47 protein-coding genes and 1 tRNA gene are annotated in these 47401 nt (G+C 63.9%); 17 read left to right on the plus strand and 31 right to left on the minus strand.

Annotated features, from left to right (window positions below):
• Window positions 1-55 precede the first annotated feature (55 nt).
• The 8 genes from K288_RS0131605 to rpoZ all read right to left on the minus strand — a co-directional run bounded on the left by K288_RS0131605 (window position 56) and on the right by rpoZ (window position 7421).
• A complete protein-coding gene (locus tag K288_RS0131605; protein WP_027583146.1) occupies window positions 56-436 on the minus strand; it encodes a hypothetical protein in 381 nt (126 codons plus the stop codon).
• Between the two features lie 13 nt (window positions 437-449).
• Complete coding sequence (era, locus tag K288_RS0131610; protein ID WP_027583147.1) at window positions 450-1379, minus strand: GTPase Era; 930 nt, start codon at window positions 1377-1379, stop codon at window positions 450-452.
• Entirely contained in the window at window positions 1369-2193 is an 825-nt protein-coding gene (gene rnc, locus K288_RS0131615) for a ribonuclease III (protein WP_027583148.1), read from the minus strand. Before rnc ends, era begins: the two co-directional genes overlap by 11 nt.
• Complete coding sequence (gene lepB, locus K288_RS0131620) at window positions 2190-2948, minus strand: signal peptidase I (protein WP_027583149.1); 759 nt, start codon at window positions 2946-2948, stop codon at window positions 2190-2192. Before lepB ends, rnc begins: the two co-directional genes overlap by 4 nt.
• Window positions 2949-3230: 282 nt before the next feature.
• Window positions 3231-3650 carry a holo-ACP synthase gene (gene acpS, locus K288_RS0131625; RefSeq protein WP_027583150.1) on the minus strand — a complete coding sequence of 140 codons (420 nt, stop codon included), beginning with the start codon at window positions 3648-3650 and terminating at the stop codon, window positions 3231-3233.
• Window positions 3647-4417 carry a pyridoxine 5'-phosphate synthase gene (locus tag K288_RS0131630; RefSeq protein WP_027583151.1) on the minus strand — a complete coding sequence of 257 codons (771 nt, stop codon included), beginning with the start codon at window positions 4415-4417 and terminating at the stop codon, window positions 3647-3649. The genes acpS and K288_RS0131630 overlap by 4 nt, the downstream gene beginning before the upstream one ends.
• Before the next feature lie 108 nt (window positions 4418-4525).
• Window positions 4526-6811: a bifunctional (p)ppGpp synthetase/guanosine-3',5'-bis(diphosphate) 3'-pyrophosphohydrolase gene (locus tag K288_RS0131635; protein ID WP_027583152.1), complete on the minus strand. Its 2286-nt coding sequence runs from the start codon at window positions 6809-6811 to the stop codon at window positions 4526-4528.
• A 217-nt stretch (window positions 6812-7028) separates the two neighbouring features.
• The gene (rpoZ, locus tag K288_RS0131640) at window positions 7029-7421 is read right to left on the minus strand and encodes a DNA-directed RNA polymerase subunit omega (RefSeq protein WP_027583153.1); all 393 of its coding nucleotides are present in this window, start codon (window positions 7419-7421) and stop codon (window positions 7029-7031) included.
• A 351-nt stretch (window positions 7422-7772) separates the two neighbouring features.
• Between rpoZ and K288_RS0131645 the strand changes: the two genes are divergently transcribed.
• Both K288_RS0131645 and K288_RS0131650 read left to right on the plus strand, forming a co-directional pair.
• Window positions 7773-8414, plus strand: coding sequence for an NYN domain-containing protein (locus K288_RS0131645; RefSeq protein WP_027583154.1), 642 nt, complete (start codon window positions 7773-7775; stop codon window positions 8412-8414).
• On the plus strand, window positions 8392-9054 hold the full coding sequence (locus K288_RS0131650) for a uracil-DNA glycosylase (protein ID WP_027583155.1): 663 nt from the start codon (window positions 8392-8394) through the stop codon (window positions 9052-9054). The genes K288_RS0131645 and K288_RS0131650 overlap by 23 nt, the downstream gene beginning before the upstream one ends.
• A 95-nt stretch (window positions 9055-9149) precedes the next feature.
• Here the strand turns inward: K288_RS0131650 and K288_RS0131655 are convergent, their stop codons facing one another.
• The 5 genes from K288_RS0131655 to K288_RS54985 form a co-directional block, all read right to left on the minus strand.
• A complete protein-coding gene (locus K288_RS0131655; RefSeq protein ID WP_027583156.1) occupies window positions 9150-9731 on the minus strand; it encodes a peroxiredoxin in 582 nt (193 codons plus the stop codon).
• Window positions 9732-9835: 104 nt separating this feature from the next.
• On the minus strand, window positions 9836-10309 hold the full coding sequence (gene smpB, locus K288_RS0131660; protein WP_027583157.1) for an SsrA-binding protein SmpB: 474 nt from the start codon (window positions 10307-10309) through the stop codon (window positions 9836-9838).
• Window position 10310: 1 nt separating this feature from the next.
• On the minus strand, window positions 10311-10724 hold the full coding sequence (gene mscL / locus K288_RS0131665; RefSeq protein WP_027583158.1) for a large conductance mechanosensitive channel protein MscL: 414 nt from the start codon (window positions 10722-10724) through the stop codon (window positions 10311-10313).
• Between the two features lie 66 nt (window positions 10725-10790).
• Window positions 10791-11681, minus strand: a complete 891-nt coding sequence (dapA, locus tag K288_RS0131670; RefSeq protein ID WP_027583159.1) for a 4-hydroxy-tetrahydrodipicolinate synthase — start codon at window positions 11679-11681, stop codon at window positions 10791-10793.
• Window positions 11682-11877: 196 nt separating this feature from the next.
• Entirely contained in the window at window positions 11878-12111 is a 234-nt protein-coding gene (locus K288_RS54985) for a hypothetical protein (RefSeq protein WP_244443328.1), read from the minus strand.
• A 133-nt stretch (window positions 12112-12244) separates the two neighbouring features.
• Between K288_RS54985 and K288_RS0131675 the strand changes: the two genes are divergently transcribed.
• Entirely contained in the window at window positions 12245-14182 is a 1938-nt protein-coding gene (locus K288_RS0131675) for a lytic transglycosylase domain-containing protein (RefSeq protein ID WP_244443329.1), read from the plus strand.
• A gap of 154 nt (window positions 14183-14336) precedes the next feature.
• Here the strand turns inward: K288_RS0131675 and K288_RS0131680 are convergent, their stop codons facing one another.
• Window positions 14337-15938, minus strand: a complete 1602-nt coding sequence (locus tag K288_RS0131680) for a porin (RefSeq protein ID WP_027583161.1) — start codon at window positions 15936-15938, stop codon at window positions 14337-14339.
• A 1126-nt stretch (window positions 15939-17064) separates the two neighbouring features.
• Between K288_RS0131680 and K288_RS0131690 the strand changes: the two genes are divergently transcribed.
• Together K288_RS0131690 and K288_RS0131700 are read left to right on the plus strand one after the other, a co-directional pair.
• Entirely contained in the window at window positions 17065-17922 is an 858-nt protein-coding gene (locus K288_RS0131690; RefSeq protein ID WP_027583162.1) for a hypothetical protein, read from the plus strand.
• An 812-nt stretch (window positions 17923-18734) separates the two neighbouring features.
• Window positions 18735-18828, plus strand: a tRNA-Ser gene (locus K288_RS0131700).
• Window positions 18829-18845: 17 nt separating this feature from the next.
• Here K288_RS0131700 and K288_RS0131705 read toward each other — a convergent pair.
• Window positions 18846-19928 (minus strand): site-specific integrase, encoded by a 1083-nt coding sequence (locus K288_RS0131705; RefSeq protein WP_160169029.1) that lies wholly within the window; start codon window positions 19926-19928, stop codon window positions 18846-18848.
• A 126-nt stretch (window positions 19929-20054) separates the two neighbouring features.
• Between K288_RS0131705 and K288_RS52785 the strand changes: the two genes are divergently transcribed.
• Window positions 20055-20495, plus strand: coding sequence for a hypothetical protein (locus K288_RS52785; RefSeq protein ID WP_152535764.1), 441 nt, complete (start codon window positions 20055-20057; stop codon window positions 20493-20495).
• A gap of 135 nt (window positions 20496-20630) precedes the next feature.
• On the opposite strand, the gene K288_RS47155 is transcribed toward K288_RS52785, so the two are convergent.
• The 9 genes from K288_RS47155 to K288_RS0131770 all read right to left on the minus strand — a co-directional run bounded on the left by K288_RS47155 (window position 20631) and on the right by K288_RS0131770 (window position 29885).
• Window positions 20631-20813 (minus strand): hypothetical protein, encoded by a 183-nt coding sequence (locus K288_RS47155; protein ID WP_043161249.1) that lies wholly within the window; start codon window positions 20811-20813, stop codon window positions 20631-20633.
• A 1342-nt stretch (window positions 20814-22155) separates the two neighbouring features.
• Window positions 22156-23640 (minus strand): Asp-tRNA(Asn)/Glu-tRNA(Gln) amidotransferase subunit GatB, encoded by a 1485-nt coding sequence (gene gatB, locus K288_RS0131735; RefSeq protein ID WP_027583168.1) that lies wholly within the window; start codon window positions 23638-23640, stop codon window positions 22156-22158.
• A 125-nt stretch (window positions 23641-23765) separates the two neighbouring features.
• A complete protein-coding gene (locus K288_RS0131740; protein WP_027583169.1) occupies window positions 23766-25127 on the minus strand; it encodes a patatin-like phospholipase family protein in 1362 nt (453 codons plus the stop codon).
• A gap of 234 nt (window positions 25128-25361) precedes the next feature.
• Window positions 25362-25640 (minus strand): hypothetical protein, encoded by a 279-nt coding sequence (locus tag K288_RS0131745; RefSeq protein ID WP_027583170.1) that lies wholly within the window; start codon window positions 25638-25640, stop codon window positions 25362-25364.
• A gap of 1 nt (window position 25641) precedes the next feature.
• Window positions 25642-27117, minus strand: a complete 1476-nt coding sequence (gene gatA, locus K288_RS0131750; RefSeq protein ID WP_027583171.1) for an Asp-tRNA(Asn)/Glu-tRNA(Gln) amidotransferase subunit GatA — start codon at window positions 27115-27117, stop codon at window positions 25642-25644.
• On the minus strand, window positions 27114-27326 hold the full coding sequence (locus K288_RS0131755; protein ID WP_027583172.1) for a hypothetical protein: 213 nt from the start codon (window positions 27324-27326) through the stop codon (window positions 27114-27116). Before K288_RS0131755 ends, gatA begins: the two co-directional genes overlap by 4 nt.
• 30 nt (window positions 27327-27356) lie before the next feature.
• Window positions 27357-27644, minus strand: a complete 288-nt coding sequence (gene gatC / locus K288_RS0131760; RefSeq protein WP_027583173.1) for an Asp-tRNA(Asn)/Glu-tRNA(Gln) amidotransferase subunit GatC — start codon at window positions 27642-27644, stop codon at window positions 27357-27359.
• An 81-nt stretch (window positions 27645-27725) separates the two neighbouring features.
• On the minus strand, window positions 27726-28802 hold the full coding sequence (locus K288_RS0131765) for a nitronate monooxygenase (RefSeq protein ID WP_027583174.1): 1077 nt from the start codon (window positions 28800-28802) through the stop codon (window positions 27726-27728).
• A gap of 102 nt (window positions 28803-28904) precedes the next feature.
• On the minus strand, window positions 28905-29885 hold the full coding sequence (locus K288_RS0131770) for a nitronate monooxygenase (RefSeq protein ID WP_027583175.1): 981 nt from the start codon (window positions 29883-29885) through the stop codon (window positions 28905-28907).
• Window positions 29886-29992: 107 nt separating this feature from the next.
• Between K288_RS0131770 and K288_RS0131775 the strand changes: the two genes are divergently transcribed.
• The 4 genes from K288_RS0131775 to K288_RS0131790 all read left to right on the plus strand — a co-directional run bounded on the left by K288_RS0131775 (window position 29993) and on the right by K288_RS0131790 (window position 33693).
• A complete protein-coding gene (locus tag K288_RS0131775) occupies window positions 29993-30883 on the plus strand; it encodes a LysR family transcriptional regulator (protein ID WP_027583176.1) in 891 nt (296 codons plus the stop codon).
• 173 nt (window positions 30884-31056) lie between these two features.
• Window positions 31057-31992, plus strand: coding sequence for a cyclase family protein (locus K288_RS0131780; RefSeq protein ID WP_027583177.1), 936 nt, complete (start codon window positions 31057-31059; stop codon window positions 31990-31992).
• A gap of 291 nt (window positions 31993-32283) precedes the next feature.
• Window positions 32284-32766 carry a Holliday junction resolvase RuvX gene (ruvX, locus tag K288_RS0131785; RefSeq protein WP_027583178.1) on the plus strand — a complete coding sequence of 161 codons (483 nt, stop codon included), beginning with the start codon at window positions 32284-32286 and terminating at the stop codon, window positions 32764-32766.
• A gap of 3 nt (window positions 32767-32769) precedes the next feature.
• Window positions 32770-33693: an AEC family transporter gene (locus K288_RS0131790; RefSeq protein ID WP_027583179.1), complete on the plus strand. Its 924-nt coding sequence runs from the start codon at window positions 32770-32772 to the stop codon at window positions 33691-33693.
• Window positions 33694-33792: 99 nt separating this feature from the next.
• Here the strand turns inward: K288_RS0131790 and K288_RS0131795 are convergent, their stop codons facing one another.
• From K288_RS0131795 to K288_RS0131805, 3 genes are all read right to left on the minus strand, one after another.
• On the minus strand, window positions 33793-34560 hold the full coding sequence (locus K288_RS0131795) for a type II CAAX endopeptidase family protein (RefSeq protein WP_027583180.1): 768 nt from the start codon (window positions 34558-34560) through the stop codon (window positions 33793-33795).
• A 69-nt stretch (window positions 34561-34629) separates the two neighbouring features.
• Window positions 34630-36276, minus strand: coding sequence for an acyl-CoA dehydrogenase family protein (locus tag K288_RS0131800; RefSeq protein ID WP_027583181.1), 1647 nt, complete (start codon window positions 36274-36276; stop codon window positions 34630-34632).
• A gap of 146 nt (window positions 36277-36422) precedes the next feature.
• Complete coding sequence (locus K288_RS0131805; RefSeq protein WP_027583182.1) at window positions 36423-37169, minus strand: M15 family metallopeptidase; 747 nt, start codon at window positions 37167-37169, stop codon at window positions 36423-36425.
• 115 nt (window positions 37170-37284) lie between these two features.
• On the opposite strand from K288_RS0131805, the gene K288_RS0131810 reads away from it, so the two are divergent.
• The 4 genes from K288_RS0131810 to K288_RS0131825 all read left to right on the plus strand — a co-directional run bounded on the left by K288_RS0131810 (window position 37285) and on the right by K288_RS0131825 (window position 41614).
• Entirely contained in the window at window positions 37285-38238 is a 954-nt protein-coding gene (locus K288_RS0131810; protein WP_027583183.1) for an aspartate carbamoyltransferase catalytic subunit, read from the plus strand.
• A gap of 5 nt (window positions 38239-38243) precedes the next feature.
• A complete protein-coding gene (locus tag K288_RS0131815; protein WP_027583184.1) occupies window positions 38244-39545 on the plus strand; it encodes a dihydroorotase in 1302 nt (433 codons plus the stop codon).
• Between the two features lie 95 nt (window positions 39546-39640).
• A complete protein-coding gene (gene plsY, locus K288_RS0131820; protein ID WP_027583185.1) occupies window positions 39641-40237 on the plus strand; it encodes a glycerol-3-phosphate 1-O-acyltransferase PlsY in 597 nt (198 codons plus the stop codon).
• Between the two features lie 153 nt (window positions 40238-40390).
• Window positions 40391-41614, plus strand: a complete 1224-nt coding sequence (locus K288_RS0131825; protein ID WP_043161254.1) for a patatin-like phospholipase family protein — start codon at window positions 40391-40393, stop codon at window positions 41612-41614.
• On the opposite strand, the gene K288_RS0131830 is transcribed toward K288_RS0131825, so the two are convergent.
• On the minus strand, window positions 41609-42850 hold the full coding sequence (locus K288_RS0131830) for an amidase (RefSeq protein ID WP_027583187.1): 1242 nt from the start codon (window positions 42848-42850) through the stop codon (window positions 41609-41611). The two genes, K288_RS0131825 and K288_RS0131830, sit on opposite strands and share 6 nt — an antisense overlap.
• A 127-nt stretch (window positions 42851-42977) precedes the next feature.
• On the opposite strand from K288_RS0131830, the gene dprA reads away from it, so the two are divergent.
• Window positions 42978-44090, plus strand: a complete 1113-nt coding sequence (gene dprA, locus K288_RS0131835) for a DNA-processing protein DprA (RefSeq protein ID WP_027583188.1) — start codon at window positions 42978-42980, stop codon at window positions 44088-44090.
• Window positions 44091-44197: 107 nt separating this feature from the next.
• Here the strand turns inward: dprA and K288_RS0131840 are convergent, their stop codons facing one another.
• On the minus strand, window positions 44198-44599 hold the full coding sequence (locus tag K288_RS0131840; protein ID WP_027583189.1) for a helix-turn-helix domain-containing protein: 402 nt from the start codon (window positions 44597-44599) through the stop codon (window positions 44198-44200).
• Window positions 44600-44699: 100 nt separating this feature from the next.
• Here K288_RS0131840 and K288_RS0131845 point away from each other — a divergent pair, with 100 nt between their 5' ends.
• The gene (locus K288_RS0131845; RefSeq protein WP_027583190.1) at window positions 44700-45308 is read left to right on the plus strand and encodes an FMN-dependent NADH-azoreductase; all 609 of its coding nucleotides are present in this window, start codon (window positions 44700-44702) and stop codon (window positions 45306-45308) included.
• Window positions 45309-45359: 51 nt separating this feature from the next.
• Here the strand turns inward: K288_RS0131845 and K288_RS54265 are convergent, their stop codons facing one another.
• On the minus strand, window positions 45360-45509 hold the full coding sequence (locus tag K288_RS54265; protein WP_201449750.1) for a hypothetical protein: 150 nt from the start codon (window positions 45507-45509) through the stop codon (window positions 45360-45362).
• A 160-nt stretch (window positions 45510-45669) separates the two neighbouring features.
• Entirely contained in the window at window positions 45670-46458 is a 789-nt protein-coding gene (locus K288_RS0131855) for a glucose 1-dehydrogenase (protein WP_027583191.1), read from the minus strand.
• Between the two features lie 114 nt (window positions 46459-46572).
• Between K288_RS0131855 and K288_RS0131860 the strand changes: the two genes are divergently transcribed.
• Window positions 46573-47058 carry a helix-turn-helix domain-containing protein gene (locus K288_RS0131860; RefSeq protein ID WP_027583192.1) on the plus strand — a complete coding sequence of 162 codons (486 nt, stop codon included), beginning with the start codon at window positions 46573-46575 and terminating at the stop codon, window positions 47056-47058.
• Window positions 47059-47401: the final 343 nt, after the last annotated feature.

The raw sequence follows: 47401 nt of genomic DNA on the forward strand, positions 1-47401 counted from the left end.
TCACAACCTCGCGCGTTGCGGCGGATTACGCTTCGCTAATCCGCCCTACGCATCCTTACGCGTTGAACCAGCCGTGGGCGTCGCCGGTGAAGGAGAAATACAGTCCGGCCGCCGTCAGTGCGCAGGAGATCACCTCGACGCCGCTGTCGAGCTGGATGCCCGTGCTGGCGATCACCTGCAACAGCGAGATCACCGACAGCAGCAGCACCGCCGCCAGCACCCAGCGTGGCCAGTTCTTGCGGTGCTGCGCCGCCAGGTAGACGAAATAGACCAGGAGCATGATCAGGCCGGCCTGCATCAAGGTGACGACCGTGATCATCTGCTCCGTCATCTCGCCGCTCGGGGTGCGGTCCTGGAACGCCACCGACAGCGCGTCCAGCGTCAGCGACATGTACAGAAGCACCTCGAATAGAAGAACGTTTCTGGGTACTTTCATCGGAAGAGCCCGATCATTCCTTGGGAAACTCCAGTCCCATTTCCCGGTAGCGGTCAGGATCGTCGCCCCAGTTCTCACGCACCTTGACGAACAGGAACAGGTGCACCGGAACGCCCATGATCTCGGCGATCTCCTTGCGCGCCTCCGCGCCGATCGACTTGATCGTGGCGCCGCCCTTGCCGAGCACGATCTTGCGCTGGCTCTCGCGCTCGACAAAGATCGTCTGCTCGATGCGGATCGAGTTGTCGTTGCGCTCGGTCCAGCTATCGGTCTCCACCGTCGATTGGTACGGCAGCTCCTGGTGGAGCTTTTGATAGATCTTCTCCCGCGTGATCTCGGCCGCCAAATGCCGCATCGGCGCGTCCGACATCTGGTCCTCGGGATAGAGGAACGGCCCGGGGGGCACCATGGCTGCGAGCGCCCTGCGCAGGTCGTCGACACCATCGCCTGACAACGCCGAGATCATGAAAGTGTTCTCGAACCGCAGGCGGTCATTGGCGGCCTTCGCCAGCGCCAGCAGCTTTTCGCGCGGCACCAGGTCGATCTTGTTCAGCACCAGGATCTTCGGATGGGCCACGCTATCGAGCCTGGCGAAGATCGCCTCCGCTTCCGCATCGATGCCGTCCTTGGCGTCGAGCAGCACGCAGACGAGGTCGGCGTCGTGTGCCCCGCTCCAGGCGGTCGACACCATGGCGCGGTCCAGCCGCCGCTTCGGCGCGAAGATGCCGGGCGTGTCGACCAGGATGATTTGCGCGTTGTCCTCGATCACGATGCCGCGGATCAGCGCGCGCGTCGTCTGCACCTTGCGCGAGACGATGGTGACCTTTGATCCGACCAGCGCGTTGACGAGCGTCGACTTGCCGACGTTCGGCGCCCCGATCAGGGCGACGAAGCCGCAACGCGTCCCGGCCGGATCGGCTTCCGCCCTCGCCTCAGCCGTCATGGCTGCCGGCGCCTTCTCGGGCGATCATTGCGGACGCGGCCGCCTTCTCCGCCGCGCGCTTGTTGGGGCCGACACCTTCGGCGGGCGCCAGGCCCGGCAGGTCGACGGCGACCCGGAATTGCGGATCGTGATGCGGCCCGGTGCGTTCGACCTCGCGGTAGACCGGCGTCGGCAGGCCCCTGCTCTGCGCCCATTCCTGCAGCATGGTCTTGGGGTCGCGCAGCGGCCGGCGGAGCTTGCGCATCCGGTCGATCCAGTTCCGCTCCACGAATTTCGCGGCGGCCTCATAGCCGCCGTCGAGGAAGATCGCCCCGATCACGGCCTCGCAGACGTCGCCCAGCACGGATTTGCGCAACCGCGCCCCCTCGACCGCCTTGACCATGCCGAGCTTGATGTCGTCGAGCAGGCCGAGCTGCTCGGCAACGTCGGCGCAGCTTTCCTTGCGCACGAGGTCGGCGAGACGCTTCGACAATTCGCCCTCGTCCGCGCGCGGATGGGCGCGATAGAGCATGTCGGAGATGATCAATCCGAGCACGTGGTCGCCCAGGAACTCAAGCCGCTGGTAGCTGTCGGCGCGGTGGCGCGTTGCTGGCTTCAGGGCGGAGACGTGCGTGAATGCCGTCATCAACAGCGCCGGATCGGAGAACTTGTGGCCGACGCGCGCCTCGGTTGCAGCGATCGCCTCCTTCTCGGCGGCCGCCTTGCTGGCCTTGCTGCGCTTCTTCTTCGGCGCAGCGGCAGCTGCCGCGTCGGGCTGCTCGCTCGGCTCGCCGGCAGTCGGAAGACCCTGGATGACAGGCGTATCGTCGTTCATCGCACGATGGTGAATAGGCGATTCCAGCGCACCGCGGTCGGCCAGCGCCAGAACATCCAGGCGTGCTCGCCCTCGGCGATCGAGAAGAAGATCATCTGCGCCCTCCCGACGATGTTCTCGAACGGCACGTAGCCCACCGCCGACAGCACCCGGCTGTCGGTCGAATTGTCGCGATTGTCTCCCATCATGAAGAAATGGCCGGCCGGCACGGTGTAGACACTGGTGTTGTCGTAGAAGCCGTTGTCGACGCAATCCAGCGTCTCATAGCTGACGCCGTTGGGCAGCGTCTCCTTCCAGCGCTTGACGCGCGCGGTCGCCTCGGATCCGCAGGGGTCCTCGCCGATGAAATCGCTGAGCCGCTCGCGCTTGACCGGGACGTCGTTGATGTGGAGTAGCCCCTCCTTCATCTGGATGCGGTCGCCGGGCAGCCCGATCACGCGCTTGATGTAGTCGGTCGAGTCGTCCTTCGGCAGGCGGAAGACGACGATGTCGCCCCGGTTCGGCTCCGAGCCGAAGATGCGGCCTGAGAACAAGGGCGGCGACAGCGGGATCGAGTAATGGCTGTAGCCGTAGGAATATTTCGACACGAACAGGTAGTCGCCGACCAGCAGCGTGGCCTTCATCGAACCGGACGGGATGTTGAAGGGCTGGAACAGGAAGGTGCGGATCACGAGTGCGATGATCAGCGCGTGGATGACGACCCGGACTGTCTCGCCTAGGCCGCTTTCGGATTTCGTCCCTGTGGTCACGCTCATCGCTTTCCCAATTCCCGCAACTGCCTTAACTGCGCGGTGGCAGAACGCGCTCCTCACGCGAATCGCGCTTTCCGCGCTCGCGTCACGAAGATGTTCCTACGTCTGATGTAGAGAGCAAGTCCCGGCGCGAACCCGAATTTGCCCTGGCTCGGTTACCCTGCCGCGTTTTAGACGGTTGTTACGGAGCGCGCAATCAAGGGCCACGTTAAAACTTGATAATCGATTGAAAAATCAACGATTTTTAGTTTTACCCGAATCCGGACCGCCGCACCGTCAACCGACTCAAGATTTGGGCGGCGCGACCGCCGAAATTATGACGAAGGCTTGCGCGAGCGGCCAGTCGTCGGTGATCGAAAGGTCGATCTGCGCCTGGAGGCCCTCCGGGGTGATTTGCCTGAGGCGCTCCAGCGCTCCGCCGGTGAGCCTCATGGTCGGCCGTCCCCCGGGGAGGTTCACCACCCCCATGTCACGCCACCAGACGCCGCGCATGATGCCGGTGCCGAGCGCCTTGGCGCAGGCCTCCTTGGCGGCGAAGCGCTTGGCGTAGGTTGCGACCACCATCTTCTCGCTATTGGCCCGGCGCAGCGCCTTGGCGCGCTCGACGTCGGTGAAGATGCGGTCGAGGAAGCGGTCGCCGTGGCGCTCGATCACCTTGGCGATCCGGGTGATGTCGATCAGGTCGGAGCCGATGCCGATGATCATGCCGCGCCCGCACCTTCGGTCGCCTTGCGGCCGCGGTCCATCGCCGCGCGCATGGCGCGGACCGTCTCCTTGAGGCCGACCAGGATCGCCTCCCCGATCATGAAGTAGCCGATGTTGAGTTCCCTGATCTCGGGCAGCGCCGAAATCGTCTCGGCGGTGTCGTAGTCGAGCCCGTGGCCGGCATGGACCTCGAGCCCGGCGGCCTGTGCCAGCCTGGCGCCTTCGACGATGCGCTGCCACTCGGCTTCGGCTTTTTCCCTATGGCCGTCGACCACGGCATCGCACCAGCCGCCGGTGTGGATCTCGATCACCGGCGCCTTCAATTTCGCCGCCATCTCGATCTGCCGGGGGTCGGCGGCGATGAACAGCGACACCCGGATGCCGGCGTCGTTCAGCCGCGCGATGAACGGGGCCAGGGCATTGTGCTGGCCGACCACGTCCAATCCACCCTCGGTAGTAAGCTCCTGCCGCCGTTCCGGCACCAGGCACACGGCATGTGGCCTGGTGGCCAGCGAAATCCGCAGCATCTCGTCGGTCGCTGCCATCTCGAAATTCAGGGGCTTCGAGATTTCCGCCTTCAGGCGCGCCATGTCCTCATCGCGGATGTGGCGGCGGTCCTCGCGCAGATGCGCCGTGATCCCGTCGGCGCCGGCCTCGATGGCCAGCAGCGCCGCGCGCACCGGATCGGGCCGCGCCCCGCCCCGCGCATTACGAAGCGTCGCGACGTGATCGACATTGACTCCAAGGCGGAGCGGAGGAACGGGCATGATGTAGCTCGCTGCGAGAAAACCTAGATTGTCATGCGCGGGCTCGACCCGCGCATCCATCTTCTTGAAAAGATGGATTGCCGGGTCAAGCCCGGCAATGACGATGAACTACCCGTTGACGCGCTCGACCCGTGCGACCACGGCCTTCGCGCGCAACTGGGCCAGAATAGCGCTCAAATGCTTGAGGTCATAGACCTCGAGGTCGATGGTCAGCTCGGTGAAATCAGGCGAGCGGCGCGACATGTGGATGTTGTCGATATTGCCGTCATGCTCTGCGATCACGGTCGCGATCTGGGCGAGGCTGCCGGGCTCGTTGACGTTGTGAACCAGGATGCGCGCGGGGAAGCGCTGCGGCATGGTCTCGTCGATGTCCCAGCGCACGTCGAGCCAGCGCTCGGGCTCGTCCTCGTAATCCTTCAGTGCCGGCGACTGGATCGGATAGATCGTGATCCCCTCGCCCGGCGTCACGATGCCGACGATGCGGTCGCCCGGCACCGCACCGCCGTTCGGCGCGAACTTGACCGGCAATTCGGAATTGATGCCGCGCACCGGGATCACCGAAGCCGCGCGCGCCGGATGCGGCGGCGTCTGCACCTTGGCGGCAAGCGCCTTCTTGGTGCCGTAGCGCACCAGCCGCTCTTCCTTGTAGTCCGGATACATCGCGCGCGCGACGTCGGAGGCTTTCAGTTCGCCACGGCCGACGGAAACCAGGACGTCCTCGATCGAGGTGCGCGCCAGCCGCGGCAATGCGCCTTTCAGCTTGTCGTCGGCGTATTCGATCTTGGCGCGGGCAAACAGGCGGTCGATGATGCGACGGCCGAGCCCGGCATATTGGTCACGCACGGCGGCACGGGTGGCGCGCCGGATCGCGGCGCGCGCCTTGCCGGTGACCGCGAGCGCTTCCCAGGCCGACGGCGGCGCCGACTGCGCCTTCGAGGTCAGGACCTCGACCTCGTCGCCGTTCTGCAACTCGGAGGACAGCGGCGCGAACTTGCCGTTGATCTTGCAGCCGACCGCGCTGTTGCCGACGTCGGTGTGCACGGCATAGGCGAAGTCGATCACATTCGCGTTGCGCGGCAGCGCGATCAGCTTGCCCTTCGGCGTGAAGCAGAACACCTGGTCGTGAAACAGCTCCAGCTTGGTGTGCTCCAGGAACTCTTCCGGATTGGCGCTCTCGGAGAGAATGCCGATGGTGTGGCGCAGCCAGGCGAAGGCGTTGGACTCGTGCTTCAGCCGTTCGGTCGGCGAGCCCCCACCTTCCTTGTAGAACGCATGCGCCGCGATGCCGAATTCGGCGATCTGGTTCATCTCCTCGGTGCGGATCTGCAGCTCGACGCGCTGCTTTCCGGGACCGATCACGGTGGTGTGAATCGAGCGGTAGTCGTTCTGCTTGGGCGTCGAGATGTAGTCCTTGAAACGCCCGGGCACGACCGGCCAGGTCGTGTGCACGACGCCGAGGGCACGGTAGCAGGCCTCGACATCGCCAAGCACGATCCGGAAGCCGTAGATATCGGACAATTGCTCGAAGCCGACCGACTTGCGTTCCATCTTGGTCCAGATCGAAAACGGCTGCTTGCGCCGGCCGTAGACGCGTGCGGTCAGGCCGTTCTTCTGCAGGTTCTTCGAAAGCTGGCTCTCGATCTCGCCGATCAGATTGCGGTTGCGCTCGGCGAGCGCGTCCAGCCGATGCTTGACCACCGCATAGGCTTCCGGATCGAGCACGTGGAACGACAGGTCCTCGAGTTCCTCGCGCATCTCCTGCATACCCATGCGGCCGGCGAGCGGTGCGTAGATATCCAGCGTCTCCTCGGCGATACGGCGGCGCGAGGCCGGCGGCACGAACTCCAGCGTGCGCATGTTGTGCAGGCGGTCGGCAAGCTTGATCAGGAGCACGCGGACGTCGTCGGCGATCGCCAGCAGAAGCTTGCGCAGGTTCTCCGCCTGCTTGGCCTCGCGCGAGACGAGCTCGAGCCGCTTCAGCTTGGTCAGCCCCTCCACCAGCGCGCCGATCTCGTGGCCGAACACCTGGTCGATCTCGGCCCGCGTCGCCTCGGTATCCTCGATGGTGTCGTGCAGCAGCGCCGCCACGATGGTGGCGTCGTCGAGCTTGAGGCCGGTCAGGATCGCCGCCACCTCAAGCGGGTGCGAGAAATAGGGATCGCCCGACGCCCGGGTCTGGGTGCCATGCGCCTTCATGGCGTAAACATAGGCCCGGTTCAAAAGATCTTCGTTGGTATCGGGATTGTAGGAGCGAACGCGCTCGACCAGGTCGTACTGCCGCATCATACGGGCGCGCGGCTTGGGCGGCTTCTGCACCACCGCAGAGTCAGGCGCCACGGCGACCGCGTCGGTCGCGGCCTGCATCTGGCGGGGTGTGCGGCGCCAATACGCCATGGAATGACTGCCTCAACTAGTGAACGGACTGGGCTCGCGCGCCCCTAATCTAGTGCGATTTCGAACCAAGCTTTAGCCTGTTCGAACCGAAAATCGTTCAATTTCCGTCAAGGCTTTAGGGACGCATCCCGCGGTCGGAATGTCAACAAAAGCAAAGGCCCGGGCAGTGCCCAGGCCTTCAGCCAGCTCAACCGTATTGGGAGACCGCCGCGAGGACCTATTCGTCCTCTTCGGGCTGCTCCTCGGGGGGCGCGAGGCCCTCGAGGCCCTTCAGCAACTCTTCCTCGGTCATCCGCTCCATGGCCACTTCGGTATCGTCGGCATCGACGCTGGCGCCGGCCGAACCGATCAGCGGAACGGTGTCGGGCTCCGGCTCGTCGACCTCGACGAACTTCTGCAGCGAGTGCACCAGTTCCTCGCGCAGGTCTTCCGGGGAAATCGTCTGGTCCGCGATCTCGCGCAGCGAGACGACCGGGTTCTTGTCATTGTCCCGATCAACCGTGAGTTGTGATCCTGACGAGATCATCCTAGCGCGATGGGCAGCCAGCAGGACCAGGTCGAACCGGTTGTCGACCTTATCAATGCAATCTTCGACGGTGACGCGCGCCATATGCTGTCGCTCCGTTAAGTGGGACAGGAATTTGTCGATTATTGTGCGTTAGTTATAGGGCGAGGCGGGGTTTCGCAACATTAAATTTGTGATTTGCCTTCGCCCCAACCTCTGCTAACCCGTGAGGGGGCCAGAAGGCCGGAGCGTCCGTAGTGCGGCGAAGCGCCGTTGTGGACAAGTAACTCTCTTCATTGCATCGTCAAAAGTGTAGGTATTTCGCCCTCGCCTCACCATAATTGCGATGGTGACTGTCGATGGGGAAGATTCACCGGACTTTAGGCTGCAACGCGGAATAAGGTGCGCGGCTCGTTGCCGCTGCGCTAAGAAGCTAACAAAAGGCGAGAAACTTTTATGTCGTCACCCGTTTCCAACAAGATCGCGCTCTTTATCGATGGAGCCAATCTGTATGCAACCGCCAAGACGCTCGGGTTCGACATCGACTACAAGCGGCTCCTGAAGGAATTCCAGAGCCGCGGCACGCTGCTCCGCGCGTTCTACTACACGGCGATTATCGAGGATCAGGAATATTCGTCTATCCGACCCCTAGTCGACTGGCTGGGTTATAATGGCTACACTGTTGTGACCAAGGCGACCAAGGAGTTCATCGACACCTCCGGCCGCCGCAAGCTCAAAGGCAACATGGATATCGAGCTCGCGGTCGATGCGATGGAACTCGCCGAACATATCGACCAGATGGTGCTGTTCTCCGGCGATGGCGATTTCCGCTCGCTCGTCGAGGCGGTGCAGCGGCGCGGCGTCCGGGTGACCGTGGTCTCGACCATCGCAAGCCAGCCGCCGATGATCGCCGACGAGTTGCGCCGCCAGGCCGATGTCTTCACCGACCTGGTGGAACTGCAATCCAAGCTCGGCCGCGACCCGTCCGAGCGCCCGGCCCCGCGGGAGCGCGGCGAGTCGCGCCACCACGCGCCGCAATTCCTGCAGCGCGCCACCACCATGGCGCCCCGGGCCGATGACGACGATTTCGACGACTAGCCTCGTTCCGGCTTCCATCGAACCCGATCGCAACTGCCCGCTCTGTCCACGGCTCGCCGAGTTTCGCGCGGAGGCGCGTGCGAAGCAGCCGGGCTGGTTCAATTCGCCGGTGGCGTCCTTCGGCGATGCGGAGGCGCGGCTGCTGATTGTCGGGCTGGCGCCGGGGCTTCAGGGCGCCAACCGCACGGGGCGCCCCTTTACCGGCGACTATGCCGGCGACCTCCTCTACACCACGCTCCTGGAATTCGGCTTTGCCGAGGGCGTCTATGAGGCGCGGCCGGACGACGGCCTGCGGCTGGTCGATTGCCGGATCAGCAACGCCGTGCGCTGCGTGCCGCCGCAGAACAAGCCGCTGCCGATCGAGATCAACACTTGCCGAAAGTTCCTGGCGGCGACGATCGCGACCATGCCGAGGCTGCGCGCCATCGTCCTGCTTGGCCGCATCGCGCATGAATCCACGGTGAAGGCGCTCAGCCTGCGCGGCGCGGCCGCGCCCTTTGCGCACGGTGCCGTGCACAAGGCCGGCAATTTCCGCCTCTACGACAGCTATCACTGCTCACGCTACAACACGAATACCGGCGTTCTGACGCCAAAAATGTTCCGCGATGTCTTCGCGCAGGTGCGGAAGGATCTGGGTTAGGATTTGCAGCATGGGCAAAGGCGCGCTTGCGCCGTGCCCACCATCAACACTCTGCTCGGGACGGTGGGCACGCGACGCTTTGCCGACCTTACAAATCAACAACTTGCCGGATTTTCCCGAAGCCATTCCAGCACATCGCCGGCGTTCCGGTCGGGCGGGAACACCGGATAGAAGACGTGGGTGATCCGCCCGTCATCGATGATCAGCGCCAGCCGCTTGATCAGCGTCAGCCCCGCCACCTCCATGGTCGGCAGATTGAGTGCGCGCGTCAGCTCAAGCGTCTCGTCCGAGAGCACCGGGAACGGCAGGTGCAGGCGCGACGCCATCTCGGTCTGGTATTCGTTGCTCTGCGTCGACAGGCCGAACACCTGGCTGGCGCCTGCGGCCTTGAGCTCGGCGAACAGGTCGCGGAAGGCGCAGGTCTGGGGCGTGCAGCCGCGCGCGCCCGGGATCAAGTCCCAGTCGTCGACGAGCGCGATCTTGCCGGGCTCGCCGGTGCGCGGATAGGCGAACACCACGGTGCGTCCCTTCAGCGACGACAGTGACACTGACGTATCATCGGTCGCCACCAGGCTGACCGGCGGGATCGCCATGCCCGTCAGATGCGCGGCGCCGCCATCATCGGTCGGCGCGGGGATCTTGCTCCAGTCGACTTCGAGCAGGTTCTTCTGGTTCATCGTTGCATCCTTCGTAGGATGGGTAGAGCGCAGCGAAACCCATCAACTTCGCTGCAGGCTGGCGCAATGATGGGTTTCGCTGCGCTCTACCCATCCTACAATTCCTATCCCCGCGCGCGCATCAGGCGGCCCTTCTCACGGCCCCAGTCACGCTTCTTCACGGTTTCGCGCTTGTCGTGCAGCTTCTTGCCCTTGGCGACCGCGAGCTGCAGCTTGGCGCGTCCGCGTTCATTGAAATAGAGCTTCAGCGGGATCAGCGTCATGCCCTCGCGGTCGACAGCGCCGATCAATTTGTTGATCTGCTTCCTGTGCAGCAGGAGCTTACGCGGACGCTTCGGCTCGTGGTTGAAGCGATTGGCCTGCAGATATTCGGGGATGTTGGCGTTGATCAGCCAGATCTCGCCGTTCCGCGCATCGGCATAGGATTCCGCGATCGTGGTCTTGCCGCCGCGGATCGACTTCACCTCGGTGCCGGTCAGCGCAATGCCTGCCTCGATCGTGTCCTCGATCGCATAGTTGAAACGCGCCTTGCGGTTCTCGGCGACGACTTTGATCGGACGTTCGTTCTTCTCAGCCACTTCAGGATTTCTTGAGCAGATCGCGAATCTCGGTCAGCAATTCTTCCTGCCGGGTCAATTTCGGCGGCGCGGGCGCTGCCTCTTGCTTCCGCTTCAACTGGTTCATCAGCCGGATCACGATGAACAGCACGAAGGCGACGATCAGGAAATTCAGGGTCAGCGTCAGGAAACTGCCCCAAGCCAATACGGCGCCTTGCTTCTTGGCGTCGGCAAGGTTGTTGGCGGTGACCGACTTCGCCAACGGCGTAAAGTAGTTGGAGAAGTCAAGCCCGCCGGTGATCGCGCCGATGATCGGCATGATGACGTCACCGACCAGCGAGTTCACGATCGCGCCAAAGGCCGCGCCGATGATGACGCCGACCGCGAGGTCGACGACATTGCCCTTCATGGCGAACTCTTGGAACTCCTTGAGCATGCGCAGCCCCTTCTCCTCGACCTGGCCGACCGGACCAGCCATTGGCGCAACTCTACTCTATGGGCTCTAGTTGATCAGGCCGGCGTGAACCATGGCGCTGCGCACCGCCACGCGCGTGGATTCCGACACCGGCACCATCGGCAACCGCAGCCGCTCCTCCAGCTTGCCGAGCAGCGACATCGCGTATTTCACCGGCCCGGGATTGCTCTCGATGAACAGGTTGTTGTGCAGCGGCATCAACTTGTCGTGCAGCTTCAGCGCGGTCGCGACATCGCCCTTCTTCCAGGCGGCATGGAACTCGGCGCACAGCCGCGGCGCCACATTCGATGTCACGGAGATGCAGCCATGGCCGCCATGGGCCATGTAGCCGAGCACGGTCGCATCCTCGCCCGAGAGCTGGTTGAAATCCTCACCCATCGCCGCGCGCTGCTGCGACACCCGCACCATGCTCGCGGTGGCGTCCTTGACGCCGGCGATGTTCTTCAGTTCCCACAGCCGCTTCATCGTATCGACCGACATGTCGATCACGGAGCGCGGCGGGATATTGTAGATAATGATCGGGATTCCAATCGCATCGTTGATTGCCTTGAAGTGCTGGTAGAGCCCCTCCTGGGTCGGCTTGTTGTAATAGGGGGTGACGACCAACACGGCGTCGGCGCCGGCCTGCTCCGCATGCTCGGACAGTTCGATCGCCTCCTTGGTCGAATTGGAACCGGCGCCTGCGATGACCGGCACCCTGCCCTTGGCCTCACTGACGCACCATTCGACCACCCGCTTGTGCTCGTCATGGCTCAGCGTCGGGCTCTCGCCGGTGGTGCCGACCGGCACCAGGCCATTGGTGCCCTCGGTGATCTGCCAGTTCACAAGCCCACGGAAAGCGGCCTCGTCCACGGAGCCGTTCTTGAACGGAGTCACCAAAGCGGTGAAAGAGCCGCGGAATTTTGTCTTGGCTGCCATGGACTTCCTCCACTTATAAGGTTGCGGCGCGCGGGTCAGAAAGGCCAACTCATATCGGGTCCGGCGGCCAGGCGAAAGGGCCGTAGTCTCCCCGTCCCATTCCCAGCCGCGATTTTGCCGCTGTCATGGCGCAGATATCGTTTCCGCGACACTTTTAGCATTTTGTCCACATATTCAATCAAATACAGCTAAGGCCTCAGCGATCAGATGATTCGCCGCCGCAGAGGAAAGCCGTGACCCCTTCCCCCCGCGCTGCCGCATTGCGATCGACCGCCTTGGCGACGTCGCTGGTGCTGGCTTTTGGACTGGTCGCGATGGCAGAAGCCGTGGCCGATCCAAACGTTCCGTTGCCCAAATCACGACCAGTCGCGCGCAGCGCGGCGCCCAAAACCACACCCGCGACCACCACGCCCGCGACTGCAGCCGCCAAGAATGCTGCCAAGGATACTGCGAAACCTACCGCCGCTCCCCGGGCTACCTCGTCCAACACGCCTGCTCCGCCCCCGCCCCATTTGGCTCCGGCCACCCGCCAGCATGCGGCGCCGGCCCGGAGCAAGCCGGCAGTGCCCGCTGCGGTAGCAGCGACCTCATCGACCTCGCAGGGCGACAAGGACGCGCTCGAGAATGTCATCGAGCTGGTCCGCAAGCAGAAGCCCGGCGATGCGACCCAGGTCGAGGCGACGATCTCCGATCCCGTCGCCCGAAAGCTCGCCGAGTGGCTGATCCTGCGCAGCGAGAACAACGGCGCGTCGGTCGAGCGCTACCGCGCTTTCATCTCGGCCAATCCGAGCTGGCCCTCGCAAACCTTCCTGCGCCGCCGCCTTGAAGCCGCACTGTGGGACGACCACCGTGAGGATTCCGCGGTCTGGTCGTGGTTCGAGAACGAATCGCCTGTCTCAGCCAAGGGTCGGTTCGCGCTGGCGAAGGCGATGCTGACGCGTGGCGACCGCGCCAATGCCGAGCGGCTGGTGCGCGAAGCCTGGCGCAGCGACCCCATGAGCGAGGACACCGAAACCACCGCGCTCGACCTGTTCGGAGCCTTGCTCACCGCCGGCGACCACAAGGCGCGCATGGACACGATGCTTTACGGCACCGAGCAGGAGGCCGCCGGCCTGCGTGCGGCCAAGCGGCTTGGCTCGGGTTATCTCGCGCTGGCTAAAGCGCGCATCGCCACCAACAAGAAGGCATCCAACCTGCGGGCGCTGCTGGAAGCGGTGCCGCGTGAACTGCACGGCGATACCGGCTATCTCTTCGCCCGCATCCAGCTGCTCCGCCGCGAGGAGAAGTTCGCGGAAGCGGCGCAGTTGATGCTGAGTGCGCCGAAGGATCCGGCAAGGCTGTTCAATGTCGACGAATGGTGGATCGAGCGGCGCCTGCTGGCGCGCAAGATGATCGACGTCGGCGAGAACCGCACCGCCTATCTGATCGCGCGCGATGCGGCGCTGCCCGCCCGCGACATCTACAAGACCGAGCAGGAGTTCACGGCCGGCTGGATCGCGCTGCGCTTCCTCAATGATCCCGGGCTCGCTGCGCAGCATTTCGCCCGCATCGGCGTTGGCAGCGTCAATCCGACCGCGCTGGCGCGTGCCGGCTATTGGCAGGGCCGCGCCGCCGAAGCCGCCGGCCGCAACCAGGAAGCGCGCGCAGCCTATCTGCGCGCGGCCGAGCAATCGACCAGCTATTACGGCCAGCTCGCGCGGGCCAAGCTCGGCCTGCCGCAGATCGAGCTGAACGGCGTCCCGAGCGCACGCGGCCGCGGCGTCGAGCGACTGGAGATCGTGCGGGCGGCGCAGCTGCTCTATGAACTCGACGAGCGCGAGTTCGCGATTCCCATGCTCGCGGACATGGGCGAGAACGGCGATCCCGAGGCGCTGGTCGGGCTCGGCGAGCTGACGTCGCGCTACAGCGATGCGCGCGGCATGCTGTTGATGGGCAAGGCTGCGCTCAACCGCGGCCTGCCGTTCGACTTCTACGCCTATCCCATCAACGGGATTCCGTCTTTCAGGTCGATCGGCCCGGACATCGAGCGGAGCATCGTCTATGCGATCGCGCGGCAGGAGAGCGCATTCAATCCGGCCGTGGTTTCGCCGGCGCAGGCCTATGGCCTGATGCAGGTCACGCCGGAAGCCGGCCGCTATGTCTGCAAGCGCGCCGGCGTCGCGTTTGACCTGAACCGGATGAAGACCGACTCGGTCTACAACGCCGCGCTTGGCGCCGCAGAGCTCGGCGGGTTGCTCGATGACTATCGCGGCTCCTACATCCTCACCTTCGCGGCCTACAATGCCGGCCGCGGCAGCGTGAGGAAATGGATCGATCGCTACGGCGATCCGCGCGATTCCAAGGTCGACGCGGTCGACTGGGTCGAGCTGATCCCGTTCTCCGAGACGCGCAACTATGTGCAGCGGATCATGGAGAACCTGCAGGTCTACCGCGCCCGCTTCGGCGGCGGCACGCGGCTGCAGATCGAGGCCGACCTCCACCGCGGCGCCAGCGTCGAATAGATAAAAATAGCGAATAGCGAATTGAGAGTGGCGAATAGCGCGTCAGCGCTGCTCGCTTCGCTATTCGCCATTCACCATTCGTCACTCCCGCAAAGAAAAATCCCCGGCGGTTTCCCGCCGGGGATTTCCCTTACAGAGCAGTCAGGCGATCAGATCAGAAGTTGCGCTGAACGCGGACGTTCAAGCTGACCGTATCCTGATCCTGGAAGTCGTAGCGCGCGGTCGGCTTGGGAGCCGACGGCGTGATGATGCCGGAACCAGTGAACTTCTGGTCGAGGTGGAACCACATGACTTCGGCCGAGAACGTCAGGTTCTTGACCGGAGTCCAGCGGGTGATTGCACCGAGCTGCGAGACGTTGAAGTCGGGGTTGCAGCTATAATCAAGGCTCGGCGCCGCGACGCGGGCAGCAGTAAAGGTAGAGCAGATGAAGAATTTCGCCGTGTTGTCGTAGCTAACCGACGAATAGCTGCCGAACAAGCTGCTCGACCAGTAGGGATCCCAGTTGTGGTTGAAGGCACCACGGACACCCCATGCTGTCGTCAGATGGATTTTCCCATCGGCACCAAACAACGGACCCGCGAGGCCGGCCGGCGCGTACACACCGTCAGTCACCGCACCAAAACCGAGGCTCTGATAGGAGCCGAAGCCCGGGCTGCCGAAAAGCGAGAACGGATTCGGCGACGTCGACGACGTCGAGATCACCTGCTTGGTATTACCCTTGGCGAAGGTGGCATCGAACTTGATGTCGTCGCCGGGACCGGTCGGGATGTTCTTGATCTGCAACGCAGCCATCACCGCGCCGCCCCACTTGGTGTCCGGGTGGCCGGAGAGTTCCGAAAGACCAGTCGGCGCTGCGCCCGGCAGGGCGGTGGCACCGGCGGGAGCGCCGACCGTGTTCAGGACGTTGTAGGAGGCGTTGACTTCATGCGCCGAAGCCGAAATCTGGAACAGACCCCAGGCCTGATCGATGCGGATGTTACCGACGATGTCGGGTGCATGCACGCCGGCATAGGCGTTGGCGACAGCGCCCTGTGACGTGAGCGGCACGGTCAGGTTGGCCACGACGGTGCGGTCGAAGACGGTCGGATCATCGAGGCCGATGGTGCCCGACACGCCGTTGCCGAACTGGGCGGTGTACTGGATGTTGTTCACGCCGGTGACGGTGTCATGACCGCCGAGCAGGAACGACGAGTTGTTGCCCGGATAACCATGCCACGGCGTCGCGAAGGCCGAAGCCGACTTACCGAAAGTGAAGCCCGCGAACTGGATGAACACGAATTCGACCGCGACATAGCCACCGCCGGGGGTGTCAAGCAGGTTGGAGCTTGCAACCGGAAGCGAACCGTTGACCGAGTTCGGGTTCATCGTGTTGTTGCCCAGCGTCGAGAACTGGAAGTCGGCCTGACCGAAGGTGCGGACGACGCCATATTCCGTTGCGGTGCGGGTATCGACCGTCAGCGCCATACGAGAGCGGGCGGAGAAGTAGTCTTGATAGCGGTTGTGCTGGCCCGCATCACCACTCCACGCCGGCGAGTTGTAGATGCCGCCGTTGAAGGTGGTGTCGACGCGCAGGTAACCACCGATCTTCATGCAGGTGTCGGTGCCTGGGATGTACCAGAAACCGGCACCGTAGAGCGAACAGATCCTCACGTACTCGACCGCTTTGGCCTTGACGGGAAGATCGGCCGCCTGTGCCCCGCCCATGGCGAGCAGACCCGCCGCTGAGCCGAGGATAAGGCTCTTAACCATCTTCATGTTAAACCTCCAAGTTGCTCTATAAGGAAGAGCTGCGGATCCGCCGGGTGATCACCCTGAAGCTGGTTCCCTAGTCCCCCCGAAACCCGTCAAGCCGCTTCGCGCTTTCGGACTCCCGCGAAAACGCGAGGGACTTAAGCGAACCACCAAGAACGGGACGACTTTGGGATGCCCCCCTCCGTCGCAGCAACAGAATTACCGAAGGGACCTGCACAAGCAACAAAGGAACCACTCCGAACCGTCCCGCGCCGCCTGTTTTCCAACGGGTGTTGCACAAATAACACGCAGATGTGATCGAAAGGCCGCGACAACTCATTGAAATTACTAGATATTATTTTTCGGCCTCACTGAACCCTCTCGAGCGCCTTCGCGGCGGGGTCCGACCCCATTGCTGCGCCTCGGCCCGGATGTCCTTCGAATCAAACGACTCGGGGCGTCTGATTCCTCGATCAAAACAGGCAGCTCGCAATGCGAGCGTCCCAGTGATCACTCTAACAAAGGTTCGGTCTCGCAGCCTGCGGGCGGCACTCTCTAGATTAGATCAGCAGATTACGTCAGCCTTCGCCCCCGCTCCGGGAACCCGTATGCGCCGCCTTGCGCGAGCGCTCCCGGTTCAACCGGTCTCCGATCCGACACCGTGACTGCCGCGGCCTTGCCGATTTCGTCAACGGCCGACTGCAGCGTCGCGTCGGCGATCAAGGCCGTTTGGGCCGACGATTGCCGTCGGCCGCGCTTCCTGCCACCGGGTTCCCCAACGGGAACAGGCCCTCAATGCGGTCTCGGCGCAATGGATAATTAAATCGATTTTAACAATTAAACCGCCCAAATTAACAGATTCCAGCTTAATTGATTTACATAAATTAATGACAGAGTATAAATTCCCATGCATCGTAAAGCGGTTCGACTGTTTATTTCTATCGATGATTGTGGAGCCATCTACTACCGAGCCGTGTCCACGGCTGCTCCTCCAAATGATCGAAAGCTGAAGTCGGACTGCATGTTGCCGCGGATGCCGTGGCGGCAGGCTGTCTGATGCTGCAACTCTACTGAGGCCTGGTCGAAGCGAGAAGCGAGCGAGACCGAAATTAGATAGCAACAGTTATAGCAACAGTTTATGGAGCGCCGAATGAACCTCCAGACCATTGCGACCCGGATTGCTCGGGGAGACCTCTCTTATGCGCTCGGAAGGTTCAAGACGGTCCGATCCGCCTACAGCGGCGTGCGGCATCTGGCAGAAAGTTTTGGAGGCACGGCCGTCTCTGACGCCGACGAACGTACGACGCTATTTCTCGACACCGACATTTCTCGCGTCGTGCAGACCATTCGTGAAGAAGCCGTCTTTATCGGCTTGCAACTCCCGCCTGACATAGTCGCCGAGATCGAGGCGTTTGCCAGGTCTGAACCGCTTCACGCCATCTTCGATCCGACCGGTCCCACATTCCAATATGGCGACGTGGTCCGGGGCAAATGCGTCGATGGAAGATCGGTGCCGGTCGGAGGTCTTCGCGAGCCCTCGCGATGCCCTGCCGTGCAGGCCGTCGTCAATGATCCCGTGCTTCGCGCCATTGTGCGGGGCTATCTGGGGCACGAGCCGCGTCGGGTGATGACCATCCTCGATTGGAGCTTCGCGTCGGACTTCTCCGACGAAGCGCGCCGAAAGATGAGGCATCACGTCATCGACTACCATTATGACGTCGGCGGGTTCAACTTCGTGTATGCGAGCTTCTACATCACTGATACCGACCGCCATTCTGGTGCGCATTGCATGATGAAGCGATCGCACAATCGCAAGCCGCTTCGCATGCTGCTCGGCTCGGCGACGGCGAGCGAAGCAGATGTGCGGCAGCAATTCGGTATCGAGAACGAAATTGTCATTGAAGGGCCTGCAGGCCTCGGCTTCGTGCAGGATACGTCCTGCTATCACCGCGCAACGCCGCCCACCCAAGGCGACAGACTGATGCTCGCCGTTCGATTCATCAATTGAACGAAGCGGTCGCACGGGTCGACGATCCGAAGCGGCGCGCTCAACGACAGACGCGGCGACCCTGCTGCTGCGAACACACGGACGTCCCGGGCGGCGGCGGCTGTGGAGGTTGGATCGGCGCGATCGTTGGCCCCGTCATCGCACATACCGTCATTGGGCAATTTGGCGGAAGAAGCTCGCCGGGATTGGTGCAGATCGGCTGCATCCGTCCGTTGATGCACTGACACTCGCACCTCGCCCACACCTCTGCCGGCACGACCAGGCCAACAACCAAGATCGCCAGAAAACGCCTCATCTGGAATCCCGTTCTTCGCTGGAGGCGCAGCCTGTCAGTTCGGCTGATCGATCCCCGTCGAGCATGGCCCCGGGGCTATTCGTCCTGACTTGAACTCCCCGAGGTGATGCTGGTTCGGAGCGCAAATTTGCGCTCAGGAAGTAGGGTCAGGTCGCCCGCGCTGCGGGCCGCGAGCCATGGGCCCGAAATATGATTCCCCGGAACAGGGAACCCAGGGGTTTCGGCCCCCCGGAAAGCATCGCGTTATGTCTCGATAGCGCCAACGTTAGGGTTCAGCCCTGGTGAGGCTGACCATGATAGCCTGCCCGACCCTTTCCAAGCGGACAGCGACATAACTAATTGAAATAACTAGAATTATTTCAGAATCGCCAATATTATTCGGCTGAGTCGCGTGTTAGAGGTCAGATGTTATCCACAACGTAATCAGCCGCAGGGCTGCCAATGCCGGCGCACAGTCAGGTGTCCCCTGAATCTGCCGCTTGCGGCTCGCCCGCGCGTCGGGCATATCGGCGCTACTGGAGACGTGGCCGAGTGGCTGAAGGCGGCGGTTTGCTAAACCGTTATAGGCTTGTAAAGGCCTATCGAGGGTTCGAATCCCTCCGTCTCCGCCAGCAATCTTTTCAATGACTTAGCTGGCTTTTGGGAATTTCACGACCTCAGGCACTGTGCCGTCTGTGCCGGCCTCTTTCCCAAGGTGTGGGTGAAGTTTTTTCGCACGCGCACGGCGAACGTCCTTGGAAACGTGCCGATAGCGCAGCGTGGTCTGGATTGACTTATGTCCAAGTAATTCCTTGGCCATTTGGATGTCTTGCTCTTCGTTCACCGTGCGCGTCGCGGTTGTATGGCGTACGGCGTGGAGCGGACGCTTCACCTCGTACCCACACTTTTTCACCGCCGCGCGCACATGGTTGTAGAGTTGTTGATAAGTTGGCAGTCTGTTCTCGCGGATGAGAACACGCAGTTTGTCGGCGTTCGCCTCGCCGATATAGACCTCGCGTGGGTCCTCATTTTTGATGTCCTCAGGATCATCAAGCGACACAAAGCCGTCTTCAATTTGCTCTGGTCGCGCGTTGAGAAGCTCGCCCACGCGCATGCCGCCTTGGGACAGCACTTCGACTAGGAAGGCGTCCACATCGTGCCCCTCGGCCTTTAGAACGCCAATGACGGCCTGTTCCATCGTCTTGGTGTAGGTGGCCTGTTTCTTCTTGGCCTCCTTGCGCCAGGGCAGGCTCGGGGCGCGCTCGATGTATTCCTTCTGCTCGGCGTAGGTCATCACCGAGGACAGCGCCGTCAGGTAGCGGTTGATGGTGCTGTCGGCCAGCAAGCTGCCCACGGCTTGGCCTCGGCGCTTGGCGAGGTTCTTAACCACCTTCTCAGCCTCGCCATAGGTGACGTGCTCGATGGGAAGGTCGCCGAACGACTTCAGGTCCATCAGGAACTGCAGCCGGCTCAGCACAGTCGGGTCCTTGCCGTTGGCCCAGGTACCCTCAGGGCCGCCCGCGTCCTTCAACTCCTGCGCCACGCTCTTGAACGTGTTGCCCGAGATTTCCCCGCTCGCGCGTGGGGGCTCCTCGCCAGTCTCGCGTATGTAGGCCTCGTGGCCCTTGGCCGCGCGCTTGGTGTCGAAGGCGCGCTTGGGAAAGCCCGACCCCTTCACCTCTCCAATCCAACGGCCAGTAAGCCGGCCGTCCCGCTTTTCAGCGTATGCCATAGCGATGCGCCTCCGCGCGCTCTTGAAGCAGGTCGTCGATTTCCTCGCGAACCATGTGATCCAACCAAGGGTCAGTCGTGCCGCCGTAGGACGACTTGTAAGCAACATGCTTCAGGAATGCCTTGCTTGCCCCGTGGAAGCGCCGCGACAGCGCGTCCCAAATGTTCACGTACCCGTCAGGTCAGCGCGTTCGCTACCCATGTCCACTCCGTTGCCATCAACACCGGCACCGAGAGCGCGGACCACATCCACGGTATGAACTTCACCAGCCAGGGAATGAACGCGAGCAACCCGCACTCGCACGTGCAGCAGGGCAATACGCTCTACTTTGGCGGCGGCGTAGGCATTCCTGGCGGTGGTGCATTCAGCATAGGACCTGTTCCTGGCTCCGTTACCAACACTACGGACATCAACCATGGTCATCAGATCATCGGAAGCACGGCCGGCATCAGCAACACGCATTTCCACGCAGTGAACGGCAATACGGCAGCTACAGGCGATACCGAGACGCGGCCGATAAGCGCTTCCGCCTTCGTGGGCGCGAGGTCTCCTCTGGGCCGCTTGTGACGCGAAGTAGCGCGCCACTGCCGGCCTCAAGGAAGGGCGTGCGTTGTGGCGTGATCTTCGTCACGACGTCGGTAATGTCCTCACCGGTCCACTCGGTGCGGACCTCAAAGTTCTGCTTCAGCAGCTCCTCGATCCTCAACAGAGCGTCGAGCGTCTGCTGCTGGATGTTGCGGAGGTGAACCATTTGTGCGCCGCGACCAGGTTGACGACGCCGGAGCGGCCGCTGGCCCAGTAGAGACCGCGCTCGAACAGCACGTCCGAGATCGCGGTCGCGTCCACCGGAATGGCCGTCTCCAGATCGATATGTCCCTGAAACATTCTCGTAGCTCCCCTTTTTATTGTTGGCCGCCTCTCCCCCGAGCGCGGCCCCCGTCCACTTCAACGCCTTGCTTCCCCAACGCCGTTTGCCGGCTTGTTGGGGAGATCATGCCGGCCAAATTTGAAAAGCAGTTTAAGTATCGCGATGAACGGCGTGTAAACGCGCGGGGCGCGGCGGGTTCCCAAAATCCGAGAAGTGCCTGCAGCACAATGGTTTATGGGCAATGGTGAAGTCTGGTTTACCCTGGCGGTTGGCGGAACGATAACCATCGCGCGCAAACGCCAACCGGACGCGGCAGAACCGCCGCCCGCCATATCGGCGGAAAACCAACCGGTCGTCATGTGAGGGAGATCGGGAAATAAAAAAAGCCGGCACCAAACGGCCGGCCATTGGAACGAGGGCGTCGGCGAACACGTCAGGATCAGATCTCACTATGGGCTTTGGCCCTGTGAAATTGCGGAGCCGAATAGAGGTCCGCACCGAACGAAGAAACCTTGTTCTTCTGCCGGACCGACTTCGAAGGGCGAGCCCTTAAGGCGATCCAGCCGTTTGACCTGATGTCTCGCCGACACCCTCTTTCGTCAACCGGATCCGCCTGAGTGGATTGCTTCAAGGAAGCAGATCGTCCGAGGGTCCGGGTGACGGGCCGGCATCAAGCTGCCGGCATCCTCTCTTGGGCGAGACTTACTTCTTCTTCTTCGCGACCTTCTTGGTCTTCTTCGCAGTCTTCTTCACTGCGCTCTTCGCCTTCTTCGCCTTCTTAGCTTTCTTCGCCATGTTGCCCTCCAATATCGTGAGATGGCTTTACTTCGCTGCGTGCACTCGGGAATCGAGATGCACTGCATCCCGAATACACCAACACATCAAAAAAAACAGCGTCCAGCTTAAGGAAGTGTTGATGTTACGGGGTGCGAAAAGTGCGTGTGCGCCAAGCACTAGCGCGACGTTGCGCCGATGCGATGACGCAGGAAATGCAGCACTGATCAGCATCGACATTCATCGATGATGCAGAAAGTGCCTGTGCCACAGGCGTTTCTTGAATCATCGTTTCTTCGCGCGCGATGTGGCGAAGAAGTCGGCGAGACTTACCAAGCGGGCTGAGAGCGCCTCGCGCGGGCGTCGGGACGCCAATTCCGGCAGCAAAAAAAATTTCGTGGGTAAGCCGTATCCGCGGCATCTCCGCCCTCCGAAACGGCCTTTTCGGACGAATCGCGGTCGGCCGATTCGGTTGAGCGATGATCCCGACGCGGTGATCGAAGGCGCGAGAAGCGAGCCGCGGACGCCCTCGCGCATCGCACAGAGTGCCTGTTGCGATGCCGTTCGCGTCCGCGAGCGATGCGTTCAGAGGCCGAGCTTCGACTTCAGGAGATCGTTCACGGCCTGCGGGTTGGCCTTGCCGCCCGACGACTTCATCACCTGTCCGACGAACCAGCCGATCATCTGCGGCTTCGCTTTCGCCTGCGCCACCTTGTCCGGATTGGCTGCGACGATGTCGTCGACCACCTTCTCGATGGCGCCGAGGTCGGTGACCTGCTTCATGCCGCGAGCTTCGACGAGCGCGCGCGGATCGCCGCCTTCCTGCCAGACGATCTCGAACAAATCTTTGGCGATCTTGCCGGAAATCGTCCCCTCGCCGATCAGATCGATGATCGCGGCAAGCTGCTCGGAGGAAACGGGCGAGCCCGTAATGTCCCGGCCTTCCTTGTTGAGGCGACCGAACAGCTCGTTGATCACCCAGTTGGCCGTGAGCTTGCCGTCGCGTGCACGGTCGGCGAGGCGGGCAAGCACCGCCTCATAGAACTCCGCGCTCTCGCGCTCGGCGACCAGCACACCGGCGTCGTAAGGCGACAGCGCCAGGTCGGCGATGAAGCGCGCCTTCTTCTGGTCGGGCAGTTCGGGCAGCTCCGTCTTCAACTCGTCGACCAACGCCTGGCTGAACTCCAGCGGCAGCAGGTCAGGGTCGGGGAAATAACGATAGTCGTGCGCCTCCTCCTTGGAGCGCATCGAGCGCGTTTCGCCCTTGCCGGGATCGAACAGCCGCGTCTCCTGGTCGATGCTGCCGCCATCTTCGAGGATCTCGATCTGGCGCCGCGCCTCATACTCGATCGCCTGGCCGATGAAGTTGATCGAGTTCATGTTCTTGATCTCGCAGCGGGTACCGAGCGGACCGCCGGGCCGGCGCACCGAGACGTTGACGTCGGCGCGCAAATTGCCCTTCTCCATGTCGCCGTCGCAGGTGCCGAGATAGCGCAGGATCGAGCGCAGCTTGGTGACGTAGGCCTTGGCCTGCTCGGCATCGCGGATGTCGGGTTTGGAGACGATCTCCATCAACGCGACGCCGGAACGGTTCAGGTCGACATAGGACATCGTCGGCGACTGGTCGTGCAGCAACTTTCCGGCGTCCTGCTCAAGATGCAGCCGCTCGATGCCGATAGTGACGCTGCGGCCGCCATCGAGCTCGACCACCACCTCGCCCTCCCCCACGATCGGCGACTTGTACTGGCTGATCTGGTAGCCCTGTGGCAGGTCGGGATAGAAATAGTTCTTGCGGTCGAACACCGAGCGCAGGTTGATCCTGGCATTCAGCCCGAGCCCGGTGCGCACCGCCTGCCGCACGCATTCCTCGTTGATCACGGGCAGCATGCCCGGCATCGCCGCGTCGACCAGCGACACATGGCTGTTCGGTTCGCCGCCGAACGCAGTCGAGGCGCCCGAGAACAGCTTTGAATTGGAGACGACCTGGGCATGGATCTCCATGCCGATCACCGTCTCCCAGTCGCCGGTCGCGCCCTTGATGAGCTTGTGTGATGTGACAGGTGCGTTCATTGGTCTCGGTTTCCGGACAATATTGATATCTGGGACGGCTTTGGGCTTCGCGCAACGGACCGCGCCAGTCAAGCCGGAGCGCATGATCCGGAAAAGATCATGCTCGAACAACGGGTTTTGAGCGGTCAAAGCCCGCGTCGAAACGCCTGGTAGGACGCGCTCAGGCGGAGCGCGTCGGCGCCGCCCGCGATCAAGAGGTCAACCTGTTCCGGCGGCAATGCGAACCGCGTCGGGATCGCGTTCAGGATGCCCGCGCGCTGCTCGCCCAACTGATCGAAGCCGAGCCGCTCGACATAGATCTGGACATCACCGCATTGCCAGTTGCCGCCGACGCCAAGGCGGGCGCGATCCGCCGCCGACAGTCCGCACCGCCAGCGCTTCAGCTTGCCGGACCAATCGGTGGCAAGCCCCGAGAATGCCGCGTAGCTCGAGCGCACACTGGCATCGATGGCGGTATCGGCCGCCGCCGCGACCAGCTCCACGCCGCTCGGGCCTTCGATGCGCTGCGCGAAATTGCCGGATATGCCGCGCCCGGCATCGACCACCATGAACAGGATCCGCCGGAGCTTCACCGCCTGCCGCTCCGTTAACGGCTGGTACGGCCGCTCCGCCGCCAACAGTCCGATGCTGAGACCGGACAGGCCGAAATTGTCGACGAGCCCGCCGTCCAGCAGCTTCACGTAACGCATGGAGCCGTCGCGGTACCGGGCATTGGCTTCCGCAAACGAGCGCAGCAATGGCTGCGCGTTCGGATCGCGCCGCACGCGCTCGAGCCAGGCCGGCAGCGGCTTCGAGCAGCCGCCGGGATAGGTCTCCAGCACGATCGGCGCGAACGCCAGCGGCACCGCGGCCGATGCGGCAACCGCTTCAGACACGCGATAGGAGCGGATATCGCTGCACAGCGCATCAAAGGCGGTCTTGCCGAACACGAACGGCGTGCGGTTGTAGATATCGGAGGCGTTGATCCAGACCTTCGGCCGCCTGTCGTCGGGCAGCGCATCGAACCGCGCGCCGTCGAACACGTTCTGGTCCAGCCATTCGGTGAACTGGCTGTTGTTGACGCCGCCGGCGAGCGCACGGCCGATGTTGCCGAGCGAGACATTGGTCTTCAGCCCCTCCTCCGCATTGCGCAGCAAGAAGCGTTCGCGGAAATCGTCGAGCGCGGCGCGCCTCTTCAGACCGAAATAGGCGGCGGTGATCGAGCCGCCGGACACGCCGGAGACGAAGTCGACGCGATCGAGCAGCGTTTTCCCCTGGCCGGAGCCACCGTGAGAGCGATCGAGCTCCTTGAGCACGCCGAACGAAAAGGCCGCCGCGCGGGTGCCGCCGCCGGAGAATGACAGCGCGACCAGCACATCGTCATTATAGCTTGGGATGTCACGCCCGACACTGCTATCGGCGAGCGCGTTGGCAAGCGGCACATTGCTCGGCAGGTTGTAGACGGTTGCGCATCCAGCGAGCGCCACCGCAAAACTGGCTGCCAGCATCGTCGACAGCCACGCCCCTATGCCCGATCTACGCACACGAACTCTCTTTCGCAGGCCCCCGCCACGCGTCCAGTAAGCCTATCGCGAGCAATCTGGGCGCCCGCGTGGCGCGCATAGACGAAGCCAATGTCCATCTGAGTGAGTTGAAGCGCGGTCAAGTAAAGAAACCGCGTCAAAATGAACCACGAAAACCTTCACAACTTGGGGAGGTTAGAGCGTTTTCGAGCAAACAATCTAGAGCAGGGCGGAGACGATCCGCTCCCATTCGGCGTCGAGCCCATCCTTGGCTACCGGCTGGCCCGCCTGGCGGTACCAATAGCCGGCATTGCCGAGATCGCCTTCGACCCGGTGCAGATAGGCGTGCACCCAGGCGGCCTCCGCAGTGCTCTCGTCCTGCACGATATGGTGCGCCTTGTCCCAATCGCCTTTCGCCGCCCACCACAACGCCGCCAGCGGCGGCGACAGCGAAGGCTGCGGCGCGGCGTCCTTAAGGCTGGCGCGGAAATCCGCCATCTCACCACCACCTCGGCGGCGTGAAGCGTCCGGCCGCCTGCTCGATCACTTCGCCGAGCGAGAACAGCGTCTCTTCATCAAAGGCGCGCCCGATCAGTTGCAGGCCGAGCGGCAAGCCCTGCGCATCCTTGCCCGCGGGGACCGCGATGCCGGGCAGGCCTGCCATGTTCACGGTCACCGTGAAGATGTCGTTGAGATACATCTCGACCGGATCGGCGCCGCCCTTTTCGCCGACGCCGAACGCTGCCGACGGCGTTGCCGGCGTGAGGATCGCGTTCACGCCCTTGGCGAAGCAGTCCTCGAAATCCTTCTTGATCAGCGTCCGCACCTTCTGCGCGCGCAGGTAATAGGCGTCGTAATAGCCGGCCGAGAGCACATAGGTGCCGATCATGACGCGGCGCCGCACCTCGTCGCCAAAGCCTTCGGCGCGGGTGTCCTCATACATCTCGCCGATACTGCGGCCGGGCACACGCAGGCCGTATCGAACGCCGTCGTAGCGCGCCAGGTTCGACGACGCTTCCGCCGGCGCCACGATGTAGTACGCCGGCAGCGCGTATTTGGTGTGCGGCAGCGACACCTCGACCAGCTCGGCGCCGGCGGCCTTCAACCATGCCGCGCCTTCACTCCAGAGCTTCTCGATCTCGGCCGGCATGCCATCGAGGCGATATTCCTTGGGGATGCCGATCTTCATCCCCTTCACCGACTTGCCGATCGCGGCCTCATAGTCGGGCACGCCGATATCGACCGAGGTGGTGTCCTTGGGATCGTGCCCCGCCATCGAGCGCATCAGGATCGCGGAATCGCGCACGGTGCGCGCGATCGGGCCGGCCTGGTCGAGCGAGGACGCGAATGCGACAATGCCCCAGCGCGAGCAGCGGCCATAAGTCGGCTTCACGCCGACGGTTGCCGTGAACGCTGCCGGCTGGCGGATCGAGCCGCCGGTGTCGGTCGCGGTCGCGCCCATGCAGAGCAGCGCGGCAACCGCGGATGCCGAGCCGCCCGAGGAGCCGCCCGGCACCAGATGCGTGTTGGAGCCCTCGCGCCGCCACGGATTGACCACCGGACCGAAGCAGGAGGTCTCGTTCGACGAGCCCATCGCGAACTCGTCGTTATTGAGCTTGCCGAGCAGGATCGCGCCGTCGCGCCAGAGCTGCGAGGTCACGGTCGATTCATAAGGCGGCACGAAATTGCCGAGGATCTTCGAGCACGCGGTGGTGCGGATGTCGCGCGTGGCGAACAGGTCCTTGATGCCGAGCGGGATGCCCGCCAGCGGCCCGCCAGCGCCCCTGCCGATCTGCTCGTCGGCGGCCTTCGCCATCTCGCGCGCGCGGCCCGGCGTCTCCAGCACATAGGCGTTGAGCACGCGCGCCGCCTCGATCGCGGCAAGATGCGCATCGGTGAGCTCGCGCGCGGTGAAGGATTTGCTCGCCAGGCCCTCGCGGGCCTCGGCGATCGTCAGCGATGTCAAATCGGTCATTTATTGATCGGGCTGCAGAAGAACGGAGACAGGGTCTTGTCGTCGGCGGGATCGTCCTTTTTGGCGCGCGTCCTGTCGGCAGCCTCGAGCTGATCCAGCACGGTTTGCATCACCGCGTTCGGATCGGCGGCCTTGCCCTGCCGCTCCATCGCGTCGAGATAGTTCATGTAGGCCTGATAGGCCTTTTCATCGTCGCAGAGCAGACACATCGGACTTCCCGCAAAACAAGAGAGAGGAACTTACTCGACGACCTTCGGCACCAGGAAGAAGTGATTCTCGGTGGCCGGCGCATTGCGGACGATATCGTCCGGAATCTCGCCGTCATTGACCACGTCAGCGCGCTTCTTCATCTCCATCGGTGTCACCGAGGTCATCGGTTCGACGCCCTCGACATTCACCTCCGAAAGCTGCTCGACGAAAGCGAGTATAGCGTTCAGCTCGCCCTGCAGATGGGGAACTTCAGCTTCGGAGACCGCGATCCGCGCAAGTTGCGCGATGCGGCGGACGGTCATGGCGTCGACTGACATTATATAGGGCCTTTGGGCAGCAAGATCAGCCCGCCGTATAGCAGACGCCGGTTTTGCGCCGCAACCGCGGCCGGCGCCCGATCAGCCCGCCAATTTGCCCATCCGCGCCAGTGCCTCGCTGGCCAATGCCCGGGTCAGCTCCGCCGCCGGCATTTCGCGGCCCAATGGCAGCGCCTGCCCGGCCCACATATTGGTGAAATCGACCCTGCCGAGTTTTTCGGCAGCCACCTTCAGCGGCGCCAGCGCGGTTGCAGCATGCGGAAAGGCCGGCGCATCCTGCGAGATCGGCCCGATCTCGGACATCACGCGATTGGCGACCCCGCGCGCCGGCCGCCCCGTCATCACATTGGTGATCACGGTGGAATCGTCCCTCGCCTGCGCCAGCGTGGCACGCGCCGCCGGGCCCACCCTGGACTCCGGGCAGCGCAGATAGGCGCTGCCGATCTGCACGCCGGAGGCGCCCAGCGCGAACGCCGCCGCGATCCCGCGCCCGTCCGCGATGCCGCCGGCCGCGATCACCGGCACCTTCACCGCATCGACCACCTGCGGCACCAGCGCGAAGATGCCGGGCTGCTCGGCAATATTCTCGGTCAGGAACATGCCGCGATGGCCGCCGGCTTCCGCACCCTGCGCGATGATGACATCGGCCCCGTGCTCCTCGAGCCAGACGGCCTCCTTCACGATGGTCGCCGACGACATCACGATCGCGCCGGCGTCCTTGACGCGCCTGAGCAGCCGTTCCGCCGGCAAGCCGAAATGGAAACTGACGACTTCCAGCTTCAATTCCTCGACCACTTCGCACATCGCTTCATCGAACGGCGCACGGTTGGCGGCGTTGACGGGCGCCGCGGGATCAAGCCCAAGCTCCTTGTAGTAACCTGCGAGCTGCGCCTTCCAGCCAGCCTCGCGCTGCGGATCCAGATCGTCCGGCTGGTGGCAGAAGAAGTTCATGTTGATCGGCGCCGAGATGCGCTGGCGGATGATGTTGACCTGCTCGCGCGCCTTCTCCGCCGAGATCATCGCGCAGGGCAACGAGCCGAGTGCGCCGCCTTGCGCGGCCGCGATCACGAGGTCTGCATCCATCACGCCGGCCATCGGCGCGAGCACGATCGGAAATTCGGTCTTGAACAGATCGACAATTCGGCGGTCCGGCCACATGATTCAGCTATTTCCCCATTTGCTCACTGCTAGGCCCTCTCCCACCTGCGCCCGGGGAGAGAAGGCTTCATCCGGCGCGGCTTGGATCCGCGCCGCCTTCTCCTACAAAGGAGAGGAAAAAGAATTGCGCTGCCCGCGCAGGATCTGTTCGGCCTCGCCCACGATCCTGCCAACGATTTCGCCCGCCGGCGGAATGTCGTGGATCAGCCCGACCGCCTCACCCGCGATGACGGCGGCCATGTCGAAATTGCCGGTGGCTCTGGCCTCGGCATATTCGGCGGCAACCGTCTTCACGTGCTGCATCAGTTCGACTTCGCGCCCCATCCATCGCCGCGCGTGATCATTGATGAGACAGCGCCCGGTGAAAGGCGCCGGCCAGACATTGTTGCGCGAGAGATCGAAGATGATGCTGCGTACGGTATTGCCGCTCTTGGCCGCACAGATGCGCCGCTTCGCCTCCTCCGCGCCGTCAGCCTCCTCGCTCGCATAGAAGCGGGTGCCGAGCAGCACGCCGGAGGCGCCGAGCGTCAACATCGCCGCCAGCCCGCGGCCATCGGCGATGCCGCCCGCAGCGGCGACAGGCACGCGACCGCTGGCAAGATCGACGATCGCAGGCACCACATCGAGCGTGGTGCGCGAAGCGCCGTGACCGCCCGCCTCTGTTCCCTGCGCGACAAGGATGTCGGCGCCCGCTTCCAGCGCCTGCCGCGCCATCTCCTCGTCCTGCACCTGGCAGATCAGAAGCGCACCGGCCGCCTTTATCTTTGGTGCAAACGGTTTCGGATCGCCGAATGACAGCATGATCGCGCGCGGACTTGCGGCAAGCGCGATATCCAACAGCTCCGGCTGCCTCGCCATGCTCCAGGTGATGAAGCCGATTCCGAACGGCGCGGTGCAAGATCCGAGCTTCGCCGTCTCGCGCTCCAGCCAAGCACGGTCACCATAGCCGCCGCCAAGGATGCCAAAGCCGCCGGCATCACTGACGGCTTTCGCAAGTCGCGCGCCTGCGACCAGATCCATCGGCGCCAACACAATCGGGTGACGGATGCCCAGAAGCGCGGTCAATGGTGTGTCGATCGGCATCGTTTCCCCCCGGTAATCTGGACAGTCAGATTAGGCAGCGGTAGCATTCTGTCGAAATGAATACTTGAGAACGCAACCATCTCAAATATGAAACGCAGGCCGCGACCATGGAACTGACCGACCTTCAGACCTTCGCAGCCGTCGCCCGCCTCGGCGGCATCACCCGCGCCGCTGACGAGCTGCACACCGTGCAGTCCAATGTCACCCAGAGGATCAAGGCGCTCGAAGCCGAGATCGGCACCGCGCTGTTCGAACGGCACAGCCGCGGCATGACGCTGACCGGCGCCGGACGACGCCTGCTCCCCTATGCGCAACGAATGGCCGCGCTTTCGCGCGAAGCGATGCTCGCCGCGCGCGATGATGGCGAGCCGAAGGGACCGCTCGCGATCGGCTCCATGGAGACGACGGCCGCCGTCCGCCTGCCGGTGCTGCTTGCTGAATTCCATCGCCGCTTTCCGGCCGTGCGGCTGACGCTGAAGACCGCGACCACAACCGATCTCGTGACCGCCGTGCTCGACGGCACGCTGGACGGCGCCTTCGTCGCCGGTCCGATCGATCACGCCGAGCTCACGTCCACCCTCGCCTTCCGCGAAGAGCTGGTGCTGGTCACTGCGCGCCGCTGGGCCAACCTCGCCGCCTTGCGCGCGGGCACGTCGGAATCCGGACCGACCGCGCTGGTCTTCCGCACCGGCTGCACCTATCGCCAGCGGCTCGAGCAGATCTTCACCGACTTCGGCTGGCCCTCGGCCGCGCGCTTCGAGCTCGGCACGCTCGACGGCATGGTCGGCTGCGTCGCCGCCGACATGGGCGTGACGCTGTTGCCGCGCGTCGTCGTCGAGCGCAACGCGTTGCATGCCAGCGTCAGCATCCACACGCTCGACCCATCCTATGCGCGCGCAGAAACGATCTTCATCCAGCGCCGCAGCGCCCATCAATACAGCGCGCTGCAGAGTTTCGCCGCTTGCCTTGACCAGGATGATCGGGTCATCGCGGCCTGATCGTTCCGCTCCGCGAAATACCGAAGCCATATTTCTATGACGGAGCCATCACACGTTTGGCGCGTGTGGTGCGGCATGCGTCATCAAAAATTTTTGGATCGTTCCGCGCAGCTACGTTAGTATGTGGCGCTTTCTACCAACAACCATAACGTCAACATCTGGGAGGGACTGCGATGCGCACCGCATTCGTGTTGTGCTGTTCTGTTGCTTTGTTGGCTACGGTCGGAACGGCAAGCGCACAAGACTGGACCAAGTCGAAATGGGGGCCGAACGACGAGATCGGCGCCGCCAACTACATGACACCCGAGCTCGTCGTCAAAGCCGCGTCATTGGTGAAGACCGGCAAGACCTACGCGCTCGGCATTCCCGTCGACACCAAGACGCCGGCCTATCCGCCGCGCACCTTCAAGATCACCGTCGTCCAGCCCGGACAGGCCGGCAGCTCCGGCATCGGTCCGAACAAGGCTACATACAATGACGACATCCTCGACACCTGGGTCGGCATCGGCAGCCAGCTCGACGGCCTCGGCCATCTCGGCATCGAGCATGTCTACTACAACGGCAACAAGCTCGCCGATTTCGCCGATCCCACCGGCTTGAAGAAGCTCGGCATCGAGAAGGTGCCGCCGATGGTGGCGCGCGGCGTGCTGCTCGACATGGCCGCCTATTACAACACCGACGTGGTCAAGGAAGGCACCGCTTTCAACGTCAAGGAGATCGAGGAAGTTGCGAAGAAGCAGGGCGTCGAAATCCGCCAGGGCGACGTCGTGATCTTCCACACCGGCTGGCTCAGCCTGATCGGCAAGGATGACAAGCGCTATTCCGCGGGCGAACCCGGCCTCGGGGTCGAGGGTGCCAATTATCTCACCGGCAAGGGCGTGGTCGCCGTCGGTGCCGACACCTGGGCGGTCGAGACCATCCCGTTCGAAAGCCCCAACGTGTTCGAGGTGCACCAGATCCTGCTTGCCAAGAACGGCACCTACATCCTGGAGAACATGGATACCGCCGAGCTCGCCAAGGACAAGGGGTATGAGTTCCTGTTCGTGCTCGGGCAGCCGCGCTGGCGCGGCGGCGTGCAGAGCATGATCAACCCCATCGCGATCCGCTGACGGTCTCTCCACTCGGGCAGTATGACTCGCGGCAGCCCCCCATCCCGACCTTCCCCCTTTCAGGGGGAAGATCACTCGGTTTGCGCGTGCAACGCGCAAACCGGGTGGGGATCAGCTCTCTCCTACTTGCGCCTCTGCCCCCAGCGAGCCTCGTAGCCCGGGTGGAGCGCAGCGCAACCCGGGGCATTTGCGTCAGCGTTGGCGAGCGCTCCCGGGTTACGCTGCGCTCCACCCGGGCTACTGAAGAGAGAGCTTTGCCTCCGCACTGCACCACGTGTTAAGCGCATTGTCATGCCCGGCCCTGTCCTACCCCTGATCGAAGCTGTCGCGCACTGGCCCGAGCGCGGCGCGTTGATCGGGCTCGATCTCGGAACCAAGACCATCGGCGTTTCCGTCTCCGATCCCGATCGACGGCTGGCGACCGGCGTCGAGACCATCCAGCGCAAGGCGTTCAAGGCCGACGCAGCGCGGTTGCTCGCGATCGCTGGCGAGCGCAACGTGGTCGGCTTCGTGCTTGGGCTTCCCATCAATATGGACGGCAGCGAGGGGCCGCGGGCGCAATCGACCCGCGCCTTTGCGCGCAACCTCTCAAACTTGACGACGCTGGCAATCGGGCTCTGGGATGAGCGCCTCTCGACATCGGCCGTCGAGCGCGAACTGATCGGCATGGACGTCAGCCGCGCCAAGCGTGCCGAGGTGATCGACGAACACGCCGCGATCTTCATCCTGCAGGGCGCGCTGGATCGGCTGGCAAAATTGCGGGGCGAACGCTGAAGCATGGCCGTCGTCATCGCGGCGCTGTTGCCGACATTCCTTTTGATCGTGCTCGGCTTCATCCTGAAGCGGACACTGCTCAAGCCTGAGATGCAATGGCTGGGCCTGGAACGGCTGACCTATTACGTGCTGTTTCCGGTGCTCTTGATCCAGACGCTGGTGAAGGCCGATCTGACGAAGGTGCCGATCGGCGGCGTCGGCGGCGCGCTGTTCCTCTCGGCGCTGGCGATGTCGCTCCTGTGCCTCGCGCTGCGACCGTTGCTCGCGCGCAGCGGCGTCGACGGTCCCGCCTTCACCTCGGTGTTCCAGGGCGCCACCCGCTGGCAGACCTATGTCGCGCTCGCGGTGTCGGGCAGCCTCTACGGCGATGTCGGGCTGGCGCTCGCTTCCGTGGCGATGGTCGCGATCATCCCGCTGGTCAATGTGTTCAGCGTCTCCGTGCTCGCGCACTACGCCGCGCCGCAAAAGCAATCGGCGGGCACCATCGTCATGACGGTGGTGAAAAACCCGCTGATCTGGGCCTGCCTCGTCGGGCTCGTCTTGAACGTGACCCACTTCCCGCTGCCCAAGCTCTGGCATGACGTCGCCGATGCGCTCGGCCGCTCCTCGCTCGCGATCGGCCTGCTCGTCACCGGCGCCGGCCTGCACCTCGAAGGCATGTTGCGTCCGAGTCTTGCCGCCAGCGTCACGGTGTTCCTGAAGCTGATCGCCATGCCGGTACTCGGCGTGGCGCTTGGATTCGCGTTCGGCCTTTCCGGCCCGAGCCTTGTGATCGTCGCCGTGGGCTCGGCGGTACCCACTTCCTCCTCGGCCTATGTGCTCGCCCGCCAGATGGGCGGCGACGCACCGCTGCTCGCCCAGATCATCACGCTTCAGACGATACTGGCGGCGATCACGATGCCAATTGTGATTTCGCTCATCGCGTAGCACACCCCCGTCATTGCGAGCGAAGCGAAGCAATCCATAGTGCCACTCGCGTAGGCATGGATTGCTTCGCTCCGCTCGCAATGACGGCTGAGCAAGCGGCTACGACTGCCCCGCCAGCCACAACGTCTGCAGCGTCGCCGCCAGATTGTTCAGCCCATGCAGCACGATCGTGAGCCAGGTCGAGTTAGATCGGTAGCGGAGATACCCGAACAGGAGTCCGATCGAAAAAACCTCGCTCAGGAAGAACCAGTCGTATTGCAGATGCAGCACGGTCCAGACGAGCGACGACAGCAGGATCGCGCCTCCGGGCCGCAGGGCCGTTTCCGACCAGCCGCGATAGAGGAAGCCGCGGGCGAAAAGCTCTTCTGATATCGGCGCGGCAATGCAGAATGCGACGACGAGCAGCCAAAGCGCGCCTTCGGCCTGCGCCGCCTTCAACACCTCGCCCATGAAGCCCGGCGAGGCTTCGCGGCCGAGCGCGCGCGAGACCAACTCCCACACGCCAGCCAATAACGCCAGCGCGGCCACGCCGATGGCGAAGTTCTTCCAGGAGGTCCAGCGCAGCGCGAGGTAATCGGCAAAGGAAATCCGGGTCGGACGGATCGCGATCCAGAGCGCCAGCAGCACCCCTGGCAGTCCCGTGGTGACCGAGAGCGCAATGGTCCATCCACCGCCCAGAACGTGGACGGCGGTCGCGATATCGGGCGCGCCCTGCTTCAACATGAAATAGATGACGACGGCGAGCTGCCCGAGGAACAAGCCGCCGAACACGAACAATCCCCAGAGCGTCGTACCCCAGAATTTCCACACCCGCGGCGGCGATGGAGCGATGGTCAGCGGCGGATTTTCGGGACTAAGGCTATCCACTTCTTCTCTGCGTGGCACGAGAGGGGTAGATGCCCGGGTCGAGCCCGGGCATGATGGGATGTGCGGCATTCAATGTGGCAACGCCCGCTCCAGCAGCGCGCGGATGTCGCTCTCGGCAAGCTCCACCGCGCCGTACATGCCGGCATGCGTGGTGGCGAGCCGCGTCGCTGCGAACAGTTCGGCGTGACGCGGCATCACGCCATTGAGCGCGGCGCTCGCGGCCAGCAGCGCCAGCTTTTCGACCGCAAGCCGCGCGACGCGCTCGCTGTCGGACCTGCGGAACGCCTTGCCGATGAAGGCCACCGCCTCGCTTGCGCCTGATAGCCCTTGTGTCTCCGCGGCCAACTCCTGCAGGATCGCCGCTGCGGCGTCGGCCTCACGTGACAGCGCACGCAGCACGTCGAGGCACATCACATTGCCCGAGCCTTCCCAGATCGCATTGACCGGCGACTCCCGGTAATGCCGCGCCAGAATACCCTCCTCGACATAGCCGTTGCCGCCAAGGCACTCCATCGCCTCGTAGAGGAAGCCGGGCGCGCTCTTGCAGGTCCAGTATTTGATCGCTGGCGTGAGCAGCCTCATATAGGCGGCTTCCTTGGCATCATCGGGCGTCCGGTCGAACGCACGGCACAGCCGCATCACCAGTGCAATCGTTGCCTCGACATGCAGCGCCATGTCCGACAGCACCGCCTGCATCAGCGGCTGATCGGCAAGATGCTTCTGGAACACGCTGCGATGGCGCGCGTGATGCAGCGCATGCGCGAGCCCCGAGCGCATCAGGCCGGCGGAGGCGATCGCGCAATCCTGCCGCGTCAGTTGCACCATCTGGATGATGGTGCGGATGCCCTTGCCCTCCTCGCCGATCCGCTCCGCATAGGCGCCGTGGAATTCCACCTCCGACGATGCATTGGAGCGGTTGCCGAGCTTGTCCTTCAGGCGCTGGAAGTGGATGGCATTGACCGATCCATCCGGCGCAAAGCGCGGCATGAAGAAGCAGCTCAGGCCCTCCTCGGCCTGCGCCAGCACCAGGAATGCGTCGCACATCGGCGCCGACATGAACCATTTGTGCCCGGTGATGCGATACGCATCGCCGTCGCGCGCCGCGCGCGTCATGTTGGCGCGCACGTCGGTGCCGCCCTGCTTCTCGGTCATGCCCATGCCGAGCGTCATGCCGCGCTTCTCCCACCATGGCATGAAGCTCGGATCGTAGGAGCGTGTGGCAATCACCGGCATCGTCCGCGCCAGGAGATCCGGCTGCGAGGCCAGCGCGGCGACGGCGGCGCGGGTCATGGTGATCGGGCAGAGATGCCCGGTCTCGACCTGCGCGGCGATATAGAATTTTGCTGCGCGCACCACTTCCGCCGCGCCGCCCGCGGGCTTGCCGCTGGTGGTCCAGGTCGAGTTGTGCACGCCGGCATGCGCGCTGTGCGCCATCAATTCGTGATAGGCCGGATGAAACTCGACCACATCGCGCCGGTTGCCGCGGGCATCGAAGGCGCGCAGTTTCGGCGTGTTCTCATTGGCGATGCGGCCGCGCTCCGCCATGACCGACGAGCCCCAATGCTTGCCGAATTGCGCGAGCTCGCCTTTCGCCGAGCCGCCGCCATTGGCGACCACCGCCTCCAGCAGTGGCGTGTCGAGCGTGAACAGATCGACGTCCTCGAACGGCGGCGACTGGTTGAAGACCTCGTGGGTCGAGAAGCTCGATTGGGTCATGACGCTTCCTGAAAGCCGGAACTAAAGCATGATCCGGAAAAGTGCACACCGGTTTTCCCTCGCGACAAACGCGAAGCGTTTGCGCGGAGATCATGCTCAAACAAGGAGCTAAAGCGGGATGACGATTCGAAGAAAGTCATCACGCTTTAGCGCCGCGGCGGAATCGCGAAATCATAGGCCTGACCGCCCGTGCCGGGCAGCGAAAAATGCCACCACTCCTTGGAATAGTTGACAAAGCCCTGTCGCGCCATTGCGGCGACGAGCACCCTCCGCCACCGCCGCTGCTCTGGATTGATCGAGCGTGCGGCAGTATGCGCCTTGACGTCGGAGCAATCATAGCCCGTACCCATATCGACGCTGCCTTCCGGCGCCCGCTTTTCCACTGACGCCGTGCAGTCGGCATAGTCTCGTGCGGGATCGAACTTGCCGGAATTGTCAGCGGCAAGATCGACCAGCGTCAAATCGAGCGCGGCCCCGCTCGAATGGCCGGATCGTGCAGCGATATAGCCGAGGCGGAACAGATCGACCTTCCTGAACGCCGGATTGTAGCGCTTGCCGGCCGCCGTCTCCTTGCCATCTCGCGACCATGCGACCATGTCGGCGACCGCCCGCGCCGGCCGGTAGCAGTCGAACATCTTCAGCGAGAGCTTTTGCGCCGCAAGTTCCTGCTGCACGGCCTTCAGCCTGAGCCCGACCTGGCGCTTCACCACGCATTCGGCCGCGCCGTAGCCCCTTAGCGGCCGGCCGACGAAATTGTTCGGGCCGGCATAACGGATGTCCTGGATGATCGTGGGATCGATGTCGCGCAGGAACACGAAACCACCCGGCAACTGCTGTGCGCGGGCCGGCACGACCAAGGTGACGGCGATCAGCGCGATCACGACAATTTTCACGAAACTCCCCCATCACGGCCTGGCACGGCAAGACTACGACAGACCCGGGGATAACTCATCCGTCCCCTATTCCCGCTTGCCCCGCCGACCATCCCCGCCTATAGCTCTCGCTTTAATGACCCCATCATTGAAATCGACCTTTGTCCTCGGCCACCGGCATTTGCTGGGCATCGAGGGGCTTTCCGCTGCCGACATCACCGGGCTGCTCGACCTGTCCGAGGAATATGTCGAGCTCAACCGCCAGGTGGACAAGAAACGCGCATCCCTGCGCGGTCGCACCCAGGTCAACCTGTTTTTCGAGGCCTCGACCCGCACGCAATCCTCCTTCGAGATCGCGGGAAAAAGGCTGGGCGCCGACGTCATGAACATGTCGGTGTCCTCGTCCTCGATGCGCAAGGGCGAGACCTTGATGGATACCGCCGTGACGCTGAACGCGATGCACCCGGACATCCTGGTGGTGCGCCACTACGCCTCCGGCGCCGTGGAACTCCTGGCGCGGAAGGTTGACGGTTCCGTGATCAATGCCGGCGACGGCGCGCATGAGCATCCGACCCAGGCGCTGCTCGATGCGCTGACGATCCGCCGCAACAAGGGCAGGATCGAGGGGCTTGTGGTCGCGATTTGCGGCGACGTCATGCATTCCCGCGTCGCGCGCTCCAACATTCTCCTGCTCAACACCATGGGCGCCCGCGTCCGCGTGGTCGCGCCGTCGACGCTTCTGCCGCGCGGCATCGAGCGGATGGGGGTCGAAGTCGCCCGCGACATGCGCGAGGGGCTTGACGGTGCCGACATCGTGATGATGCTGCGCCTGCAGCGCGAGCGCATGAACGGCTCCTTCGTGCCGTCGTCGGGCGAATACTTCCAGTATTTCGGCCTCGACCAGAAGAAGCTGTCCTACGCCAAACCAGACGCGTTGGTGATGCATCCGGGGCCGATGAACCGCGGCGTCGAGATCGACTCGGCTGTCGCCGACGGCGCACAGTCGGTGATCCGCGAACAGGTCGAAATGGGGGTGGCAGTGCGGATGGCGGTGCTCGAAGCGCTCGCCCGCAACCTGCCGAACGCGTGAGATCAATGCTGACCGATCGTCGTCCAATCCTGCTTGCCAATGCCCGCGTCGTCGATCCCTCCCGCGATCTCGACGGGCCCGCCGACGTTTTGATCGCCGACGGCATGATCCGCGACTCCAAGCGCGGCATCGGCGCTGCCGGCGTCCCTGAAGGCACCGACATCGTCAATTGCGCCGGCAAGATCGTGGCTCCCGGCCTGATCGATATGCGCGCCTTTGTCGGCGAGCCTGGTGCAATCCATCGCGAAACCTTTGCGTCGGCAAGCCTCGCCGCAGCCGCCGGCGGCATCACCACCATCATCTGCCAGCCGAACACCTCGCCCGTGATCGACAATTCGGCGACCGTCGATTTCGTGATGCGCCGCGCGCGCGACACCGCGATCGTCAACATCCATCCGATGGCGGCGCTGACCAAGGGCCTGGGCGGCGAGGAGATGACCGAGATCGGCCTCTTGAAGGCCGCCGGCGCGGTCGCCTTCACCGACGGCGACAAGAGCGTCACCAACGCGCAGGTGATGCGCCGCGCGCTCACTTACGCCCGCGACTTCGACGCGCTGATCGTGCATCAGACCGAGGATCCCGACCTCGTCGGCGAAGGCGTGATGAACGAGGGCGAGTTTGCGACGAGGCTGGGGCTTGCCGGCATCCCGAACGCCGCCGAGTCGATCATGCTCGAGCGCGACGTGCGGCTCGCGGCGCTGACCGGCGGGCGCTATCACGCCGCCTCCCTCACCACGGCGGAGTCGCTTGAGATCCTCAAACGCGCCCGCGATGCCGGCGCCGACGTCTCGGCCTCGGTCTCGATCAACCACGTCACGCTGAACGAGAACGATATCGGGCCCTACCGGACGTTCCTGAAACTATCGCCGCCACTGCGCACCGAGGACGATCGCCAGGCATTGGTCGCGGCGCTGGCCTCCGGTCTCATCGACGTCATCATGTCCGACCACAATCCGCAGGACGTCGAGGTCAAGCGCCTGCCGTTCGCAGAGGCCGCTTTCGGCGCGGTCGGGCTGCAGACCATGCTGCCGGCGGCCCTGCGTTTGATCCATAATGGCGAGATGGACTTCAAGACCTTGATCCGCGCGATGTCGACCCGACCCGCCGAATTGCTGGGCCTGCCCGGCGGCTCGCTGCGTGCCGGCTCGCCGGCCGACGTGATCGTGATCGATCCGGATACGCCCTGGGTGCTCGATCCGGCCGACCTCAAATCGCTGTGCAAGAACACGCCGTTCGACGAGGCCCGCTTCTCCGGCCGCGTCGTGCGCACCATTGTCGGCGGGCGGACGGTGTATGAACATGTCTAAAGCGTTTTCAAGCGAAGTGGGTACCGGTTCGCGTCAAGAAAACGCGTCAAAGAAAAGAGATACCCGCGAAACAGATCGCGGCGGGAGCGCCGGCCATGCCCTCTGACGCCTTCCTGATCGTCGCATTCCTGATCGGCTATCTCTTCGGCTCGGTCCCGTTCGGCCTGGTGCTGACAAAGATCGCCGGCACGCAGGATCTGCGCTCGATCGGGTCCGGCAATATCGGCGCCACCAATGTGCTGCGCACCGGGCGCAAGGGGCTCGCCGCCGCGACGCTGATCTTCGACATGCTGAAGGGCACGGCTGCGGTGGTGCTGGCGGGCTATCTCGATGGCCCGAATGCGGCGATGGTGGCCGGGCTCGGCGCCTTCCTCGGCCATCTCTATCCGGTCTGGCTCAAATTCAAGGGCGGCAAGGGCGTCGCCACCTATATCGGCGTGCTGATCGGCCTGTTCTGGCCGGCTGCCGCGGTTTTTGGCGCAGTCTGGCTCGCTACCGCCTTCACGACGCGCTACTCGTCGCTCTCGGCGCTGGTGGCCGCCTTCGTCACTCCGATCTTCCTGTGGTGGTTCGGCCACGCTGCACTCGCCGCGCTCGCCGCGGTGCTGACGCTCTTGATGTTCTACACCCACCGCGAGAACATCAAGCGGCTGCAGGCGGGAACCGAGGGGCGCATCGGCCAAAAGGCCTAGAATTCGCCATCAACCTGTTGAGGACCGGTCACATCCGTTCGAAATTCTCTGGCGGTACTTGGCAAATGGCGACGTTGACTGTCATCCTGCGAGTCAAACGGCGTCATACGGTTGCGTCAGATGGACGAAATCGAACAGGATAGGATTAGCGGAATGAGCGCGCGCGATGTCGCGTCGCGGCCGGTGAGCATGTCCAGTGCGAGTGCCCTGCTCGCTGCCTCCGATATCTGGTCATTCTCCGATCACACACCGGCTGCGGACAGTTCAGCGGCCAAGGCCAGCACCGAAGCCGAGCGGCCTGCCGCCCCGCCACCACCGGATACCGTCCTGAACATGCAGTCGGCGCGGGCCGACGTACCGGCGCGCTCGCCAGGCAGTAAGCCGAAAAAGGCGGATGCAGGCGAATCGCTCGTCTGGCCCCCGCGAAAATTATCGCTGGCGCTGCAAGGTGGTGGCACCTTTGCCGCCTTCACCTGGGGCGCGCTCGAGCGGCTTTTGGAAGAACCGAGTTGTGCGTTCGACACCATCAGCGGCGCCAGCGCTGGCGCCGTCAACGCCGCGCTGCTCGCTTGCGGTCTGGTGGAAGGTGGTCGCGAAGGCGCGCGCGCCGCACTCAACCGGTTCTGGATGCGGATCATGCATGAGGCATCCTTCCGCTCGCTGATGCTGGTTGGAGGATTCTCGCCGGCGGGACGCTCGGTCGCGTTCGGGCCGACGCTGCGGTCCGGCCAGTTCGATCCGTTCGATCTCGATCCGCTGCGCCAGGCGCTGGCGAGAGACATCGATTTCACCGCGTTGCAGAGTCCCGCCTGCCCGAAACTTCTGGTTGCGGCAACGCGCGTCCGCGACGGCCGGCAGCAGGTGTTTGGCAATGCCGAGATCACCGCCGACGTGCTGCTCGCCTCGACCTGCCCACCCCTGATCCATTGCGCGGTCGAAATCGACGGCGAATCTTATTGGGATGGCGGCTTTGGCGCCAATCCTCCGCTCGTTCGATTGGTCCAGGAATCCGAGACCTCCAACGTGCTCGTCGTTCAGGTCACGCCGGCGCGCGACAGCTATGTGCCGATCACGCCCGCTGCCATCGATCGCCGCCTCGACCAGATCACGGCCAATTCCGTGCTCAATGCCGAGATCGCCGCGCTGGAATGGGCGCGTCCTGCAGCAGCCCCCTCGCTGCGGCTGTTCCGGATTGCAGCGGAAGACGAGATCGACGGGCTCGCCCAGCGCAGCGCCACTGATCTGGGACCCGGCTTCATTCGCCAACTGCATCGGAGCGGGCGCAAGGCTGCCGAGCGTTTCCTGGCGCAAGACGCCGGCTCGACGCGGATCGAATCGCCGCGCAAGGCGCGCGTCGCCGAGCCTGCGCTCCTATAGTTTCGCCAGCGCCATTTCGACAAAGCGCGCCGCCGCGAGCGCCTTGGCGTCGGCGCCGAACGGCGCGATCACCTGCACGCCGACAGGCAAATTGCCCTCGGCCACATAGGCCGGCACGTTGACGCAGGGAACGCCCATCAGCGTCCAAAGCCGGTTGTAGCGGGGATCTCCGGTCGACGAGAGCCCTTTCGGCGCAGCGCCGGGCGCCGAGAGCGTCAGCAGCACATCGACATCGCCAAATGTTTCGGCGAGGGCCTGCCGCGCGCGGCCGGCGATCTCGATCGCCTCGTCATATTGAGCCGCAGTGACATCCCTGCTCGCGTCGAGGCGGCCGCGTAGCAATGGCGGCATCGCGTCATGCTTCTCGCGATATTCCCAGGCGAACGACCGGTGCGCTTCAAAATCCTGCACCACCGGGTGAAGGCGCCAGGCTTCCGCAACGATCTCAGGCAATGACAGCGCGCGCACCGAAGCGCCGGCGCGCTCGGCCGCCTGCGCCGCGATCCGCAGTGCCTCCGCGCCTGAAACATCGGGCGCACCGGCAAAGTCCTGCGCGACGACGCCGATCCGCGGCGTCGCAATCGCGTCGGGCAAACGCAGCGCTGGCCGCCCCGTCATCGCCGCCAGCGCTACCGCGAGGTCGCTCACCCCTGAAGCGAACAGGCCGACGGTATCGAGCGTCCAGGAGAAGCATTTGACGCCGACCGTCGGCAGCAGCCGGTAGGACGGCTTGATCGCGGCCACGCCGCAAAACGACGCCGGCCGGATCACCGAGCCTGCCGTCTGCGTCCCCAGCGCCAGCGGAATCATCCCGGCCGCGACCGCTGCCGCCGAGCCCGCCGACGATCCGCCCGGCGTGTGGCCATGATTGCGCGGGTTGAGCGTCGCCGTCGGATCGTTGGCGGCGAACGCCGTCGTCGTGGTCTTGCCGACGATGGTGGCGCCGGCCTGCTTCAGCATCATCACCACAGACGCATCGGCGCGCGGACGGTTTCCGCGGTAGATCGACGCCCCCATCTCGGTCGCGAGATCCGCGGTGTCGATGATGTCCTTGATCCCGACCGCAATACCACGCAGCGGCCCCGACGCTTGCGCGCGCGGATTTTCCGCCCGCGACGCGAAGGCGCCGGTCGTCTTCTCCTGCGTGTCGATCGCAGCGAGCGATTGGGCGAGCGCTGCGGCGGGCGAGAGTTCGCCCTGCTCGATGCGACGGGTAAGTTCGGCAACCGAAATCATCGGGAATTCCTCCCTTCGTTGGTCGGATTGCTTTTACGGACCGCCTCGCGATCGGGCAAGGCGCGCCAGCGAATGGCTGATCGCCGGCCCCGTTGCCTGCGCGCTGCGGTTGATCCATGCTGACGCCATGCACGACCGTCCCTCCAGGCACGAACTCGCCGATACCGAACGTCTCGACCGCCTGCGGCTGATCCGCTCGGAGAACGTCGGCCCGCGCACTTTCCGCGCGCTGCTCAAGCATTTCGGCGACGCCCGCACCGCACTCGAGCACCTGCCCGACATGGCGCGCCGCGGCGGCAGCGGTGCGGGACGCATCTGCACGGTCGAGGAAGCGAAGGCCGAGCTTGCGGCCTGCAACAGGTACGGCGTCAGCCTGGTCGCGCCGGGCGAAGCCTCCTATCCGACGCGGCTTGCCACGATCGATGACGCGCCGCCGCTGCTCGCAGTACGCGGCGCGCTCGACGTGCTGGCGCGGCCGATGATCGCGATCGTCGGCTCGCGCAACGCCTCAGGTGCCGGGCTGAAATTCGCCGCTACCCTCGCCCACGATCTCGGCGATGCCGGTTTCATCGTGATCTCCGGCCTTGCCCGTGGCATCGACCAGGCTGCGCATCGCGCCACCGTCGAGACCGGCACGGTCGCGGTGCTCGCCGGCGGCCATGACCGGATCTATCCGCCCGAGCATGAGGACCTGCTCGCGGCCTTGCTCGAACGTGGCGCTGCGATCTCCGAAATGCCGCTCGGCCATGTCCCGCGTGCCCGCGACTTTCCGCGCCGCAATCGCCTGATCTCGGGTGCGGCGCTCGGCGTCGTCATCGTCGAAGCCGCGCATCGCTCGGGCTCGCTGATCACCGCGCGCATGGCCGCCGAACAGGGCCGCGAAGTGTTCGCCGTGCCCGGCTCCCCGCTCGATCCGCGCGCCGCCGGCACCAACGATCTGATCAAGCAGGGCGCGGCGCTCGTGACCTGCGCGAGCGACATCATCAACGCGGTCCAGCCGATCATGGAGCGGCCGTTCGCGCTCGAGGCACGTGAAAGCGATGACGAGCCGCTCGATTTCGATACCGATCCGAGCGAGCGTGAACGCATCGTGGCGCTGCTCGGCCCGACCCCGGTCAGCCTCGACGACCTGATCCGGATGTCGGGCCTGTCCGCCACCATCGTTCGCACGGTGCTGCTCGAGCTTGAGCTTGCCGGCCGTCTCGAACGCCACGGCGGCGGACTGTTGTCGCTCGCGTAAGCTTTCGTAGCCCGGGTGGAGCGAAGCGCAACCCGGGGCATCCGTGTCAACGGTGAGAGCGGTCCCGGGTTACGCTCCGCTTCACCCGGGCTACGCATCCAATCTCTTCAATCGCGATCGTTGCGCGTATCGAACTCGCCTCGCGCGCGCTCGATCTCGGGCAAATGCTCGAACGCCCACTGGCCGAGCGCCTGCACCGGCCGCGCAAGCCCGCGGCCGAGATCGGTCAGCTCATAGTCGACGCGCGGCGGGATGGTCGGAAACACCGTGCGCGTGACCAGCCCGTCGCGCTCCAGCCCGCGCAGCGTCAGGGTCAGCATCCGCTGCGAGATGCCGCCGATCGTGCGCTTGAGCTCGTTGAAGCGTCGCGGCCCGTCGCCGAGCAGCATGATCACCAGCACGCTCCATTTGTCGCCGACCCGCGCCAGCACCGAGGCCACGCCACGGCAGTCACTGCCGGTATGCGGGATGGGCTCCAGCACAGGCACATGGATGTGCTTGGGTTTCACTGATGTGCTCCGGTTAGAAAAATGTGCGTTCTTGCGGGGTTTTGCCATGGTCACTCATATAGCGCCAGTTACAAACTTATACCAAAGGGTGACACCAACCATGAAACTCCTGCATCTCGACTCCAGCGTACTGGGCCCCCACTCCGTCAGCCGTCAGGTTTCCGCCGCCATCGTCGACCGGCTGCGCAAGACCCATCCCGGCATCGAGGTCACCTATCGCGACCTCACGACGACGCCGCTCGCCCATCTCTCGGGTTCCCATCTCGCCGCGAGCCAGGGAGCCACCCCCGAGGCCTCGCTGCAGGCGGACATCGCCGCAGGCCAGCAGGTCCTGGATGAGTTCCTGGCGGCCGACATCGTCGTGCTCGGCGCGCCCATGTACAATTTCACCATCCCGACCCAGCTCAAGGCCTGGATCGATCGCATCCTGGTTGCCGGCAAGACGTTCAAGTACAGCGCCGCCGGCGTCGAGGGCCTCGCCGGCAACAAGCGCGTCATCGTCGCGGTCTCGCGTGGCGGCTTCTACGGCGCAGACACGCCAGCCGCCGTCGGCGAGCATCTGGAGACTTATTTGCGCTGGGTGTTCGGCTTCATCGGAATCACGAAGCCTGAAATCATCTCCGCCGACGGAATTCAGGTCGGGCCGGAGCATCGGGAAAAAGCCGTCTCAGGCGCGCTGCAGGCCGCAGGCAATCTCGACGCGGCTTGAGCAGATCGATTTACGTCATGGCCGGTCTCGTCACCGGCCATGACGTAACTGCTAATGCCAGCCGCCTTGCTCGGCGAAGATCACGGCGACCACCGAAATCAACATGCCGATCCCGGCAAACAGGGCGACGGAAGCAAAGTCCGCGCTGTCTGTTTTCTGCGGGGCGCGGCCCGAAGTGGAGACTCGGATGGTGGTTGGCATGGCTGCTCTCCAAGCCCAATGGTCAAAGAAACTCCCTGCCCATCAGAACTGTCTTGGCAGCCACGACCAAGGTTCAACAGCTTGCACCCAGTGCGACGAAATAGCTGGCAGGCTGAACCGGCGTCCGCTTTGTTCGAAAACGCTTCAGCCGGATCATGCTCTATTGCCGCGGGCTCTGCCCCCGATAGATCGGAGCGCCGGCGGGCAAGCCAGTGGCGCCGCCATCGACGAACAGTTCCTGCCCTTGGATGTGGGCGGAATCGTCGGAAGCCAGGAACAGCACCGTTTTCGAGATGTGGTCGGGTTCGCCGAGCCCGCGCAGCGGCGTCGACCGGGCGATGCGTGCCTCGAACGCCTTTTCTGCTTCTGGGGTTGCGGTCGCGGCGCCCCAGATCGGCGTGCGGATGGCACCCGGCGCGACCACGTTGACTCGAATGCCGCGCGGCGAGAGTTCGGAGGCCATCACGCGCGCCATCGCGCGCACGCCGCCCTTGCTCGCGGCATAGGCCGAATAACCCGGATTTCCCTGCACCGAGATCACCGAGCCGTTGAGGATGACCGAAGCGCCGTCATTGAGGTGCGGTACGGCCGCCTGCACCGTGAAGAACACGGCAGTCAGATTGGTGCGGATCACCTGCTCGAAGGCCGCGAGCGTCGTGCCGCCAAGCGGCGTCTGGCCGGGAATGCCGGCATTGGCGAAGAGGATGTCGAGCTTGCCGAATTTCTGTGCGGCCTTCGCGACCGCGGCCTCTGTCGCTGCAACGTCGGTGGCATCGGCGACGATCGCAACCGCATTCGGTCCCAGTTCCTGCGCGGCCGCTTCCAGCGTCGCCTGGTTTCGCCCGGTGATCGCAACCTTGGCGCCTTCCTGAACAAACAGACGTGCGGTCGCTAGACCGATGCCGCTGTTGCCCCCTGTGATCAATGCCGTCTTGTTCGCCAGTCTCACGCTATCCTCCAGTGATCGGTCGTGGTTGCATTATTAAACTACGTTGGACAAGTAGACGATCTGGTCTTATAATGCAACTACACAAGCCTGTGATATGTTTCGACGGAGATCCTGATGGTGAAGCGGACAAGCCTTGAGGGCGCGGAATGCCCGATCGCGCGCTCGCTGGATGTGCTGGGCGACTGGTGGTCGCTATTGATCATCCGTGATGCCCTGATGGGCCGGCGCCGCTTCGGCGAATTCCAGAAGAGCCTGGGGCTCGCGAGGAACATCCTCACCGTGCGGCTGCGCGCGCTGGTCGACCAGGGCATCCTGGAATTGGTCCCCGCCTCCGACGGCAGCGTCTATCAGGAATATGTGCTGACCCCGAAGGGATTTGGGGTCTTCCCGATCCTGGTGGCGCTCCGGCAATGGAGCGAGGAATTCGACGACCATCCGGAAGAGATCGGCACCACCATGGTCGACCGCGAGCAAGGCAAGCCGGTGAAGAAACTCGCGCTCCATTCCCAGGGCGGCCGGCCCCTCTCATTCGCCGACATCACGTTGAAGCGCGGCGCGCCCAAGCGGGCGAAACGTGCGGGGGCGCTGCGCTCGCAATGACGATGTGGTTGCTTTGGGTGCGACAAAACAACTCGACGGGCAAATCACCCAAAAGTCTGTCCAGCCCTCGCGCGAAAAACATTCCGCTTCCGCCGTCGGGCAAATCAGTGATTTAACTCCGCGCGTCTCACGGCGGATGAGGGGCGGCTCGCGATCGTCACGAACGTTGCGGTGAGATGCGGTGGACGCGGGTGTTGCGACTGACGAGCGCGGCACTGGCGGACGGCGAAGTCGTGTGGTCCTGGCGCCCCGACGCTGGCGCTAAGCCTTTCGCGCGAACTTTGTTCGCGCTTGAGGTGACGGTGGCAAGAAAGCCCGGTCACCGGCTATCCGATTCACACAT

It is taken from the genome of Bradyrhizobium sp. Ai1a-2 (assembly GCF_000426245.1).
GTDB lineage: Bacteria > Pseudomonadota > Alphaproteobacteria > Rhizobiales > Xanthobacteraceae > Bradyrhizobium.

What these genes read in the sequence shown, in the direction of transcription:
- K288_RS0131815 (WP_027583184.1), top strand. Translation starts at nt 38,244, where the DNA reads ATGCTGACCGATCGTCGTCCAATCCTGCTTGCCAATGCCCGCGTCGTC.
- gatA (WP_027583171.1), bottom strand. Translation starts at nt 27,117, where the DNA reads ATGACCGATTTGACATCGCTGACGATCGCCGAGGCCCGCGAGGGCCTG.
- K288_RS0131705 (WP_160169029.1), bottom strand. Translation starts at nt 19,928, where the DNA reads ATGGCATACGCTGAAAAGCGGGACGGCCGGCTTACTGGCCGTTGGATT.
- K288_RS0131605 (WP_027583146.1), bottom strand. Translation starts at nt 436, where the DNA reads ATGAAAGTACCCAGAAACGTTCTTCTATTCGAGGTGCTTCTGTACATG.
- K288_RS0131800 (WP_027583181.1), bottom strand. Translation starts at nt 36,276, where the DNA reads ATGACCCAATCGAGCTTCTCGACCCACGAGGTCTTCAACCAGTCGCCG.
- K288_RS0131860 (WP_027583192.1), top strand. Translation starts at nt 46,573, where the DNA reads ATGGTGAAGCGGACAAGCCTTGAGGGCGCGGAATGCCCGATCGCGCGC.
- K288_RS54265 (WP_201449750.1), bottom strand. Translation starts at nt 45,509, where the DNA reads ATGCCAACCACCATCCGAGTCTCCACTTCGGGCCGCGCCCCGCAGAAA.
- acpS (WP_027583150.1), bottom strand. Translation starts at nt 3,650, where the DNA reads ATGATCATCGGCATCGGCTCCGACCTGATCGACATCACCCGGATCGCC.
- dapA (WP_027583159.1), bottom strand. Translation starts at nt 11,681, where the DNA reads ATGGCAGCCAAGACAAAATTCCGCGGCTCTTTCACCGCTTTGGTGACT.
- K288_RS0131690 (WP_027583162.1), top strand. Translation starts at nt 17,065, where the DNA reads ATGAACCTCCAGACCATTGCGACCCGGATTGCTCGGGGAGACCTCTCT.
- K288_RS0131680 (WP_027583161.1), bottom strand. Translation starts at nt 15,938, where the DNA reads ATGAAGATGGTTAAGAGCCTTATCCTCGGCTCAGCGGCGGGTCTGCTC.
- K288_RS0131630 (WP_027583151.1), bottom strand. Translation starts at nt 4,417, where the DNA reads ATGCCCGTTCCTCCGCTCCGCCTTGGAGTCAATGTCGATCACGTCGCG.
- K288_RS0131755 (WP_027583172.1), bottom strand. Translation starts at nt 27,326, where the DNA reads ATGTGTCTGCTCTGCGACGATGAAAAGGCCTATCAGGCCTACATGAAC.
- ruvX (WP_027583178.1), top strand. Translation starts at nt 32,284, where the DNA reads ATGCCCGGCCCTGTCCTACCCCTGATCGAAGCTGTCGCGCACTGGCCC.
- K288_RS0131655 (WP_027583156.1), bottom strand. Translation starts at nt 9,731, where the DNA reads ATGAACCAGAAGAACCTGCTCGAAGTCGACTGGAGCAAGATCCCCGCG.
- rnc (WP_027583148.1), bottom strand. Translation starts at nt 2,193, where the DNA reads ATGAACGACGATACGCCTGTCATCCAGGGTCTTCCGACTGCCGGCGAG.
- K288_RS0131645 (WP_027583154.1), top strand. Translation starts at nt 7,773, where the DNA reads ATGTCGTCACCCGTTTCCAACAAGATCGCGCTCTTTATCGATGGAGCC.
- K288_RS47155 (WP_043161249.1), bottom strand. Translation starts at nt 20,813, where the DNA reads ATGTTTCAGGGACATATCGATCTGGAGACGGCCATTCCGGTGGACGCG.
- K288_RS0131825 (WP_043161254.1), top strand. Translation starts at nt 40,391, where the DNA reads ATGAGCGCGCGCGATGTCGCGTCGCGGCCGGTGAGCATGTCCAGTGCG.
- K288_RS0131635 (WP_027583152.1), bottom strand. Translation starts at nt 6,811, where the DNA reads ATGGCGTATTGGCGCCGCACACCCCGCCAGATGCAGGCCGCGACCGAC.
- gatC (WP_027583173.1), bottom strand. Translation starts at nt 27,644, where the DNA reads ATGTCAGTCGACGCCATGACCGTCCGCCGCATCGCGCAACTTGCGCGG.
- lepB (WP_027583149.1), bottom strand. Translation starts at nt 2,948, where the DNA reads ATGAGCGTGACCACAGGGACGAAATCCGAAAGCGGCCTAGGCGAGACA.
- K288_RS0131845 (WP_027583190.1), top strand. Translation starts at nt 44,700, where the DNA reads ATGAAACTCCTGCATCTCGACTCCAGCGTACTGGGCCCCCACTCCGTC.
- K288_RS0131765 (WP_027583174.1), bottom strand. Translation starts at nt 28,802, where the DNA reads ATGTGGCCGGACCGCCGAATTGTCGATCTGTTCAAGACCGAATTTCCG.
- K288_RS0131830 (WP_027583187.1), bottom strand. Translation starts at nt 42,850, where the DNA reads ATGATTTCGGTTGCCGAACTTACCCGTCGCATCGAGCAGGGCGAACTC.
- mscL (WP_027583158.1), bottom strand. Translation starts at nt 10,724, where the DNA reads ATGCTCAAGGAGTTCCAAGAGTTCGCCATGAAGGGCAATGTCGTCGAC.
- K288_RS0131745 (WP_027583170.1), bottom strand. Translation starts at nt 25,640, where the DNA reads ATGGCGGATTTCCGCGCCAGCCTTAAGGACGCCGCGCCGCAGCCTTCG.
- dprA (WP_027583188.1), top strand. Translation starts at nt 42,978, where the DNA reads ATGCACGACCGTCCCTCCAGGCACGAACTCGCCGATACCGAACGTCTC.
- K288_RS0131770 (WP_027583175.1), bottom strand. Translation starts at nt 29,885, where the DNA reads ATGCCGATCGACACACCATTGACCGCGCTTCTGGGCATCCGTCACCCG.
- K288_RS0131775 (WP_027583176.1), top strand. Translation starts at nt 29,993, where the DNA reads ATGGAACTGACCGACCTTCAGACCTTCGCAGCCGTCGCCCGCCTCGGC.
- rpoZ (WP_027583153.1), bottom strand. Translation starts at nt 7,421, where the DNA reads ATGGCGCGCGTCACCGTCGAAGATTGCATTGATAAGGTCGACAACCGG.
- era (WP_027583147.1), bottom strand. Translation starts at nt 1,379, where the DNA reads ATGACGGCTGAGGCGAGGGCGGAAGCCGATCCGGCCGGGACGCGTTGC.
- K288_RS0131790 (WP_027583179.1), top strand. Translation starts at nt 32,770, where the DNA reads ATGGCCGTCGTCATCGCGGCGCTGTTGCCGACATTCCTTTTGATCGTG.
- K288_RS0131740 (WP_027583169.1), bottom strand. Translation starts at nt 25,127, where the DNA reads ATGCTGGCAGCCAGTTTTGCGGTGGCGCTCGCTGGATGCGCAACCGTC.
- K288_RS0131780 (WP_027583177.1), top strand. Translation starts at nt 31,057, where the DNA reads ATGCGCACCGCATTCGTGTTGTGCTGTTCTGTTGCTTTGTTGGCTACG.
- gatB (WP_027583168.1), bottom strand. Translation starts at nt 23,640, where the DNA reads ATGAACGCACCTGTCACATCACACAAGCTCATCAAGGGCGCGACCGGC.
- plsY (WP_027583185.1), top strand. Translation starts at nt 39,641, where the DNA reads ATGCCCTCTGACGCCTTCCTGATCGTCGCATTCCTGATCGGCTATCTC.
- K288_RS0131810 (WP_027583183.1), top strand. Translation starts at nt 37,285, where the DNA reads ATGACCCCATCATTGAAATCGACCTTTGTCCTCGGCCACCGGCATTTG.
- K288_RS0131650 (WP_027583155.1), top strand. Translation starts at nt 8,392, where the DNA reads ATGACGACGATTTCGACGACTAGCCTCGTTCCGGCTTCCATCGAACCC.